This window comes from Qipengyuania soli, assembly GCF_015529805.1.
GTDB lineage: Bacteria > Pseudomonadota > Alphaproteobacteria > Sphingomonadales > Sphingomonadaceae > Qipengyuania > Qipengyuania soli.
Genome location: NZ_CP064654.1, coordinates 2,254,609 through 2,311,482, shown reverse-complemented (window position 1 = coordinate 2,311,482; position 56,874 = coordinate 2,254,609). Strand labels below are relative to the sequence as shown.

Here is a 56,874-nt window from a genome sequence, read left to right as displayed (position 1 = left end):
TCGTCGGACGCAGTCGAAACCTTCGTCTACACCATCGTCGATGCCGACGGTGATACTTCGACCACGACCCTTACCTTCAACGTGGCGAACGTCGGCCTCACCGCCGACAACGACACGCAGGTGGTGGACGAGGCGGCACTGTCGTTCGGCTCGAACCCGTCGCTGACGACGGAGACGGTGAGGATGGTGACGGCGACCTGTCGACCACCACGCTGACCATCGATGTCGACAACGTCACCCTGGTGGCCGACAACGACACGCAGGTGGTGGACGAGGCGGCACTGTCGTTCGGCTCGAACCCGTCGCTGACGACGGAGACGGTGACGGGCCAGCTGGCGGTTGCGGGCACGGGTGTGACCTATGCGCTGAACAGCGGATCGAACACCTACGGCACGCTGACGCTGAACCCCGACGGCAGCTACAGCTACACGCTGACTGCGCCGTACGACACGAGCCCGGATGCCGACAACGGCACCAACACCGAGCTTGGTGCGGAGAGCTACAGCTACACCGCGACCGATGCCAACGGGAACACGGTGACGGGCACGATCACGATCAACATCGTGGACGATGTTCCGACCGCGGTGGCGGACACCAACAGCGTGACCGAGGGCGGCGATGTGTCGGGCAATGTGCTGACCGATGCGGCCGACGAGTTCGGTGCCGATGGTGCGGAAGCGGCCGGTGGCGTGGTCGGTGTCCGCGCAGCGGGCGGCGACACGACCAGCGATGCCACTGGCAATGTCGGTGCGACGATCAACGGTCTTTACGGCACGCTGACGCTAAACGCGGACGGCAGCTACACCTATGTCTCGACCGCGAACGCGGTGACCGGCGATGTGCAGGACGTGTTCGTCTACACGATCGAGGATGGTGACGGCGACCTGTCGACCACCACGCTGACCATCGATGTCGACAACGTCACCCTGGTGGCCGACAACGATATCGTCACGGTCAACGAAGCTGCCATGGATACGACCCAGACCGGAAGCGACGTGGCTGCAGGTTCGATCACGGGCTCCAACCCGGGTCTGACCACTGAAACGGCGACCGGCCAGCTGGTCATCGCCGGTGCGAGCGGCTTCTCGATTGCGGGGGGCGTCTCGGCCGGTGGTTTCACGACCGTGACGACCGCTTATGGCACGCTCGTCCTCAACGAGAGCACGGGTGCTTATACCTACACGCTGACCTCACCGTACTCGACCAATCCGGCGAGCAACAACGGGGTGACGACCGAGACCGGTGTAGAGAACTTCACCTACACGGCGACCGATGCGAACGGGAACACTGTGACAGGCTCGATCCGTGTCGATGTAATCGACGACGTGCCGGTCGCACTGGTTCCCGATGCGGTCGAGGTCATCAACGGACCGTCGGCTCCGACCGGTCCGATCTCGCTCGACTTCGACGACAACGTCGCCAACAACTATGGCGCCGACGGGGCGGGGACGATCCGCTTCCCGGGATCGCTCGAAGGGGCAGACAGCGGCCTCACCTCGAGCTTCCAGCCGATCACCTATCACCTGGTGAACGGCCAGACGCTGCAGGGCATTGCCGACGGGCAGGTGATCTTCACCGTTACGCTCAATCCGGCGAACGGGACCTATTCGGTCGACATGGACGGAACCATCGACTCGATCGAAAACGTCCAGTTCAACCCGCTGGTGGCCCAGTTCGTGGGCGGCAACGGAAGCTGGACGGGCTTTGTGCCCTTCGGCGACAGCGTTACCACGCCGGTCGACAACGATAGCCAGGACCTGCTGCTCACGCCCGAAGTCAATGGCGTCAATGGCGGCACCATCAACTCCACCGCAAATACCGGCGGTGTGAGCGGCGGTGCTTCGGTTGGCTCCGGCGAAACCTTCCGCGTCGACTTCGTGACCGATCTTCGGGGCAACCCTGCCGACTCGGTCCAGAACGACTACGCTGGAGCGGCCAACCGCGACCACGTGTTCGACGGGCACTACACGGTGAACGGCGCCTTCGCTCTGTTCAAGTCGACTGGCGGTTCGACTATCCGCGTAGGCGCCTACGACGATCCTGACGGAAACACTGTCGTCGGCGACGGTCAGCTCGACCACATCACCGGCGTGGTCATCGTCTGGCGCGGTACCGAGTACAGCGGACCCAACGGTGAGACGATCATCACCACCAGCGGCAACTACACGATCAATGGCCACGTGTTTACGGTCACCTTCAACGCCAATGGCACGGTCGACGTGGCAGGAGTGGAAGGCGATAACGGATCGAGCCAGGTCGGTACGCAGATTGCCGTCTTCACCGACGATGGCTTCAACAGCGTCGAATACAGCTACCTTTCGGGCGGTACCTTCCAGGTCGGCGGGTTCGGCGCGAGCACGCTGACGACCGACCCGGTGAGCTGGGACATCCCGGTCGAAGTGGTGGACGGCGATGGCGACGTTTCGTCGACCGGAGACATCAGCATCACGGCGGTAACTCCGTCGACGACCACGACGCTTGCCGAGCCCTTCTCGGCCAGCGCCAAGTCGGCGCCGGTGTCGGAACCGCTGCTCGCCAGCAGCACCGATCCGCTCACGTCGAACAACAACTTCCAGTCGGAACTGCGTTCGATGGGAATGATGTCGCTGGCAGCCTCGGCTTCGGGCTTCGCCATGAACCACCAGGTCAGCGACTTTGGCGGGTTCGAACTTCGGGCAATGGTTTCCGAAATGGGCTTCGAATCTCCGGCCTTCCACGCTTCGAGCTTGGTGGCCCTGCCCGATGTCAACCTCGGTTTCGAGATGGGCGCCAGCCACTTTGCGGCTTCGACGTTCTCGATCCCGGTGGCCATGGCCCCCATGAGCGGCTTCGACAGCTTCGAAGCATCGCCGATGTCGGGCCTCATCGACATGGCCCAGGGTCACGTGTCCGGCTTCGCGAACAATGGCTTCGCGATGGCCGAGCCTGCAATCGACAGCGGTTTTGCCTCGGCGCTTCCGATGTCCGATGCGATGGGCGGGATGGAAGCGCTCCTCATGCTTGCGGCAGCTCCGGCTGCGCAGGAGGCAGTCGCGCTCGCCGGGGATCCTGCGGCGGCGCTTGCCGACCTCGGTGCCCAGAGCGCGCTCGATGCGGCGATCGACTACTTTGCTACCGGCGAGCCTTTCGGCACCGCGGGCCTTGGCGGCGAGGCTGGCAACAATGCCATGCTGGCCGGCATGCTCGATGCGCAGATCGACTCGTTCCATGCCGTCGGCATGGGTTCGGATTTGGTGCAGGATGCGGCTCTCGTTCTCGAGACCGCCTCTCATGCCTGATCTTCCCGAAAGAAAAAGACAGGGGGAAAAGATGACGAAGACCAATGTTCTACTGCCGCTGGCCCTGGCGGCAACCGGCCTGGCGGCAACGCCAGCGCTGGCGCAGGAAAACTGGGCCGGGATGGATCGCGATACGCTGCGGGGGCAAGTCCAGCAGCGTTACGATGCAGCGCTCGCTGCGACGCTCGATCCCGCCTATTTCAACGCCAACGATCCCCGGTACATCTGGGCATCGGAAGCAAAGGCGCAGTGCGGTATCGCGCTCGGCTATCTCAAGTCGAACACGCGGGACGAGGTGTCGCTGTCGAAGTGCTGGATGGCCTATGATCGCATGATGCAGGTCCCGCAGCCTCGCGTCGTTCCTGCACCCGAGCCGACCCCGGCCCCGGTCTGCAACCGTGAACTGCCTGGCCTGATCTTCTTCGAATTCGATTCCGCTACGCCGGGTTCGGACGCGACCGAGATCGTGCAGTACGTCACCCAGAACGCTGCCGCCTGCAACTGGCGCTCGTTCAACGTTGTCGGTCATACCGACACCTCGGGCTCGAATGCCTACAATTTGGGCCTGTCCCAGCGCCGCGCCGATGCGGTTGCGGGCCTGATGTCCGCACAGGGCATTTCCCAGTCGGCAATCTCGACTTCGGCCAAGGGCGAAGAGGAGCCGCGCGTCCCCACTGCGGATGGCGTGCGCGAACTCCAGAACCGCCGCGTCGAAATCCTGGTCAACAATTAAGAGAGGGGGGAGACCATGCGTAAGCACACCCTGGCCGCAATGACGGCAATCCTGTTGGCCGGAGCTGCACCTGCGGCGATGGCGCAATCGGCCGATACCGAAGCCGTTTCGATGCAGGAGGCCATCACGGTCGCCATGCAGTCGAACCCGGAAATCATCCAGGCACAGTTCAACAAGGAAGCGATCGAATTCGAACGCAAGCAGGCGCAGGGCCTCTACCTGCCCCGCGTCGACATCGAAGCTTCTGCCGGTGTTCGCAGGCTCGAGAACAACACCCGACGTTCGCTCGGCATCTCCGATCAGGAACTCTATCCGATCGAAGGCGTGCTGAGCGGTGAATGGACGGTTCTCGACTTCGGTCGCCGTCGCGGCGAACTGCTGCGCCAGGCTGCCCGCGTCGACGGTGCGTCGCTGCGCGTGGTCGAGCGTTCCGAGTTCATCGCCCTGCAGATCGCCCGCCAGTATCTCGACGTCCTGCTCCAGCAGCGCGTCGCAGCTGCGGCGGCCGACAATGCCGCGTTTCACCAGTCGCTGGTGACCGACCTCGGCACCGGTGTCGAACAGGGTTCGATCAGCATCGCCGACCGCCAGCAGGCCGAAGAGCGCCTGCAGTCTGCCAAGGTACAGAGCGAGGAAGCCGATCTCGGCCTCCAGAACGCCTACATCAGCCTGCGTCGCCTGACCGGTCTCGACCTCAGCGGCGCGGCGCTGCCGCCGAACCTGGCCTCGGCCATGCCGGCGGACCTCGAAACCGCGGTCGGCATGGCCCGCCTGCGCAACCCGCTGGTGCGTGAAGCCCAGGCCGATGTCGATGCAGCCAATGCACTGGTGAAGTCGGCCGAAGGTGACCTTTATCCGACTGTCGGCCTCGAAGTGCGTGGCCGGGCCGGTGAGGATATCGACGGCTTCCGCGGCCAGACTGCCGACGTTCTCGGCCGTGTGGTGCTGCGCTGGAACATCTTCGATGGTGGGATCAAGGAAGCCCGCATCCAGGAGACGGTCCGCCAGGCGAGCCTTGCGCGCTACGCCCTGCACGATCGCCAGCGTGAAGCCGAAGAAGACGTGCGACTCGCGTGGCAGGCACTCGAAACGCAGGGACGCATCGTCACTGCTCTCGACCGCCAGAGCCAGGTGAGCGACGACCTGCTGCTATCCTACCGCAGCCAGTTCAACGTCGGTCGCCGTTCGCTGCTCGACGTGCTCGATGCACAGAACACCAGGTTCAATACTCAGGTGCGTCTTGAAACGGCACGCTTCAGTCAATTGTTCGCGCAATACCAGACGCTCGCTGCTACAAACAACTTCCTGGAGGCGCTGAGCATTGCCCCCGGAGCTGGTGCGGGTTCGAACGAGCGTGAACGCTTCAACTACGGCCCACCGACCCCGGCAGAGCTTCAGCGCCGCGTCTATCCCAAGTAGGGAGAACGGGTGGTGAGTAGTGTCGCAGGTCGATGAGGCAATCGAGGGCGTGGAACTCGATACGCTGACCGAAAGCGTCGCCGAACTGGCGCGGCGCTACGGTCCTGCCTTCGACACGTCGCTGCTTGCGCAGCTTCCGCGTGACGGGCGCGGGTTCCTTCCCTGGCATCAGGCAGGACCCGCGCTCGAGCTCGCGCGGCTGAACTACGACCCGGCCGATCCGCGCAAGCTGCCGCGCACGCAGAAGCACTATCCCGCGCTTGTCGGCCTCGAAGGCGGACGGGCGCTGGTCGCGCTCGAAGCGCGTGAAGGCGACCTGCTCGTCTGGCGTCCCGACAGCGGCATCGAACAATGGGTGTCTCACGCGGAGCTGGCCGAGAGCTATTCCGGCCAGTTCATCCAGGTTTTCGCCGATCCCGACGAACTGCGCGAGAACGAGGCGCCGTGGCACGCCAAGGCGCGCGGCCACTGGTTCTGGAGCGAGCTGCGCAAGGAACGCCGCTCGTTCATGCCGGTGTTCGTCGCCAGCTTCATCATCAACCTGCTGGCGATCTCGCTGCCGATCTTCACGATGAACGTCTACGACCGCGTCATCCCGAACAAGGCGTCCGAGACGCTGTGGGTGCTCGGTATCGGCGTGGTCCTCGCCTTTGCGCTCGAGTTCGCACTGCGCCGCGCGCGCACGGCGGTGGTGGACCAGATCACGCGGCGGCTCGATCTCAAGCTGTCGCAGAAAATCTTCGGGCGCCTGCTCGCCTCACCGCTGGAAGAGCGCAAGGGCCACACCGGCTCGCTCGCCGCGCGCGTCTCTGAATACACGACAGTGCGCGACTTCTTCGCCTCGACCAGCCTGGTGATGGCGATCGACGTGCTGTTCCTCTTTGTCTTCGTGATCGTGATCGCGGTCATCGGTGGATGGCTTGCACTGGTTCCGCTGGCGATCATCAGCGCCATGCTGTTCGCAGGGTACGTGCTGCAGAAGCGCGTGGTGAACGCGGCGCGCGATGCGCAGGCCGACCATGGACTGCAGCAGACGATGCTGGTCGAATCGCTTACCGGTATCGAGACGCTGAAGAGCCTCTCGGGCGAGGGCGCGATGCTGTCGCGCTGGCATCGCCTCGCCGATATCGGCACGCATTCGCAGCAGCGCCTGCGCGATGTGAACTCCTATGCGGTCGGACTTGCCCAGACCTTCCAGCAGATTTCGACCGTCTCGCTGATCATCGGCGGCTATTACCTCTTCGCCGCGGGCGAGATCTCGATGGGCGCGATCATCGCGATCGTCATGCTTTCGTCGCGCTCGCTCTCGCCAGCAGGGCAGATCGCCTTCCTGCTGACTCGCGGTCGCCAGGCGCAGGAGACGCTCGACAGTATCGAGCGCCTGTTCGAAGGCGGGGACGAGCGTCGCCAAGGCAGCAGCCTGACGCTCTCGGCCATCGAGAATCCCACGATCCGGATGGAAAAGCTCGGCTTCGCCTATGCCGAAACCTCGCAGGATGCGCTGGCCGACATCGACCTGACCATCCAGCCGGGCGAGAAGATCGCGATCGTTGGCCGCGTTGCATCGGGCAAGTCGACACTCGGCCGGGTGCTTTGCGGTCTCTACGCGCCGACCGGCGGAACGATGCTGGTGAATGGCATCGACAGCCGCCAGTTCCGTCCGCAGCAGCTGCGTCGCGCATTCCGCTTTGTCGGCCAGGATGCGGCGCTGTTCACCGGTTCGATCAAGGACAACCTCTCGCTCTCCTCGCCGGGCATTTCGGACGAGCGCCTGCTCGAGGCGATGCGGATGACGGGGGCCGATGAATTCCTGTCCCGTGATGCTGGCGGGTTCGATCGTCCGGTAGGCGAGGATGGCCGCCGCCTGTCGGGAGGACAACGCAGCTTCCTCGCGCTGACCCGCGCCATGGTCGAGCCTTGCGAGCTCCTGTTCCTCGACGAGCCTACCGGCGCCATGGACAGCCAGACCGAAAAGCTCTTCGTCGACCGTCTCGGCGCCGCCATGGCACCGAACCAGACGCTGGTCATTGCGACCCACCGCCCGGCGCTGTTTTCGATCTGCGACCGCCTGATCGTCATCGATCGCGGCCGCGTGGTTGCAGATGGTCCGGTCAAGCAGGTGCTGGCCCAGGCCGGCTCCGCACTGGCGCAGGGGCAGTGACGATGTTTATCCAGACCACTCTTGCAAAGCGTATCGCCGCCGTCGCGCTGGTCGTTGGCGCGACACTGGCTGCTGGAACCTCTTCGATCCTCACATCGCCCGAACCGGCGAATGCCATGCCCGTGCTGGGACGCGAGCTTGCCTCGCAGATCAGCACCATGTCGACAGGTGAGGACCAGGTGCTCGCCCTCACCGGCGAGAGTGCCGAAGCACGCAACGCTCTCATCCCGGTTTCCAAGGCCCGTATCGAGACACCCGGCCTGTTCGGGCGGCGCGAAATGTCCGCTAGTTCGCAAGCGACGGCGGAGAAATGCCTTGCCCAGGCGATATACTACGAGGCGGCCCTCGAGCCCGAGAGCGGGCAGCGCGCTGTCGCGCAGGTCGTGCTCAACCGCGTCCGCCACCCCGCTTACCCGAATACGGTTTGCGGTGTCGTCTACGAAGGTGTCGACCGCCCGGTTTGTCAGTTCAGCTTCACCTGCGACGGCTCGCTCCTCCGGGCTCCGTCGGCAGGTTATTGGGACCGCGCCAAGCGCATTGCTCATGAGATGATGAATGGCGGCAGCGCGCCCGAAGTCGGCACTGCAACGCACTACCATGCGGACTATGTCGTGCCCCGCTGGGCTTACACGCTCGGCAAGATCACCCAGATCGGCCGCCATATCTTCTACCGTTTCCCCGGGCGCGCCGGATCGGGCGCCAGTTTCATCCAGCGCTGGTCCGGTCTCGAGCACATCCCGCAGATCGATTTCGAGCGCTTGCGCGTGAAGCTGGCAGCGAACGAGGCGGAGGAGCTTTCACCGGTCGCCGCATTCGTCCCAGGCACGACCGTCGTGGCCGACGTCAAGGATCGCCATGCAGAGGCCGACGTCGGCGGACGTCTCGACACGACGACGACCTGGCGCCTGTCGATCCCCGACCCGGTCCAGCTCAGCGCCAGCTACAAGGCCACATTGGCCGGGCAGGGCGAGAAGATTGCAGAACCGGCTGAGCCGGCAGGAGCTTCCGAATGAATTCCTTGCGCGAGAGGTTCGCCTCGCTCGACGCACCACAAAAGCTGATCGCAGTGGCAGCGATCGGCATACTCGCCCTCTTTATCTGGGCGTCCTTCGCCCAGGTCGAGCAGATTGCGCGCGGCACCGGCAAGGTCATCCCGTCGAGCAAGGCGCAGCTGGTCCAGCCGTCCGAGCCCGCGGTAATCGCAGACATCCTTGTACGCGGTGGCCAGAGCGTGAAGAAAGGCGACCTGCTGGTTCGCCTCGATGATGCGCAATCCAGCTCCGCGCTCGGCGAACTGGAAGCGGAGAACCGCCGCCTTGCCGTGCGGGCACAGCGCCTCGAGAACGAAGCATCGGGCGGCAGCCTCGGATGCGCCGAGGGCGAGGTTTGCGCCGAAGAGCAGCGGCTCCAGCAGGTCCGTGCAGCGACCGCACAAGCGCGACAGAGCGCACTGTCCTCTGCCATCGAACAGCGTCGCCGCGACCAGCAGGAGGCCGAAGCTACCGTAGCCGCGCTGGAGAACAGCGTCCGGCTCGCGCGCGAGCAGGTCAACATGCTCGAACCGCTGGCGCGCAAGAACATCGTACCGCAGACCGAGTTGATCCAGGCCCAGCGCGACCTTGTCGACACGCAAGGCCGTCTCGCCGCTGCCCGCCAGGCCGCCGGACGCGCCGCCGCCTCGATCCGCGAGGCACAGGCAGATCTTAGCCAGGCCCGCCTCGATTTCCGCCAACAGGCGCTGGCAGAGCGCAGCGAAGTCACCACGAAACTGGCCGTGAACGAGGAATCGATCCGCGGCGCTGCTGCCCGCCAGCAGCGCAACGAATTGCGTGCGCCTTCGGACGGTGTCGTCAACGACGTCCAGATCACAACAGTCGGCGGCTTCGTGAATGCAGGCGAGAAAATCATGCAGATCGTGCCGGTCGGCGACAAGCTGCTGGTCGAGGCGCGCATCGCGCCCAAGGATCGTGCCTTCATCAAGGTCGGCGATCCAGCGAATGTGAAGGTTACTGCCTACGACTTCTCGATTTACGGAGGCTTGCGCGGCAAGGTCCAGCAGGTCTCTGCCGACAGCATTTACGACGAGGCGGAACGGCAGGCCTACTACACCGTCGTCGTCGAAACCGATCGCTCATACATTATGAAGAACGGCAAGCGCCTGCCGATCGTCCCCGGCATGATCTGCGATGTCGAGATCATCACCGGACGCCACAGCATTCTCAGCTATCTCTTCAAACCGGTAAACAAGGCGCTCGGTCGCGCCATGACGGAACGCTGATGGTCAGGAACCGTGCAGCCAGGTGCGGCGGTCGTTGAAGCTCAGCACCGGCTGGTAATCGTTTGCCAGCGTCGCATCGAGCACCTGATCGGTAGCGTTGTCGAGCATGCGGTAGCCGTCATCGGTGCGAATTATCAGCACGGCATGGTCGGCACGCCGGACCAGATCCCGCGCAATAGTCAGGAACATGTCCTCGCGGCGCACGCCCGCGGCGGCAAGCAGGTGCATCTTCAGTAGCGCATAGTCCTCGCAATCGCCCTTGCCGAGCTGGAGCGTCTTGCGTGGCCCGGCCCAGAAGTCGGCCTTTCCGAACAGCTTGCGATCGTCGGTGTAGGTAATCCGGTGATTGACCCAGCGATTCACCGCTTCGAGGCGTTGCTCAATTCCGCCGGAACCGGATACGAGATCAGCAGGGACCTGGGAAAGGCGTGCCTTTTCACGGCTTACGCGGGCCCAGGCGCTATCGAAGCTGGTCCGGCCAAGCGCGACCTTGCGGCTGGACAGAAAGTCGTCGCGGCCGAGGCCTGCTGCGGGGGCGATCCGCTTCAGCGAAACAAGACCGGACGTGCCACCCCCGAAGTCGGAGGAGCAGGGGACTACCTTGGCGAAGGCAGCCGATGCCGGTGCAAGCGGCTGCAATACCGGGACGGAAACGGTTTCAGTCGTCGGACCTGCCTGGGGCATCAGCGACCCCAAGGACTCAAATGAAGTCTGTTCCGCGCGAATGCGCTCCAGCTCGCTGGTCCCGCCGCCTAGGATGGCCGAGGCCTTTGAAGCCGTAAGGTTGCCTGCGGCGGCAAAGTCCTGTGTCGGAATGACCGGTGTGCCAGACACTGGGCAGGCAACATTGGCGAGTGCGGCCGTCATAGCCGGCATCAACAACGGCGCGGCACCCTGCGCCTGCGCTGGCAGGGCCACCCCGCCTGCAGCGAGCACGGACGCTGCAGCGACATTGCGCAGTGCATTGCGGAAGTGTTCCGGCCTTACCATGAGGCCCGGAATACGCAGGCAATATCAAGGCGCAGTTTCCGCGCTTGGTTAACGAGTGCTTCTTGATTGAGCTTGGCCTAGGGCGCGTAAAAGGCGCCGATGGTTACCTGCTCAGCGCCGGTCCCGCCGGAGTTCCCGACCATGCTGATAGTATGCGCTGATACGCTTTAGCTGCGGACGGCCGGAGATTTTCTCGAACAGGTACCTGGAGAGCCGGCCCGCCGATTGCGCGAGCGAAACGACACCGAGGAATACCTCGAGAAAGACAAGCGCAGGCAGTATCGTGAAGAAGGAGTGGTTGGATCTCAAGATCCTGGTCGTCATACTTCGAGGCTTCAGTCTGACGGCAAGTGCAGACAGGACAAAGCAGCTGCTTACGTAACACATCGCCAGTAAAAGCACGGATTGCATAGATCGCCACCCCAAGATCCGCTGCATTGTTAGCGTTCAGGGAAAACACCTAGCAAGTGATTTCGATAGAAATTCCAGACAATTGCTCGCGATCCGGCATCGCGTTCCGCGAAGGATAAACTGTCACAAGAAAGGGCGGCGCCTTGCGGCACCGCCCTCCTTGATCAGCAGAAGCTGTTCGAAGTGTAAGCGTGAAGCTTACTTCAGTTCGACGGTGCCGCCGGCTGCTTCGATCTTGGCCTTCACGTCTTCGGCTTCGGCCTTGTTCACGCCTTCCTTGAGCGCCTTCGGGGCGCCTTCGACGAGAGCCTTGGCTTCGGTCAGGCCCAGGCCGGTGATGGCGCGGACTTCCTTGATGACCTGGATCTTCTTGCCACCGTCGCCGGTGAGAATGACGTCGAATTCGTCCTTCTCTTCAGCAGCGGCGCCAGCGTCGCCACCACCAGCAGGTGCGGCAACGGCAACAGCAGCGGCGGCGCTAACGCCCCACTCTTCTTCGAGCGCCTTGGCAAGCTCAGCGGCTTCCATGACGGTCAGCTTCGACAGTTCTTCAACAAGCTTGGCGATATCGGCCATGATGTTTCACTCCAAAATTAGGCTGGGGTTCCACACGGGACTGCCCCAATGAATAAGTCGCGATTTGCGATGAACCAGGCTTACGCTGCGTCCTTGGCGGCATATGCGCCGAAAACACGAGCGAGCTTGCTCGCGGGGGCGTTGACGAGCTGGACAACCTTGGTTGCCGGCGCGTTGACGAGACCCACGATCTTGCCACGCAGTTCGTCGAGGCTCGGCATCGAGGCGAGTGCCTTGACCCCAGCTTCGTCGAGCTTCGTTGCGCCCATCGAACCACCGACGATTTCGATCTTGTCGGTGGTCTTGGCGAACTCCACCACGGCCTTGGCCGCAGCAACCGGATCCTCGGAATAACCAAGGGCGGTCGGACCGGTCAGGTACTCGTCGAGACCTGCGTAGTCGGTGTCCTTCAGGGCGAGCTTGGCGAGACGGTTCTTCGCAACCTTGTAGGACGCACCGGCATCGCGCATCTTCGAACGCAGTTCGGTCGACTGGGCGACCGAGAGCCCCAGGTTGCGGGTGATGACCACCACGCCGGACTGGGCGAAGATCTCGCTGAGCTGGGCGACCGAATCGGCTTTCTGCGAACGATCCATGCCATACTCCTTCACTATGACCGCACGGGATGGCTCCCGGACGGCCGGCTACGTTTGTCCATGTTGCAAGATGCAACACGGGCGAGTCCGTTGAGGGGGAAGGAGTGCGCCACATTGGCGCGAAACGACGGACAACCCTGTATCGGGCGGACCGCCATGAAATCTCTGTTCCCCGTCTAGGCTGGAAATTAAGACCGGCAGATTCCGGTCACCAACTGTCTCGGACGGATGATCGGCCTGCGCTTGCGCACGTGCCGGTCGGGCGCGCATCTAGTCGAATCCGCGAAGGAGTCAAGGCGGACGCGCCAAAGCAAAGAGGCCCGCCCCCGAAGGGACAGGCCTCTCGCTAGTCTAACCGATCCGCGCGTCAGGCGCGGACGACGGAAAGATTATTCAGCAGCCGGAGCTTCAGCAGCGTCGGTAGCTTCGGCAGCCGGAGCAGCAGCGTCGGTAGCTTCAGCAGCCGGAGCAGCAGCGTCGGTGGCTTCAGCGGCCGGAGCAGCTTCTTCCATGGTGGCTTCAGCAGCGGCGGTGTCTTCAGCCGGAGCAGCTTCTTCAGCAGCCTTCTCACCGCAAGCGGCGAGCGACAGAGCGAAGGGAAGGGCGGCGACGAGTGCGATCTTCTTCATGGGTCTTCAATTCCTGTAACGCCGTGATTGGCGTGGACATAAAATAGCCTTATTTTCGCCAAGGAGAAGACACATTTTGCGTAGGAGCGAATTTTTCCCATTCCGCTGCAAATTCCGTGCTTTCACGCGGTGATCGGACTTTCATCTGGCGAAATCTGGCCGTCGAGCCTGTTGCGGACCAGCCTGGCGACGCGCACCGCGGCTGCGGCCGGAATGGCGACGATCAAGCCGACGACAAGCGAATCTACGGCCATCAACGCAAAGACCAGCGCTTGATCCTGGCCATATGCTATTTCGTGCAACTGGTTGTGGGCCAGGCTGGGCGGCACTCGCGTCGTGAAATACAGCGGAAGGGCATAGAAATAGAGCAGCCCGGTTCGCTTCGCCGATGACAGCGCATTGTTGACGTCGCCGTCTGTCGCGGCCGACGCGACCCATGCCATGAGAAGGGGTTCCAGAAGCAGCTGGCTCAGGCCGACCACCATACGGATCGTATCGACATGGTCTTCTTGCGCGTAGCTTCTCGTGTAGAAGATCGCCGCAAAGATCGAGAGCGAATAGACCATGTAGGGCAGGTACCGCGGTACCGCATCCGTAAGAGGGTCAATCCGCGTGCCATCGCGCTTGCCAGCGAAATGGCGGATCACGAAAAACCCGCCGACATAGACCAGAGCCATCTTTATCCAGCCGAAGATCATCCGCGTGCCGTCTTCGCCGACCGCGCGTGCGGCTTCCTTGCTTTCGAACATGCCGATCCGCACTTCGACCACGTGCTGGGCAAACTCCCACAAGACGATCCCGGCCATCAGCCAGGGCAGGGTCCTGAACGCGCGAACGGAGTCGGCCAGCGTGCCGACGAAGTCGGACGCAAAACGTTTGAGCCAGATCATTGGTCCTTCTCCTGGTATCCCAGCAGGTCACCGGGTTGGCACTGGAGCTCGCGGCAGATGGCCGCGAGGGTCGAGAAGCGGATGGCTTTTGCCTTGCCGGTCTTCAGGATCGACGCATTGGCAAGTGTCAGGCCGATGCGCTCGGCGAGCTGGGTGAGCGTCATGCCGCGATCCTGCAGCAGTTCCTCGAGGTTCACGACGATGGCCTGATCGTCCTCGGCCGGCATCAGACCGTTCCTTCCAGGTCGTCGCGCATCTGGGCGCCTTCGCGCAGCAGCCGGGCCAGGACGAACAGTAACGGGACCGCGAACCAGCCGGTGAGCGACAGCGACCAGCCGAAATACTCGCCGCTCACCTTGCTCGCCCAGATGGACAGTTGCCCGAATGCCAGATCCGCCACGTTGATGGCCAGCAGTGCCCAGGCAATGACTGACAGGCGTTGCGCATTGGTTTCGGAAAAGCCTTCACCGCGCTGGGTGTCATGGATCATGGCGGCGAGGCGCGTCAGGATCAGGTGGACCGCATAGGCGATCGGGATCACCATGGCGCAGGTCCATTCGAGCCAGGTGAAGACCACCTCGTCGGCACCCTGCACGCCGAGGGCATTGCGGAAACCTTCCTTGAACAGCCCCGGTTCGACCAAAAGCAGGGTAAACAGCGCTGCCATGGCCCAGTTCAGAAAGTTCGCGATCCGCAACGTGTGCTTGAGAATCGACAGCATGCCAGCCTCCTTATCGATAATCGATATGGCAGTCGCTGTTCTTATTGTAAATCGATAATATCGAATTTCGATATGACTGGTTCGATCGAGTGCATTTGGTGGCTGCTCACATTCGCGCTATGATTGCCTGCGCTGCCAAGGGGGATGGGAAGCGGAATGACACGGCAACTCTTCGTCAGGCTGGTCCTGTTCTACGCCTTCGTATCGCTTGCCGTTTACCTGGCGGTTTCCCTGTACCCGCCGCTGGCCGATTTCCTGCCCATCGGAGGTGCGCAGACGCTCCTCACCGCGCCACCTGCCAATCCGCTCGATGGGGTGGGTATAGAGGCCCGCCGCGTCGGCAATCTGGGCAGTTCGGTCGTGTGGCTGGTGGTCGCGGTCATGGGGGCTCTGCTGACCACCTTCCCGGTCACCTGGACGTACATGGCCAGCCGCAGTCGCAAGGAATACGATCAGGCGCTCGTCGAAACGATGATCGTCCTGCCGATCGCAGTGACGTCGATCGTAGTCATGGTCCACGATTCCCTGGCGCTGGCCTTCTCACTCGCCGGGATCGTCGGCGGGGTGCGCTTTCGCAACACGCTGAAGAGCTCGGGCGACGCGATCTACATCCTGCTCGCCATCGGTATCGGGCTTGCGGCCGGGATCGGCGCGCTCGAGATCGCGCTGGTCATGACGGTGATGTTCAACTTCACCTTCGCCTTCTTGTGGCTCGTCGATTACGGTGCGCTGCAAGGCACGCATCGCTATTTGCGCCCGACCGATCCCGACGATGCGGAGACCGGGCTCGATCAGGTCGACCAGTCGGGCGAGGGTGCCTAGAGGCAGGCGCCGGTCAGCTTCTTCGCGATCCTGTCGCTGTCGCCGATGTCTTCGAAGAACCCGGCAAGATATTGTCGCATGGACTGGATGCTGCGCGTTTCGAGTCCCGGAATGCGGCCCAGTTCGGCCTCGATTTCCCCGCGCGCGTTGCGGTAATTCTCGAGCTGGGCAGGCAAGGCTTCGTTGAAGGCGCAATACCCGCGATAGATGCGGTACCTCACATTGGGGATGCGCAGCTTTTCGCTGGGAACGGCATAGGGTGCATCGACCAACCCGGCATTGTCGAAATCATAGGGGACCGGCGTGAGGTTGGCGGCGGCGTCCTTTGCCTCGCCGAAGAGGCGTGAATTGTGGCAGCAGTCGGCAGGGTCGGGCCCGGCATCCATGGCCCAGTCGGTATTGCCGATCATGTATTGGAACAGCGAGTACCGCGCGCCGTCCTCGCGGTTGAGGACTGCGACCCGGACGTTGCCGGTGTCGACTTCCTTCAGGCCGACGCGCTTCGCCGCATCGTCACCGTCCTCGATGAAGAAGCCGATGCGGGTGGTCACATCCTTGCCGCCATCGCGGTAGGTGACCCGCGCCAGCCTGACCTTGAAGCTCTCGGGCGTCAGGATGTTGTACAGCCGGTAGGCGGCGTATTCGCGCAGCACGATTTGCTCGAACCGCGCGTTGTCGTTGCAGTGCGTGACAAGCTTGATGCGTTTTTGCTTGCGGAAGAGGGATGCCGCATCGGGCTTGTCGGGAAAGCCGATGCGCAGGGGCGGGAAACTGCACTTGTCCTTGCGACGCCGCGAGATGCCCCGCGCCGAAATTTCGATGGCATGGCTTTCGCCCGCCGCCGTCAATGTCGCCGGGCGGACTTCGTCGGAGCTTTCGGCACGCCTCGCCACTTCGCGTACAGGTCCATCGATCGTGGCATCGAGAACCGCGTCGCTGCCGAAAAGCGGCGTGACCTCGTCGCCTGTGTCCTCGCCTGAGGCAGAGGTGCCGAGGAGTGCCAATGAAAGCACGCAGAGCTTCGCCAGTCTCATTGTCGTTCTCCTGCCTTGGATACGCCCTGTAGGGCGCGACGCGACCATTGGCCGTCCTTGCCCCGCTCGTGCGCCCAGGTCTGGCCGCCGAGGACTTCGAGAAAGCTGGCCGGCCCGCCGTAGGCACGCGAGATGCCGGTATCGATCCGGATTAGCCGTCCGTCCTGCTCTTCGGTTATGCCGTTGGGGTTCGGAGTGTGGCCGACGACGAGCCGGGCGGCACCGAGCCGCGCAAGTACCGTCGCAAGTTCGCCATCGGGTGCTGGTCGGACGCCCTGATCGGGCGCGCCCGCGACATTGCCGCGGTACCACAGCGGCCCGAGCGGGTCTTCGAAGACTGGCCGAACGACCTGCGCCCCCTCTTCCAATGCTGCTCCGTATCGCGCGTTGATCCTCCCAATCGGGTCAACGCTTGCCTCCAGGCTGATCCCGCCATGGACGAAGAGCGTGTCGCCAAGCCGATAGATGGCCGGTCGGTCGGCCGCCCATTTCCCCAGCTCGCCTCCTGGCGCCCACGCATGGCGATGCTCGACGAGACCGAGAGGGGTCGCCGCCATCCATGCGGTGCGGACCGCGTCTTCCGAAATATCGGGCGATGTCGTGCGGGCCCGCGCGACCAGCGTTGGCGCCATGGCTTGCCAGGCCTTCTTGCGGGTCCGCTCTGATTTGCGGGTGACGAATGCCGCATATTCGCCCGGGTCGACGTAGCGCAGGTCGCCGATGACGTTCATCGCCTCGTGATTGCCCAGCAGGACGACAACTCTACCGCCCGCCATTGCGGCCTCTTTGTCGAGCGTCTGGAGGTGGCGGATGATCTTCAGCGAATCCGGCCCACGGTCGACAATGTCGCCCATCTGCACGAGTACCGTGCGCCCGCCGGTCCAGTGCTTCCCGTCGGTGCTGGCGCCGGACGCCCGGGCTATTTCGAGCCAGGCGCCGTAGTCGCCGTGGAGATCGCCCACCGCGACGACACGCTGCTCCTCGGCCATGGCGATCGCGGGCATGCTCGCAAGGAGCAGGATCGCCACCAGCCTGCGCACCGATGCCAGCAATCCGCGCATCGCTCTCCCCCATGGTTCGTCGCGCGACACTAGCACATTATCGACCCTTCTCCGCATCCGGGATTTCCATGTTTGACAGGGGCGGGGACTCTTCCTACATGCTCCCTCGACCGCCCGCTTCGAGCAGGGCCGATTCATGCGCGGGGATCGGCTTCAGGATGGAAGGGGCGCTTCCATAATCGCGACGCTTGATAAGCTGCAGCTTGCCGCCGGTATCGGTGTGCCTACGCTGCGGCCTTTTCGCGTCCCGGTCATGGTTCTCACGCGCATGAGACACGAATTACCGGAGCTGTCCGCGCAGCCTCCGGCGCACACGAGAAGAGGTACACACCCCTTATGGCTACCAAGGCGAAGGCTCCGAAGAAAACCCGGGGCGCGAAGGCATCGGGCACGGCGAAGCGCCGCATCCGCAAGATCTTCGGCGACATCCACGAAGTCGTCCAGATGCCCAACCTGATCGAGGTCCAGCGCGAGAGCTACGAACAGTTCCTCCGCTCGGACAAGGAAACGGGCTACGTTTCCGGCCTCGAGAAGACCCTGCGTTCGGTTTTCCCGATCCGTGACTTCGCCGGCACTGCCGAACTCGACTTCGTCCATTACGAACTCGAACCGCCCAAGTACGACATCGTCGAGTGCCGCCAGCGTGGCATCACCTACGCCGCGCCGATGAAGGTCACGCTGCGCCTGATCGTCTTCGAAGTCGATCAGGAGACCGAGACCCGTTCCGTGCTCGATATCAAGGAGCAGGACGTTTACATGGGCGACATGCCGCTCATGACCGAGAACGGCACCTTCGTCATCAACGGTACCGAGCGCGTGATCGTGTCGCAGATGCACCGTTCGCCGGGTGTGCTGTTCGACCACGACCGCGGCAAGACGCACTCTTCGGGCAAGCTCCTCTTCGCCGCCCGCATCATTCCTTACCGCGGCAGCTGGCTCGACTTCGAGTTCGACGCCAAGGACATCGTCAACGTCCGTATCGACCGCAAGCGCAAGCTGCCGGTCACCGCGCTGCTTTATGCGCTGGGTCTCGACGACGAGGGCATCCTCTCGCACTTCTACAACACCGTCACCTGGAAGCGCGCAAAGGACGGTTGGGAAATTCCTTTCGTGGCCGAGCAGTGGCGCGGCCAGAAGCCGGCTTTCCCGCTGATCGATGCCAAGACCGGCGAGGAAATCTTCCCCGCTGGCCAGAAGATCAGCCCCCGTGCCGCGAACAAGGCTGCCAAGGACGGCCTTGCCACCCTGCTGCTGCCGACCGAGGAAATCTTCGGCCGTTATGCCAGCCGCGACATGATCGACGAGAAGACCGGCCGCATCTACATCGAGGCCGGTGACGAAGTCGCCGCCGAGAACCTCGAGGCGCTCGACAAGGCCGGCATCGACGCGATGGACCTGCTGGATATCGATCACGTCAACACCGGTCCCTGGATCCGCAACACGCTCAAGGTCGACAAGGCCGAGAACCGCGACGAGGGTCTGGAAGCGATCTACAAGGTCATGCGTCCGGGTGAACCGCCGACGAAGGAAACCGCCGAAGCCCTGTTCGAAGGCCTGTTCTTCGACGGCGAGCGCTACGACCTCTCGGCCGTGGGCCGCGTCAAGCTCAACATGCGTCTCGACCTCGACGCCGAAGACACCGTCACCACGTTGCGCAAGGAAGACATCCTCGCGGTGGTGAAGGAGCTCGTCGACCTCAAGGACGGCAAGGGCGAAGTCGACGACATCGACAACCTCGGCAACCGCCGTGTCCGCTCGGTCGGCGAACTGCTGGAAAACCAGTACCGCGTCGGCCTGCTCCGCATGGAGCGCGCCGTGAAGGAGCGCATGAGCTCGGTCGACGTGTCGACCGTCATGCCGAACGACCTCATCAACGCGAAGCCCGCCGTGGCCGCGGTACGCGAGTTCTTCGGTTCCAGCCAGCTCTCGCAGTTCATGGACCAGACCAACCCGCTGTCGGAAGTCACCCACAAGCGTCGCGTCTCGGCGCTCGGACCGGGCGGCCTCACCCGTGAGCGCGCGGGCTTTGAAGTCCGCGACGTCCACCCGACGCACTATGGCCGCATCTGCCCGATTGAAACGCCGGAAGGCCCGAACATCGGTCTGATCAACTCGCTCTCGACCTTCGCCCGCGTCAACAAGTACGGCTTCATCGAAACGCCGTACCGCAAGGTGATCGACGGCAAGGTGACCGACGAGGTGATCTACCTGTCGGCCATGGAAGAGCAGAAGCACACCGTCGCGCAGGCGTCGGCCGAACTCAACGACGACGGCTCGTTCGTCGAGGAGCTCGTCTCGGCCCGTCACGACGGCGACAACCTGATGGCTCCGCGCGAGCACATCACGCTCATGGACGTCAGCCCCAAGCAGCTCGTCTCGGTCGCGGCATCGCTCATTCCGTTCCTGGAGAACGACGACGCCAACCGTGCACTCATGGGCTCGAACATGCAGCGCCAGGCCGTGCCGCTGGTCAAGGCGGAAGCGCCTTGGGTCGGCACCGGCATGGAAGAAACTGTTGCGCGCGATTCGGGCGCAGCCATCGCGGCCACCCGCGGCGGTATCGTCGACCAGGTCGACGCGACCCGCATCGTGATCCGTGCAATCGGCGATGTCGAACCCGGCCAGTCGGGCGTCGACATCTACACGCTTCAGAAGTTCCAGCGTTCGAACCAGAACACCTGCATCAACCAGCGTCCGCTGGTGAAGGTGGGCGACACGATCGAAGCCGGCGACATCATCGCTGACGGTCCGTCGACCGACCTGGGTGAGCTGGCACTGGGCCGCAACAGCCTCGTCGCGTTCATGCCCTGGAACGGCTACAACTACGAGGACTCGATCCTCATCTCCGAGCGTATCGTGAAGGACGACGTCTTCACCTCGATCCACATCGAGGAATTCGAAGTCATGGCGCGCGACACCAAGCTCGGGCCCGAAGACATCACCCGCGACATTCCCAACGTCGGCGAGGAAGCCCTGCGCAACCTCGACGAGGCGGGCATCGTCTACATCGGCGCCGAAGTGCACCCGGGTGACATCCTCGTCGGCAAGATCACGCCCAAGGGCGAAAGCCCGATGACGCCGGAAGAAAAGCTCCTCCGCGCCATCTTCGGCGAAAAGGCCAGCGACGTGCGCGACACCTCGCTCCGCCTGCCGCCGGGCGTTGCCGGCACGATTGTCGAAGTCCGTGTGTTCAACCGCCACGGCATCGAGATCGACGACCGTACCCGTGCGATCCAGAACGAGGAAATCGAACGCCTCCGCAAGGACGCCAACGACGAACGCGCGATCCTCAACCGTGCGACCTACAACCGCCTGCGCGACATGCTCCTCGGCCAGACCGCTTCGGCGGCTCCGAAGGGCGTGAAGAAGGGCGAGGTGATCTCGGAAGGCCTGCTCGAGGAAATCGACCGCCACGAATGGTTCAAGTTCGCGGTGGCCGACGATGGTCGCCAGGCCCAACTCGAAGCCGTCAAGTCGCAGTACGACGACGCGGTGAAGACGATCGAAGAGAAGTTCGAGGACCGCAAGGAGAAGCTCGAGCGCGGTGACGAACTCGCCCCGGGCGTTCTCAAGATGGTCAAGGTCTTCGTCGCGGTGAAGCGCAAGCTGCAGCCGGGCGACAAGATGGCCGGCCGTCACGGTAACAAGGGTGTGATTTCGCGCATCCTGCCGGTCGAGGACATGCCGTTCCTCGAAGACGGTACCCCGGTCGACCTCGTGCTCAACCCGCTGGGCGTGCCTTCGCGCATGAACGTCGGGCAGATCTTCGAAACGCACCTCGGCATGGCGGCCCGCAACTTGGGTCACCAGATCGGCGAGCAGCTCGAGGAATGGCGCCGGGCGAACCCGAATGCCGCGGAAGACTATGCCAAGGCCAAGCCGCCCGAAGCGGTGGTGGAGCGCCTGAAGGACGTCTACGGCGAACAGTACCACGAGGAGATCGAGGCCCGTTCGACGGCCGAGATCGTCGAGCTGGCGACCAATCTGAAGACCGGTGTCCCGATGGGTACCCCGGTGTTCGATGGCGCCCGCGAAGGCGACGTGACGATCCAGCTCGGCAAGGCTGGTCTCGACAGCTCGGGCCAGTCGGTCCTGTTCGACGGCCGCACGGGCGATGCCTTCGACCGCAAGGTCACCGTGGGCATCATCTACATGCTCAAGCTGCACCACCTCGTCGACGACAAGATCCACGCCCGTTCGATCGGTCCCTACTCGCTCGTCACCCAGCAGCCGCTGGGCGGTAAGGCGCAGTTCGGCGGCCAGCGCTTCGGTGAGATGGAGGTCTGGGCACTCCAGGCCTACGGTGCGGCCTACACGCTGCAGGAAATCCTCACCGTGAAGTCGGACGACGTGATCGGCCGTACCAAGGTCTACGAGGCGATCGTCAAGGGCGACGACACCTTCGAGGCCGGCATTCCGGAGAGCTTCAACGTGCTCGTCAAGGAAATGCGCAGCCTCGGCCTCAACGTCGAACTCAAGTCGCATGGCGAAGAGGACGACGAGGACCAGTGGCCGGAGGCGGCGGAATAACGGAGGCGGGCTCCGGCCCCCTCCATACCGCCCCCAGAGAATTCACCCGTTTAGGGAATTAAGTCATGAACGAACTGACCAAATTCACCAACCAGCTCGCCAAGCCGGAAACCTTCGACGAGATCCAGATCGGCATCGCGTCACCCGAGCGTATTCGCAGCTGGTCCTTCGGCGAGATCAAGAAGCCGGAAACCATCAACTACCGCACGTTCAAGCCCGAGCGTGACGGCCTGTTCTGTGCGCGCATCTTCGGCCCCGTGAAGGACTACGAGTGCCTGTGCGGCAAGTACAAGCGCATGAAGTACAAGGGCGTCGTCTGCGAAAAGTGCGGCGTCGAAGTCACCGTGACCAAGGTCCGCCGCGAGCGCATGGGCCACATCGAGCTCGCCGCTCCGGTCGCGCACATCTGGTTCCTGAAGTCGCTGCCTTCGCGCATCGGCCTGCTGCTCGACATGCAGCTCAAGCAGCTCGAGCGCGTGCTGTACTTCGAAAGCTACATCGTCACCGAGCCGGGCCTTACCGCGCTGGAGAAGTTCCAGCTGCTGACCGAGGACGAACTGCTCGACGCGCAGGACGAATATGGTGAAGACAGCTTCAGCGCCGCCATCGGTGCCGAAGCGGTCAAGACCATGCTCATGGACCTCGACCTCGAACAGGAACGCGAGGACCTGCTGGAAGAGCTCGCGACCACCAAGTCGAAGCTCAAGCCCGCCAAGATCATCAAGCGCCTCAAGGTCGTCGAAAGCTTCATCGATTCCGGCAACCGTCCTGAATGGATGATCCTTGAAGTGATCCCGGTCATTCCGCCCGAACTGCGCCCGCTGGTGCCGCTCGACGGTGGCCGCTTCGCGACGTCGGACCTCAACGACCTCTACCGTCGCGTGATCAACCGCAACAACCGCCTGAAGCGCCTCATGGAACTGCGCGCGCCGGACATCATCGTCCGCAACGAAAAGCGCATGCTCCAGGAAGCCGTCGACGCACTGTTCGACAACGGCCGCCGCGGCCGCGTGATCACCGGTGCCAACAAGCGTCCGCTGAAGTCGCTGTCCGACATGCTCAAGGGCAAGCAGGGCCGCTTCCGTCAGAACCTGCTCGGCAAGCGCGTCGACTATTCGGGCCGTTCGGTCATCGTGACCGGTCCGGAACTCAAGCTGCACCAGTGCGGCCTGCCCAAGAAGATGGCACTCGAGCTGTTCAAGCCGTTCATCTACGCCCGCCTCGACGCCAAGGGCCTGAGCATGACGCTCAAGCAGGCGAAGAAGTGGGTCGAGAAGGAGCGCAAGGAAGTCTGGGACATCCTGGATGAAGTCATCCGCGAACACCCCGTTCTCCTGAACCGTGCGCCGACGCTCCACCGCCTCGGCATCCAGGCTTTCGAGCCGGTGTTGATCGAGGGCAAGGCGATCCAGCTTCACCCGCTGGTCTGCGCCGCGTTCAACGCCGACTTCGACGGTGACCAGATGGCCGTTCACGTCCCGCTGAGCCTCGAGGCCCAGCTGGAAGCGCGCGTGCTGATGATGTCGACCAACAACATCCTCTCGCCCGCCAACGGCAAGCCGATCATCGTTCCTTCGCAGGACATGGTCCTCGGCCTCTATTACCTGTCGATGGAACGCCAGGAGAAGACCCCCGAGTTCGTCGAGAACGAAAAGGGCGAAAAGGTCGAGAAGCTGCCGATGTTCGCCGACATGGCCGAAGTGCACCAGGCGCTGGAAACCAAGGCGGTCTCACTGCACACCAAGATCCTTGCCCGCGTGCCCCAGGCCGACGAGCAGGGCAACATCAGCATGCAGCGGTTCGAAACCACCGCCGGTCGCATGCTGATCGGTGAATGCCTGCCGAAGAACCACAAGGTTCCCTTCGACATCGTCAACCGCCTTCTCACCAAGAAGGACATCGCCGACGTCATCGACGAGGTCTATCGCCACACCGGCCAGAAGGACACCGTGCTGTTCGCCGACGCCATCATGGCGCTGGGCTTCCGCCACGCGTTCAAGGCCGGCATCTCCTTCGGCAAGGATGACATGATCATCCCGGAAGAGAAGGAAGGGCTGGTCGAAGCCACCAAGGCGCTGGTTGCCGATTACGAGCAGCAGTACCAGGACGGCCTGATCACGCAGCAGGAAAAGTACAACAAGGTCATCGACGCCTGGAGCCAGTGCGGCGACAAGGTGGCCGATGCCATGATGGACAAAATCCGCTCGCGTCCGATCGACAAGGACGGCAAGGAAGGCGAGATCAACTCGATCTACATGATGTCGCACTCCGGTGCGCGTGGTAGCCCGGCACAGATGAAGCAGCTGGCCGGCATGCGCGGCCTGATGGCCAAGCCGTCGGGCGAGATCATCGAGAACCCGATCATCTCGAACTTCAAGGAAGGCCTGAACGTCCTCGAGTACTTCAACTCGACCCACGGCGCCCGCAAGGGCCTCGCGGATACGGCACTGAAGACGGCGAACTCGGGTTACCTGACCCGCCGCCTCGTCGACGTGTCGCAGGACTGCGTCATCATCGAGGAAGACTGCAAGACCGAACGGGCGCTGGAAATGCGTGCGATCGTGCAGGGTGGTTCGGTGATCGCGTCGCTCGGCGAGCGTATCCTTGGCCGCACCGTGGCCGAGGACATCGTCAATGCCTCGACCGGCGAAGTGATCGTCAAGGCCGGCACGCTGCTCGACGAACCGATGGTCAAGGCCATCGAGGAAGCCGAGACGCAGGTCGCCAAGATCCGCTCTCCGCTGGTCTGCGAAGCCCAGCAGGGCGTCTGCGCAACCTGCTACGGTCGCGACCTTGCTCGCGGTACGCCGGTGAACATCGGTGAAGCAGTCGGCGTCATCGCCGCACAGTCGATCGGTGAGCCGGGCACGCAGCTGACCATGCGTACCTTCCACATTGGCGGTGCCGCGCAGCTCAACGAGACCAGCCACCTCGAGGCAATCTCGGACGGCAAGGTCGTCTATCGCGACATGCCGACCATCGTCGACAAGAAGGGTCGCATCTTGTCGCTCGCCCGCAACGGCGAACTGGCAGTGATCGACGCCGAAGGTCGCGAGCGCGAGATCCACAAGGTGCCCTACGGTACCGTGCTGATGCACAAGGACGGCGACAAGGTGAAAACCGGTGAGCGTCTGGCAGAGTGGGACCCGTTCTCGCTGCCGATCATCACCGAAACCTCGGGCGTCGTGAAGTATCAGGACCTCGTCGACGGCACGACCATGGAAGAACGCGTCGACGATGCCACCGGCATTGCCCAGCGCGTGGTCACCGAAATGCGCGCCAGCGGCCGCAAGAAGGACGACCTTCGTCCGCGTCTCACCCTGTTCAACGATGCAGGGGACGAAAGCGAAGCCTCGCGCTATATGCTGGCGCCGGGCACCGTGCTCTCGGTCGAGGACGGCCAGCAGGTCGAAGCCGGCGACATCCTTGCCCGTGCCTCGCGCGAAGCGGCGAAGACCCGCGACATCACCGGCGGTCTGCCGCGTGTTGCCGAACTCTTCGAAGCCCGCCTGCCCAAGGACAATTCCATCATCGCCAAAATTTCGGGCAAGATCGAATTCGTTCGCGAGTACAAGGCCAAGCGCAAGATCGCGATTATCCCGGAAGAGGGGGATCCGGTGGAATACCTGATCCCCAAGACCAAGGTGATCGACGTCCAGGAAGGCGACTTCGTGAAGAAGGGCGACACGCTCATCTCGGGCTCGCCCAACCCGCACGACATCCTCGAAGTCCTCGGGGTGGAGGCTCTGGCCGAATACCTCGTGAACGAAATCCAGGAAGTCTACCGACTGCAGGGCGTGAAGATCAACGACAAGCACATCGAGGTGATCGTTCGCCAGATGCTGCAGAAGGTCGAGATCACCGATGGCGGCGATACCGTACTGCTGCCGGGCGAGCAGGTCGATGCGGAAGAACTGAACGAGGTGAACTCGAAGCTGGCGAAGGGCAAGCAGCCTGCCGTCGGCACGCCGATCCTCCTCGGTATCACCAAGGCTTCGCTCCAGACGCGTTCGTTCATCTCGGCGGCTTCCTTCCAGGAAACCACCCGCGTGCTCACGCAGGCGGCAGTCGAGGGCAAGAAGGACACGCTGATCGGTCTCAAGGAGAACGTGATCGTCGGCCGTCTCATCCCCGCCGGTACCGGCGCGGGCATGAACCGCATGCGCATCACCGCCTCCAGCCGCGACGCCGCGCTGCGTGCCTCTTGGAAGCGGGCGCAGGAAGCCATCATCGCTGCCAACACGGCAGAGGAAGAGCATGCTGCCGAACTGGCCCAGGGTCCCGAAGCTGCCATTGGCGATGATCCGCTGGCGGTGATGGAAGGCGAAACCCACGGCACCGACGCAGATGCCGGCGAATACCTGAACCCCGAAGCGAGCGACGGCGAATAAGCCGACCCGACCGTAAGGGTTGAATCGGGCCTCGCGGAGCAATCCGCGGGGCCCTTTTTCTTGGGATGAGGGCCGGGGTTCACCTGTGCTGCCGAGGGTTGAGGATTGCGTAACGGCTTCGATTGCCGCAATAATCTGGACTGCACCGGGCCAGGCTGGCCTTGTGCGCCGAGGGGCAATGAACGGAACAGCCACCCAAACCGAGGCCATGCGCCTCAAGGTCCTCTCCCGCCGGCTGACGGCGGCCAGTGCCGGTGCACCGGGAGCCGTCGCGTCCAGCCTTGCATCGGCGGCCGTTCTTCTCGGTGTCTTCCATGGCAGCTTCCGCAATGTGGCACTGGTGATCTGGGCGACCACACTAATTCTTGCCGTGCTTCTGCGCCTTGGCATTTCCATGACTTCGGACCTCACCTCTGCTGACGAGGCCTATCTCTCCCGGCGACTGCGCCTGACCGCGATGGCAATGTCGGCGGTCAGCCTCGCATGGGGTATTGGCCTGCCGGTCTTCGCAGCAAGCGGGCAGGGCGGACCGGTCGCGGCGTTGGCATGTGTGGGGACAGCGATGTTCGTAGGGGTGCTGCTGATGCACCGTGCCATTCCCGTAGCTGCCTACGTCCACATCGCGGCACTTGGTGCAGGCCTCGCGGGCACCGCTTATATGGTTGCCGGCCTCGCCGCCTGGCCGCTGCTTGCCTTGCTTGTGGTCTATGCCTTCACCTTGTGGCAGGCGATCCAGCGCATCGAGAGCCAGTTCATCGCCTCGATTGGCGCGGAGATCGAATACGCGGCCACAGCCGATACGGTCTCAATGCTGCTCCACGAATACGAGGAGCAGTCGTCCGACTGGCTCTGGACGACGGGTCCGCGGGGCAACATGCGCGATGTCAGCGCGCGGTTCGCCGCGGCGGCGGGCAGCGATATCGACAGGATGGAAGGCAAGTCCCTGCTGTCGCTGTTCCAGAAGGGGGAGGAGCGTGATCGCCTGGCTCGCCACCTGATCGAGCAGAGCCCGTTCCGCGACCTGCTGGTCAAGCTGAGGATTGACGGAGAAACGCGGTTCTGGAGGCTATCGGCCCGCGCGCGTCCCGACGGACGGATGGGCGGCGTCGCCCGCGACGTGACCAACGATCGCATGATCGAAGAGCGCGTCGCCTTCATGGCGCACTACGACAACCTCACGGGCCTCGCCAATCGTTACCTCTTCAACGAGCGGTTGCGGGTGATGCTTGGCGCCAGCGAAGGAAGGGGGGCGAACGTGGCGCTGTTTTATCTCGATCTCGACGATTTCAAGTCGATCAACGATACCCGCGGGCACCTCGTCGGTGACCGGCTATTGCGCGAGGTGGGCACCCGGCTGGAACAGGAAGTGCGCGCCGACGATCTCGTGGCGCGCTTGGGCGGGGACGAGTTCGCGGTCCTCATCGAAACCCGCGCCGGTATGGGCATGCTCATCGAACGTGCCCACCGCTTCCTCTCGGTCGTGCGCGAAGCCTACGAGATCGAGGGACACCATTACCGCGTTTCGACTAGCATCGGGGTGGCGCGCTGTTTCGATGGCGATTGCGATGCAGAGGAACTCATGCGCCGCGCCGACCTCGCGCTCTTTGCAGCCAAGAAAAAGGGCCGGGACACGTTGGCGATATTCGAGCCCGCTCTTGACCGCGAAGCGCGGGACCGGCGCGAACTCGAAACCGACCTGCGCGAAGCCATCGCGCGCGGCCAGCTGAGGATCCATTACCAGCCCACCATCGACCTCGATACGGGGGCGACCACGGGATACGAGGCCCTTTTGCGCTGGCATCACCCGCGCCGGGGCGTCATCGGTCCTGCCGAATTCCTCGACATAGCTGAGAACAGTGGCCTCATCATTCCGGTCGGCGAATGGGTGATCCGCCAGACGCTGGCAGAAACCGCGGCATGGCAGGGCGATTTCCGCATCGCGATCAACCTTTCGCCTACACAGGTGCGTAGCCCGCATCTCGCGGCCCTGGTCGCCCAGGCGATCCATACCAGCGGGATTGCCGCGGAAAGGATCGAGTTCGAAATCACCGAGCATGTCCTGATGCAGCAGGGCGAGGCAGCGACGACGACGCTCAACAAGCTGCGCGGGCTCGGCGCACGGATTGCCCTCGACGATTTCGGCGTTGGCTATTCCTCGCTCGGCTATCTCCAGCAGTTCCGCTTCGACCGGATCAAGATAGACCGCAATTTCGTCCAACGGCTGGAAGACGATGCCGACAGCCAGGCGATCGTCTCGAGCATCACGCGCATGGCCGAAGCGATGGGGATCGCGACCACGGCCGAGGGGATCGAGAACCGCCGCCAGCTGGACCTGTTGCGCAAGCTCGGCTGTAATGAGGCGCAGGGGTTCCTGATCTGCAAGCCGGCTCCGGGCGAAACCTTTGCTACGGCGGAGGCGGCGGAAGCCGCTCTCGCCGACACGGGCTCGGTCGTGCTCGAATATCGCAAGGCCCGCAGGAACGCGAACCAGCGCCGCGGCGGGCAAGTCGCATGAGGCGCGCTGCGTTGGCGTGCATGCTCCTTTCTGGTGCCTGCACCCCGGCGAACGACAGCCAAACGCATGGCCCTGTCACGCAGACCGAAATCACACAGGCCGCAGTCCAACCGGCGGGAGAAATTCCCGAGACTATTGTCGGCGAATATCGCCTCGCCGGGATCGACGGGGAGGACCTGAACTCGCCGACCGGAATGGCCGTCTCGATTGGCGAGGATACCATCTCCTTCGAGCCCAAATGCCTCGGTTCCGTGTGGACTTATTCCCTCTCGCACGGCGACCTGAGGCTGGAGCGCGATCCGCGATACGGACCCCAGAAGAACAAGGACGGTAGCATCGTGAGCTGCCTTCCCGCTGTGACGCCCGAGTACGGGCGTCTCTCCGAGGCGTTCTCGGCCGTCGAGAAAGTGCGTCGCACCCCGGCCAACGCTCTGGAATTCAGCGGTGGCGGTCACTCCGTAACGCTGTTCTCGCAATAGCCCGCAGGCTCGGCTATCGGGCGCCGCATGACGTTCACAACCCGCTTTGCCCCGTCTCCGACCGGACGGCTCCATGTCGGCAATATCCGCACCGCGCTGCACAACTGGATGCTGGCGAGAAAGAACGGCGGGCGTTTCCTGCTGCGCATCGACGACACCGATGCGGAGCGCAGCCGCGAGGAATATGTCGAGGCGATCCGCACGGACCTTTCCTGGCTGGGCATCGACATTGACGGCGAGGAGCGGCAGTCGCAGCGCTTCGAGGTATATGAGCGCGCCTTCGAAGCATTGCGCGAGAGCGGGCGCATCTACGCTTGTTACGAGACTGCGCAGGAACTGGAATTGAAGCGCAAGATCCAGCTCGGTCGCGGCCTTCCGCCAATCTACGACCGCGCTGCGCTGGCGATGTCCGACGATGATCGCGCGGCCAAGGAGGCGGAAGGGATTGCCCCGCACTGGCGCTTCAAGCTCGATCATGCCGAGCCGATAGTGTGGGAAGATGGTGTGCGCGGACCGCAGAAATTCGATCCGGCGCAATTGTCCGACCCGGTCATCCGGCGCGCCGATGGGAGCTGGCTCTACATGCTGCCAAGCGCGGTCGATGATTGCGACATGGGCGTCACGAATGTCCTTCGCGGCGAAGACCATGTAAGCAACACTGCGGTTCAAATTCAGATGTTTACCGCACTTATTGCTGCACTCTATCCGGCGCAGCAAATTCCGCATTTTGCGCACGAGGCTTTGCTTGTCGGAAGTGAGGGCAAGCTGTCGAAGCGGCTCGGTTCGCTGGGCTGCGATGCATTCCGCGAGCGCGGCATCGAGCCCGAAGCGATTGTGGCTTTGCTGGCGCGGCTCGGCACTTCGCAACCGGTCGAACCGATCGCTGACCGGCAGGTTCTGATCGATACGTTCGACCTCTCCACCTTTGGCCGCGCTCCCGCCCGGTTCGACGATGCCGAGCTTGAACGCCTCAATACCGCGCTGGTCCATCACATGGATTTCGACCGCATTGCGCATCGCCTGCCCGAAGGCATCGACGAGGCTGGCTGGCACGCGATCCGGCCCAATCTCGCCCACATCGACGAAGCAGCGGAATGGTGGCGGATCGTGACCGGCCCGATAAACCAGCCCGCGTTTCCGGACGAGGACCGTGACTACCTCTCTCTGGCGGCGCAGACCCTCAGTTGGGGCGACGACCCGTGGCACGCCCTCACGGCTGCGCTAAAGGAGGCGACGGGGCGCAAGGGCAAGCCGCTGTTCCTGCCGCTGCGCCAGGCGCTGACGGGTATGGACCACGGGCCCGATATGGGCGAACTGTTGCCGCTCATCGGAGAACAGCGTGCGCGCGAACGGCTGGAGGCCGCCGCCGCACAATAGGGGAGGATTGCATGGCGGTGACACTGGCTTCGGAACTCACGCTGCCCTGCGGCGCAGTGCTGTCGAACCGCATTGCAAAGGCTGCCATGACCGAAGGGATGGCGACTCCCGACGGACGCCCGACCCCCGAGCTCGAGCGGCTCTACGGCATCTGGTCCGATGGTGGCGCGGGAATGCTGCTGTCGGGCAATGTCATCGTCGACAAGGATCATCTCGAACGCCCCGGCAACGTCGTCATCGACCGCGAACCGGACGAGGACATGAAACGCCGCCTCGCCAGCTGGGCCAAGGCGGCAACGCGCGGCGGCAACCACTTCTGGGCCCAGATCAGCCATGGCGGGCGCCAGACACAGAAGCTGGTCAATCCGCATCCCAAGTCGTCGTCCGACGTCCAGCTGGCGCTCCCCGGCGGGCAGTTCGCCAGGCCGACACCGCTTACGCGAGAGGAGATTGCCGACCTCGTCAACCGCTGGGCCATCGCCTCGCGCGCGCTCAAGGAGGCAGGCTTCACCGGCGTGCAGATCCACGGCGCACACGGCTACCTCATCTCGCAATTCCTCTCGCCGCGCGTGAACCTGCGCAGCGACGAATATGGCGGCAGCCTGGAAAACCGCGCGCGCTTCCTGCTCGAGATCGTCGCGGCGGTGCGCGCTGCGGTCGGACCGGAGTTCCCGATATCGGTCAAGCTCAACAGCGCCGACTTCCAGAAGGGCGGTTTCGACTTCGGCGACAGCCTGCAGGTGGTGAAATGGCTCGAGGCGGCCTCGGTCGACCTGATCGAGATTTCCGGCGGCACCTACGAGCAACCCAAGCTGCTGGGCGTTTCGGGCATGGAGGACGAGGAGAAGCAGAACGTCGCGCCTTCGACCCTCGCGCGCGAGGCCTATTTCGTCGACTTCGCAAAAGCGATGCAGGCCGAGGTTTCGATGCCGCTGATGGTCACCGGCGGCTTCCGCACGCGCGCGGCGATGGAACAGGCGCTCGACAGCGGCGCTGCCGATGTGATCGGCATCGGGCGGCCCATGTGCGTCGATACCGATGCTCCCGCGCGCCTGTTGGCCGGCGATACCCAGCTCGCGCGCTACGAGGACAGGCTCGACCTGCTGCCCGACTGGATGGCATTCCTGAAGCGCTTCCAGATGGTCAAGGCGGTCAACAGCTTCGCCGGCATCTACTGGTTCTACGAACAGCTCTGGCTGCTCGGCCACGAGGGGCGGACCGATCCCGACCTTTCCGTGTTCAAGGCGTTCCGCACGCTTGAAGCGCGCAACAATCGGATCATGAAGGAACGTGCGGCGGGCGCTGCCTGACGCTTGCGTTCCGGAGTCAGCCGTGACGGCCGCTGGTCAGGTCATCGAGGAAACTGAACCCGTTGACCACGGCGAGGCCCTTGCCTTGGCGGATCCGGTCTTCGTCATGCACGGTGTAGACCGGGTAGGCGATGATATCGATGAAGCGATCGATCGGCTTCGGATCGAAGGGCACCTTCTTGTAGAGCACGACATTGCCCTGCGTCGTCATGGCATTGGCGGGCTTGTACTTCGTGTCGTCGATTGTCCACGCGAAGTCCCGGGTCTCCACCGCGGCCTCGCCGCAATAGATCCCGAGATCGCAGGCGAAGGACAGGAGCCGTGCTTCACGACCGGATACGGGCCTGTCGCGCCAGCCGGGTGCACAGATCTTCCCGAAGCCCTTGATCTTGCAGAGCGTGCTGCGGGCAAGGTCGTGAAGCATGACGGATGCCCCCGACGCCTCATCCGCTTGTGACGGAGGAGGGACCTCCACGCCCAGGTCTGCCAGCGCACCAGTCACCAGCTCGACACGTGCATCCTTGACCGACCGGAAGTAGGCGAGGTTCGCGGCGCGCTCTCCTGCGGACAGGTGTACACCTTCGCGGGGATGGGGCCATTCCAGCGGCGCGTAGTCGGCCAGGACCCTTTCGGCGTTGCGGCCAGCGCCGAACAGTCCGTTGAGCAAGCCCAACCGCGTCAGTCGCCGTATTTGTCGAGCTCGTCGCCGGTAACCGTGACCACGTGCATCAAATTGGTCGAGCCCGGGGTGCCGAAGGGGACGCCGGCGAGCGCGATGAGCTTGCTGCCAGCCTCGCCGAAACCGTGGCGCAGGGCCATGCGCTTGCCCTTGGCGATCATCTCCTCGAAGCTGCCGATGTCCTTGGTCGCGACCGCGTGCGCGCCCCACAGCAGGCCGAGGCGGCGCGCGGTCTTCATGCTCGGCGTCAGCACCAGCATCGGAACCGAAGGCCGCTCACGGGCGACGCGGCGCGCGGTCGAGCCCGAGCCGGTGAAAACCGTGATGGCCGAAATGTTCACCGTGTCGGCCACGGTCATGCAGGCGTGGGCCAGCGCGTCGGCCGTGGTGCTGTCGGGCGGCGTGTCGAGGAAACGCACGCGCGAAAGGTAGCTCTCGTCGCGCTCCACCTGACGGGCGATGCGGTGCATGATGGTCACCGCCTCTTCGGGCCAGTCGCCGGCGGCGGTCTCGGCCGAGAGCATGACTGCGTCGGCACCGTCATAGACGGCATTGGCGACGTCGGAGACCTCGGCGCGGGTCGGGGCGGGGCTCTCGATCATACTTTCGAGCATCTGCGTCGCCACGATCACCGGCTTGCCCGCCATGCGCGCCTTGTTGACGATCTTCTTCTGCAGCGGCGGAACTTCCTGCGGTTCCAGTTCGACGCCCAGGTCGCCGCGAGCGACCATGATGCCATCCGACTGTTCGATGATTTCGTCGAGCCGGCGCACTGCCATCGGCTTTTCGATCTTGGCGCACAGCGCGCCGTAGCCGCCCATGAGCTTGCGGGCTTCAGCCAAGTCCTCGGGGCGCTGGACGAAGCTGAGGCCGATCCAGTCGACCCCTTGCTGGATGGCGAAGGCAAGGTCCTTGCGATCCTTGTCGGTCAGCGCCGGTATCGGCACTTCGGCATCGGGCACGTTTACGCCCTTGCGGTCGGAAATGACCCCGCCGACCTCGGCCGAACAGAGGATCTCGTTTTCGTCGGCGCGGATCACGCGCAGGCGGATCTTGCCGTCGTTGATCAGCAGGCGCTGACCCTTTTCGAGCAGCCCGAAAAGTTCGGGATGCGGCAGCTCGACGCGGGTTTCGTCACCCGGTTCGGGATTGCGGTCGAGCGTGAAATGGCCCGAATGGCGGATGACCGCCTGCCCGTCCTTGAACTTGCCCACCCGCAGCTTGGGACCCTGGAGGTCGGCAAGGATCGCGATGGGGCGATGAAATTCCTTTTCCATCGCGCGGATCGCCCGGATCGTCGCCTCGTGATCGGCGTGTTCGCCGTGGCTCATGTTGACCCGGAAGGCATCGACGCCGGCCATGAACAGGCGGGCGAGCATTTCGGGCGAGCGGCTGGCGGGACCGACGGTGGCGAGGATCTTGACCTTGCGACCGCGCGGGTCGACGCGCCGGGGATCGAGCTTTTCCATGGCTACCGCCTATGGCACAGGCTTGCGGCAACTCAAGGACAAGTACGCAATGGATACGAATACAGAGGCGCTCGACGATCTTCCCGATGCCGTAGCGGCAGCGGCGTTCCGTCGGCTGGTGCGCCATTTGCGGCATCGCCACGATGCACAGAACATTGATCTGATGGGGCTCGCAGGCTTCTGCCGCAATTGCCTCGCCGACTGGATCATCGATGCAGGCTTCGAGGGCGACAAGCTGGCAGCACGCGAACTCATCCACGGCATGCCGCAGGACGAATGGAAGGCGACGCGGCAATCACCGGCGACGCAGGAGCAGTTGGCGCGGATGGAAGCGAGCCTCGCCAAAAACGCACAGGATTAGGGATTCGGACCCTTCACCCGGGGCCACGCTCTGGCTATCGAACCTGCCATCCGCCCGCGTGGCGATTCTCACATCACCGGAGTATTTCCCAAATGGCCGAAGCCACCGACGACCGCCTGCGCCTTCTCATCGAGCGCATCGAACGCCTCGAGGAAGAGAAGAAGGGCATCGCCGACGACATCCGCGACGTTTATGCCGAATCCAAGGCTGTCGGTTACGATACCAAGATCATGCGCCAGATCGTCCGCCTGCGTAAGATGAAGCCCGACGACCGCCGCGAGATGGAAACCATTCTCGATACCTACAAGGCCGCGCTCGGCATCGGCTGAACCGGATTAAGAGGGGAGTAATCTGCCATGGCATCGCAATTGCCGCACCGCCGGGTGATCCTCGTCAGCACCACGCCGACGATCGAGGGCCATCCGATCCAGGAGTATCTCGGCCTCGTCACCGGCGAAGTGATCGTCGGCGCCAACGTGTTCCGCGATGTGTTCGCCGGATTCCGCGACTTTTTCGGCGGGCGTGCAGGAAGCTATGAGCGCGTTCTCGGGAGTGCCCGCGCCGACGCGATCCAGCAGCTGCAGGCGCAGTGCGACCAGCGCGGCGGCAATGCCGTGGTCGGCGTCGATCTCGACTACGAAGTGGTCGGGGCCAAGGGCTCGATGCTGATGGTCTCGGTGACCGGGACCGCGGTCAGGATCTGATCAGGCCCCGGCGCTGCCGGCCACCGCCACCAGCGTGATGAATGCCGCGTTGTGGAGCATGTGGAGCATGATGTTCGACCACAGGCCGTAGTTCACGCGCAGATAGCCGAGCACCAGCCCGATCACGAACTGCGGCAGGACCAGCGGCAGGATCGTCGCCATGTTCTCGACCGAGAAGTTGAGCAGGTGGATTCCGGCGAAGGCGATAGCGCTGAACCAGTAGAACAGCGGGAACAGCTTCTGGAACCAGCCCATGGCGTCGCGGCCGCGCAGGACCCACAGGCCGACCAGACCGGCTAGGAAGACCACCAGCGCGATGCCGCCGGTGACGGGATTGACCTGTTGCGCGCTCGCCGCACCGCTCGCACCCACGATTGCCAGTGCGACAAGCGCCAGGATGATGAAGAGCACGTGGCCGGGGCGTCCCGAAAGCCAGCTGCGGAAGGCAATCTCCTCCGCGACGGGGGCGAAGACGATGGCAGCAAAGGCAAGCTGCGGCGTCATGTCCATGCCCGAAATGGCGGTCTTGGGGATGTTCACTCCCAGCGCCATCACGCCAAATGCCGCCCCCAGCAACACGACCATGATGATCAGGTCGAGCACCAGCATCCGCCCAACCGCGATGAAGCTCGACTGTTGCATCGGCGCGGCCCGGTCGGGGAGCGTGGGCCGTTTCAGGAAGGCGAAAAAGCGCGACCATTCACCGCGTAGCGAATTGGCGGGCGCGAGGTGCGCCTGACCACTTGTGGTAATTGCTTCCATGCGGCTAAGGCCACCCCCGAGAATCTCTGACGAGAACACTTCCAACCACGACCAACGCAAAAGCGATACCATGGCAGGCCATTCCAAATTCAAGAACATCATGCACCGCAAGGGCGCGCAGGACAAGAAGCGCTCGGCGATGTTTTCCAAGCTTTCCCGCGAGATCACCGTCGCCGCCAAGATGGGCATGCCCGACCCGGACATGAACCCGCGCCTGCGCCTCGCGGTCAATGCGGCCAAGGCCCAGTCGATGCCGAAGGACAATATCCAGCGAGCGATCGACAAGGCATCTGCCAATGACGGCGAGAACTACGAAGAGGTTCGGTACGAAGGCTATGGCCCGGGCGGCGTTGCGCTGATCGTCGAAGCGCTGACCGACAACCGCAACCGCACCGCAACCAACGTTCGCACCGCCTTCAGCAAGAACGGCGGCAACCTCGGTTCGGAAGGTTCGGTGAGCCACGGTTTCGAACGCCTCGGCCTGATCGAATACCCGGCGAGCGTCGGCGACGAGGAGAAAGTCCTCGAAGCCGCGATCGAAGCTGGCGCGGACGATGTCGAGAGTTCCGAAGACGGCCACACCATCTGGACCGCGTCCGATGCGCTGCACGAAGTCGCAGGCAATCTGGAAAAGACGCTGGGCGAGGCCGAGAACGTCAAGCTGGCGTGGAAGCCCACCATTACCGTCGACATGGACGAAGGTGGCGCGGCGACCTTGCTGAAGCTCGTCGACACGCTCGACGATGACGACGACGTGCAGACAGTCTGGGGCAATTACGAGATCTCGGACGAGATCATGGAGAAGCTGGGCTGATGCTGGCTTTCGTCGCGAAGGCGCTGCTGGCCGGCGTCATGATCGCGGCGATTGCGGAGATCGGGCGCAGGTTGCCGGCTGCTGCTGCGCTCGTGGCCAGCCTACCGCTGGTCTCGATCCTCGGCATGATATTCCTGTGGTTCGCCCGCCCGGATGCGGAGAACATGGCGCAGCATGCACAGGCGACCTTCTGGTTCGTCCTGCCCAGCCTGCCGATGTTCCTCGCCATCCCGGTCATGTTGCGAAACGGCGTGAATTTCTGGGCGGCGCTGGTGCTCGGCTGCGTGCTGACGGTCGTGCTCTATCTCGGCATGGTCCAGTGGGGACCGCGCCTCGGGATCAGGCTGTGATCATCCTCGGTCTCGACCCCTCGCTCAGCTGCACCGGCTGGGGCGTGATCAGGGCCGAAGGCGCACGCATCTCGCATATCGCCAACGGGCAGGTGCCGACCGATGCCAGGGCTCCGATGGCAGTCCGCCTCGCCACCCTTCACGCCGCCTTGTCCGAAGTCATCGCCGCCTATCACCCCGATCGCGCGGCGGCGGAGGAGGTCTTCCTCAACAAGAACCCGCAGTCGACGCTCAAGCTGGCGCAGGCGCGCGGAGCGGTTTTGGCGACCTGCGGAATGGCCGGGGTTGCGGTCAACGAACACGCCGCGCGGCTGGTCAAGAAAGCGGTCGTGGGAACCGGCGGGGCGGAAAAGCAGCAGGTCCAGGCCATGCTGAAAGTGCTGCTGCCGGGCGCGACTATTGCCGGCGCCGATGCCGCCGACGCGCTCGCCGTCGCCATCGCCGATGCGCATCTGGGGAAGGTCTGATGTTCCTTGTCGTCTTCCGCAATCGCAAGCGTGCGGACATGGACGCCGCCGCCTATTCCGCCGATGCCGATGCGATGGAGGAAATGGCACGCGAACAGCCCGGCTACCGCTCGTTCAAGTCCTACGTCGCCGACGATGGCGAAGTCGTCGCGGTCAGCGAGTGGGACGATGAGGCCTCTGCCCGCGCCTGGGGCCGCGTTGCCGAGCATCGGATGGTCCAGCGCAAGGGACGCGAAGAGTATTACGCCGAATACACCCTTTTCGCCTGCCCCGAGCCACGGATACGCCGCTTCAGCGAAAGAGAGACATGACTATCCAGTTCTACGGCATTCCCAACTGCGACACGGTCAAGAAGGCCCGCACCTGGCTTGAAGCGCAGGGACTCGATTACGCCTTCCATGACTACAAGAAGGAAGGGGCCGACGCTGCCCGCTTGGGCGAATGGGCGGAGGCGGTGGGGTGGGAGGCCCTGCTCAACCGCCGCGGCACGACTTTCCGCAAGCTGCCCGAAGTGGCGCGCGAAGGGATCGATCGGGACAAGGCCATCGCCCTGATGGTCGAGCAGCCGAGCATGATAAAGCGCCCCGTGGTCGAGCATGGTGACCAGGTCCTGGTCGGCTTCGATCCGGCGGCATGGGCTGCGGCGCTGGGTTGAGCGAGGGCCGGTGAACACTCTCGAACTGGTTGCCGTCGCCCTGGGGCTGGCCAATGTCGGCCTGCTCGTGCGGCGGAGTATCTGGAACTACCCCTTCGGCATGGCGATGGTCGCGCTTTATGCCGAAATCTTCTTCGAGGCCAAGCTGTACGGCGAGGCCGGGCTGCAGGTCTTCTTCTTCTTCGTACAGGCGTGGGGCTGGTACCTGTGGGCGCGGGCAGGCGGTATGGTCCAGCCGGTCGCAGTGCGCTGGATGGGCTGGCCTTCGCGCATCATCTCGCTCGTGCTGGTTGCGGTGATCACGCTGTCGCTCGGCACGCTTATGCACAAGCTGACCGATGCCGTCATGCCCTTCGCCGATGCCGCGATCACCGGGGCGAGCGTGGTTGCGCAGGTCCTTCTGTCCTATCGCCGGATCGAGAACTGGGTGCTGTGGATCGTCATCGATATCGGGTCCGTCGCGCTCTACATCATCCGCGACCTTCACCTGACTGCGGGCCTCTATGTCGCCTTCCTCGTGCTCGCCACGCTGGGCCTCGTCCAGTGGATGCGCGCCGAGCGCAGATCCGAAGCAGTCGCTTGACCACGCGCGGCTTCCTGCTCGGCAAGTTCATGCCGCCGCACGCGGGGCATGTCGCCCTTGTCGAGGCGGCGGCAAAACTCGTCGATGAGCTCACGGTGCTGGTCTGTTGGTTGCCAGATGACCCGATCCCGGGGGAACGGCGGCTCGACTGGATGCGCGGGATGTTTCCCTCCTGCCGCGTCGTCGGTCACGGCGATGTGGTGCCGCAGGAACCCTCCGAAAGCCCCGATTTCTGGCCGATCTGGACGGGAATTGTCGCCACTGTCCATCCCGAACCGATCGACTATCTCTTCGCGGGCGAGGAATACGGGCTTGAACTCGCGGCCCAGGTCGGTGGCTTCTTCGTGCCACTGGGTGGGCGGATACTCGAGGCCAGGGACGCAGTATCGTCGCTCTCCGCCAGTGCGGTCAGGGCGGACCCGGCTGGGCATTGGCCTTACCTGCCGGAGCCGGTGAGGGATCACTACCGCAAGACGGTTTGCCTCCACGGGGCGGAAAGCACGGGCAAATCGACACTCGCAGCACAGCTTGCACCCGAACTGGGCACGATCTGGGTGCCCGAATACGGGCGCAGCCATTGCGAGGTGCATCGTGAGGACCTGACGCGGGCCGATCTCCTGCTGATCGGCCGGGCACAGCAGGCCATGACACAGGCCTCGGCGCGCTGGGCGGGGCCGGTCCTGCTGGTTGATACCGACGCGCTGGTGACCGCCGCCTGGTGCGAAATGCTGCTCGGCGAACGACCCGCCGAACTGATGGAGGAGGAGAAGGCGGACCTCTACCTGCTGATGGAACCCGACCTGCCATGGGTCGATGATGGTACACGTTTCTTTGCCGATCCGGCCGAACACGCGCGCTTCGCCGACATCGTCGAGGCGGTTCTCATCGATGCAGGCGTGCCGTTCGAGCGGATTTCGGGGACCGGTGAAGTGCGTCTCGCTGCAGCGAGATCGGCGATCGCGACGCTCAGGCGTCAGTAGCCGCTGTTGCTGCCCCAGCCTTCATTGTCGCCATTGGTGAAGGAACGCGCATTTTCGTTCGCGGCCCCGGTGATCGAGCGCTTGACCGACGCGAGATCGCTGCCAGACCCGTAGATGAGGCCGAGCACGATTGCCGTCGCAAGGAGAAGCTTCTTGAACATGACTGGTGGAATTTCGCAGATCACCGTCAAGATTCGATTAACGGTTGCGCTGATTGGGGCGGTAACCGCGATTCCGGCCTCGGCGGGCGACATGCTCGTCATCGCCCATCGCGGCGCCAGCGGCGAACGGCCCGAACACACGCTGGCGGCCTACGAACGCGCCATCGACCAGGGCGCGGACTATATCGAGCCCGATCTGGTGGCGACAAAGGACAATGTCCTCGTCGCGCGGCACGAGAACGAATTGTCCGACACGACCGATGTGGGCGCGCGCGAAGAGTTCGCCGACCGCCGCCGTTCGAAGACGATCGATGGGAAGCTCGTCAGTGGCTGGTTCGCCGAGGACTTCACGATTGCCGAGCTGCGAACCCTGCGCGCGAAGGAACGCCTGCCGACCTTGCGGACGGCCAATGCGCGCTTCGACGGGCTCTATCCCGTGCCGACATTCGAGGAGATCCTGACCCTTGTCCGCGCCAAGGAGGCAGAGACGGGGCGCAGGATCGGCATCTATCCCGAGCTGAAGCATCCCAACTTCCTGTTGCAGGAAGCCGGGATCGACACCGTCGACCTCCTGGTGACGGCACTGCGCAAGGCGGACCTCGACGATGCCGACGATCCGGTCTTCATCCAGTGCTTCGAGGTCGGAACGCTGCGGCGATTGAACAAGATGGTCGACGTGCCACTGATCCTTCTGGTGAAGGGCGAAGGGGGACCCGCTGACGAGCCAGCCCTCTATTACCTCGACATGCTCACGCCTACGGGGCTGAAGGATGTCGCAGCCTATGCCGACGGCGTCGGCGCGGACATGCGCTTGCTGTTCGGGCCCGAAGGTATTCCGTCAGGGCTGGTGGATGACGTCCACGCGGCGGGCCTGAAGCTGCATGCATGGACCTTGAGGAAGGAGAATGCCTTCCTGCCGCCCGTCCTGAAGCGCGGCACGGACGAGAACGGAACAGGCGACGTGCTCGGCATGGTCACCCTGCTCAAGGTGCAGGGCGTGGACGGCGTCTTCACCGACGATCCGGGCCTCGTCGTCACCGCGCTCGGAAAATAATCCCGCCCGCTGCGTTGGGCCTTGCATGAGTGACGATGAAACCTGGATGCGGGCCGCGCGCGACTTCGCCGTTGCAGAGAAGGGCAGCGACCCTGCCAACACGCCGATTGCGGCGATACTCGTGCTCGACGGGAAGGAAATCGCCCGCGGCGTGAACCGCACTGCCGAATGCTGCGATGCCACCGCCCATGCCGAGGTGGTGACCTTGCGCGCGGGCGGTGCCGAACACGGCGACATGCGCATCGAAGGCGCGACGCTCTATTCCACCCTCCAGCCCTGCGGCATGTGCACCTTCGCCAGCATCTGGGCCGGGGTCAGCCGTATTGTTTATGGCGCAGGTCGCAAGGACGTCCACGAAATGTACTTCGAGGACCGCCACCTCTCCACGCTCGATTTCGTTGTCGATGCCTACAAGGACGACCTCGAGCTCGTCGGAGGAGTGCTTTCGGAAGAATGTGCAAATCTTTACTATCGCCCCTGGGACGACGTCCCGGAGGAAAAGCAGGCCAACGACTAGGTGCTGCGGCGGGCGGTCACGAGGTAGTTGAGCGAGAGGTCGGACGAGAGGTGCAGGCCCTTCGCAGGCGAATAGGCGATCCCCTGCGGTTTCGACATTTCAAGGCCGGCTTCCGCCAACAGGTCGCCGAGTTCTTCGGGCGTGATGAAATCTTCCCAGTGGTGCGTGCCCTTGGGAATGAGGCCGAAGCCTTCCGCCGCCCCGATCATCAGCAGTCGCGAAGCGGGCGTGCGGTTGGGCGTCGACATGACCAGCAGTCCGCCCGGTGCGAGGCGCGCGGCAAGTTCGGCCACGAAGGCGCGCTTGTCGGCAACGTGCTCGATAACTTCCATCGCAGTGACGAGATCGAACTGTCCGATGTCGAGCGAACCGATCTCGCCAGCCATGTAGCGGATGTCGAGCCCGGCGCCCTCGGCATGAACCGCGGCCGCCGCGACATTTTCGGGCGCGGCATCGACGCCTGTCACATCGGCTCCTAGCCGGGCCAGCGGTTCGCACAGCAGCCCCGCGCCGCAACCGATGTCGAGCGCGCTCTTCCCGGTCAGCGGCTTGCGCCCCGCCAAATCGCCGCCCCAGTGCAGGTCGATCGCCTCGCGCAGGAACGCCAGGCGCACCGGATTGAGCCTGTGCAGCATGGCCGAGGAGCCTTTCGGATCCCACCAGTCCTTCGCCAGCTTTCCGAAATGCGCCGCTTCTTCGGGGCGGATCGTTTGGCCTGCTGAAGAATTGCTACGCGAGTGTGTTGTTGCATCGCTCATGCGCGATGGCTAGCAGCCAGCACTCAAGCATTCCAGCACGGAGACGTCGGCACTTGGCACGCATCGTGATGAAATTCGGCGGCACTTCGATGGCCGGGACCGAGCGCATCCGCCGCGTCGCCAACATCGTGCGCAAGCAACAGGCGCGCGGCCACGAGGTCGCGGTGGTGGTGTCCGCCATGGCCGGCGAGACCGATCGCCTCGTCAACTTCTGCCGTGAGGCGAATGCGCTCTACGATCCGGCCGAATACGACGTGGTCGTCGCGAGTGGCGAACAGGTCACTTCGGGCCTCCTCGCGCTGACGCTCCAGTCGCTCGGCTGCAAGGCGCGCAGCTGGCTCGGTTGGCAGTTGCCGATCCACACCATCGAGGCCCACGCCAAGGCCCGCATCGAAAGCATCGACGCCGACGAACTCATCGCTTCGATGCAGCGCGGTGAAATCGCCGTCATTCCCGGCTTCCAAGGGCTGAGCGAAGACAATCGCGTCACCACGCTCGGACGCGGCGGATCGGACACGTCTGCGGTTGCCGTGGCCGCTGCCGTGCACGCGGACCGCTGCGACATCTACACGGACGTCGATGGGGTCTACACGACGGACCCGCGCATCGTCGCCAAGGCGAAGAAGCAGAAGGCGGTCACTTACGAGGAAATGCTCGAGCTCGCGAGTGTCGGGGCCAAGGTGCTTCAGACCCGCTCGGTCGGACTCGCAATGAAAGAGGGCGTGCGGGTGCAGGTCCTCTCCAGCTTCGTCGGCGAGGATGCCATCCCCGCAGACGACCTTCCGGGCACGATGATCGTCTCGGAAGAGGAAATGAACGAACTGGTGGAGAAGGGCGAAATGGAACGCCAGCACGTAACCGGCATCGCGCACGACAAGAACGAAGCCAAGGTGATCCTGACCCGCGTACCCGACAAGCCGGGTGCGGTGGCCCACATCTTCGAGCCGCTGGCCAAGGCCGCAATCAACGTCGACATGATCATCCAGAACGTCGGCCGCGACAAGGGCGAGACCGACGTGACCTTCACCGTCCCGCAGGCCGACCTTGCCCGCGCGCAGGCACTGCTCGAGGACAAGCGCGACGAGATCGGCTTCAACCGCATCATCACCGACAGCAAGATCGCCAAGATCTCGGTCGTTGGCGTCGGCATGAAGAGCCACGCGGGCGTCGCCGCAACCATGTTCAAGGCACTGGCCGACCGCGGGATCAACATCCAGGCCATCTCGACCAGCGAGATCAAGGTCAGCGTGATGGTCGACGAGGACGAGACCGAACTCGCCGTCCGCGTCCTCCATACCGCCTACGGGCTGGATGCGAAGGACGAGGCTGCTTGAAGTTCGTCAGGGCCCTGATCGACGGTTGGGTATCCTTGGTTCACAGCACTTGGCGCGCCTTCATGGTCTTCGGCAGCCTGATATTGGTCGCCGCCGCCTATCAGCTCTATACGGGTGCCTTTGAGAAACTGCGGTTCGATCAGGTGGTCGACGACATTGCCATCGGACTGGCGCTGATGTTCCTTGCATCTTTTATCACGGCAATCCTCTACCACTGGAGCGTCTGGCGAAATCGCGATCGTCCGCGTCAACGCGACCGCTACTGGCCGGGCGGCGGTGGCCCCAGGAGACGATAGGCAATGGCACACACTGCGAAAATCCTGCTTCTCGGATCGGGTGAGCTGGGGCGCGAGTTCGTCATTTCGGCGAAGCGCCTCGGCGCCCGTGTCATCGCCTGCGATGCCTATGACAATGCGCCCGCGATGCAGCTGGCCGACGCGCGCGAGGTCTTCTCGATGCTCGATGGCGAGGCCCTGAGGGAGGTCGCGGAGAAGCATCGCCCCGACTACATAGTGCCCGAGATCGAGGCGATCCGTACCGAAGTGCTGGCCGAACTCGAAGGCGAGGGGTTTACCGTCGTCCCCTCGGCACGCGCGGCCCAGCTGACCATGAACCGCGATGCTATTCGTGACCTTGCAGCCAACGAGCTCGGTCTCGTCACTTCGCGCTATCGCTATGCCAAGAACCTCGACGAGGTTCGTGCGGCGGCCGAGCACACCGGGTTTCCCTGCGTGATCAAACCGGTCATGTCGTCGAGCGGCAAGGGCCAGTCGACCGTGCGTGAAGAGGCCAGGCTCGAGGAAGCGTGGGACTATGCCTGCGCCAACATGCGCGGCGATCGCCAGCGCGTGATTGTCGAGCAATTCGTCGACTTCGACTACGAGATCACCCTGCTGACGGTCCGCCACAAGAGCGGCATCACTTTCTGCCCGCCCATCGGCCACCGACAGGAGCGCGGCGACTACCAGGAAAGCTGGCAACCCACGCCCATGTCCGACGCCGCCATCACCAAAGCGCAGGAGATGGCACGCAAGGTCGTCGACGACCTTGGCGGATACGGACTCTTCGGGGTGGAATTCTTCGTCAAGGGCGAGGAAGTGATCTTTTCCGAACTGAGCCCGCGCCCGCACGACACCGGCATGGTCACACTGGTCAGCCAGAACCTGACCGAGTTCGACCTCCATGCCCGCGCCGTGTTGGGGCTACCCGTCCCGGCGGACCTGCGCGCGCGCCCGGCGGCGAGCGCAGTCATCCTGGCCGATCGCGACTGCGACCGGCTCGCCTATGATGGCCTGGCAGACGCGATGTCCGACGGTGCCGACATTCGCATCTTCGGCAAGCCCACCAGCCGTCCCTATCGCCGCATGGGCGTGGCGCTGGCGACGGCGGGAACGACCGACGAAGCGCGCGACAAGGCGCGCGAGGCAGCACACAAGGTCCACATCGTCTACGGCTCCTGACGCTTGCCGTAACGTCGCGCTGGCCCTAAGCGCCTCCGCATGACTACCTATCCCAAGACATCCCATCTCATGCAGCGCGGTGCCGAATTCCTCGGCAGCGAAACGGCCATCCTGTGCGGCGCGATGAGCTGGGTGTCGGAGCGCAATCTCGTCTCCGCGATCTCGAATGCAGGCGGCTTCGGGGTGATCGCATGCGGCGCGATGACGCCGGAACTGCTCGATGCCGAGATCGCGGCGACCAAGGCACTGACAAGCAAGCCTTTCGGGGTGAACCTCATCACCATGCACCCGCAGCTTTTCGACCTGATCGAGGTCTGCGGCAGGCACGGGGTCGGCCACGTCGTCCTTGCGGGCGGCATTCCGCCGAAGGGCAGCGTCGAGGCAATTAAGGCCCATGGCGCCAAGGTCATCTGCTTTGCACCGACACTTGCGCTGGCCAAGAAGCTGCTGCGTTCGGGCGCCGATGCGCTGGTGATCGAGGGCATGGAAGCGGGCGGCCACATCGGCCCCGTATCGACGAGCGTGCTGGCGCAGGAAATGCTCCCCGAACTGGCCGATGAGCATCTCATCTTCGTCGCCGGAGGTATCGGTCGCGGGCAGGCGATCGCCGGCTATCTCGAAATGGGCGCGGCAGGCGTCCAGCTGGGGACGCGCTTCGCCTGCGCGAGGGAGAGCATCGCGCACCCCGATTTCAAGAAGGCGTTCTTCCGCGCCTCGGCCCGCGATGCGGTGGCGAGCGTGCAGGTCGACCCGCGCTTGCCCGTGATCCCGGTGCGTGCGCTCAAGAACAAGGGCACCGAGGAATTCACCGCCAAGCAGATCGAGGTCGCGGGTCTGCTCGACCGCGAGGAAGTGGCGATGGACGAGGCGCAGCTCCAGATCGAGCACTATTGGGCAGGCGCATTGCGCCGCGCGGTGATCGACGGCGATGTCGAGAACGGAAGCCTGATGGCGGGCCAGTCGGTCGGCATGCTCAAGGAAGAAGAACCGGTGGCAGTCATCATCGACAAGCTGATGGCCCAGAGCGAGGAAGCGCTCGCGCGGCGGTAGGATGGAAATCCGGCGGCTGGACCTCGATGTCGCGATCTATCGCGACCGCGTGCAGGTGACCGACCGCGTGACCGGCAAGTTCGTCGACCAGCGGGCCGATTATCCCTTCTCGAGCGCGACGAACATCATCGCCGAACCGCGGTTCCTCGAGGACACGCTGGTCAAGGCGATCCGCCAGATGCTGGAAGGCGGTTTTTCGCTCCGCCACCCGATCGCCCACGTGATCGCCTCCGAACTGCCCCTGTCGCCCACGCAAAAGATGCAGGTCGAAACCTGTCTGCGTGAAGCGGGCATGGGCGAGATCGTCTTCGACCTTTAAGCCAGTGTTGGTGCGGCCCTAGCGCGAATGCGCTTGCTCCATTCCCTGCGCACCGCCACATCGCCACCATGTCCGAACCGCTAGTCCTGACCCTGTCGTGTGCCGACCGCCCCGGCATTACCGCCCGTGTGACGTCGTTCCTGTTCGAGCGCGGCGGCAACATTCTCGAAGCGCAGCAGTTCAACGACCGCACGTCCGACGCCTTTTTCATGCGCGTCGAGTTCGACCCCGCCAACGTCGGCCGAGCGGCCATCCGTGAAGGTTTCGCATCCATCGCGACCGAATATGCGATGGACTGGAAGCTGTCCTTGCGCGACCGGCCTCGCCGAGTGTTGTTGATGGTCAGCAAATTCGACCACTGCCTTGCCGACCTTCTCTATCGCTGGCGCATCGGCGAACTGCCGATGGACCCGGTTGCCATCGTCTCCAATCACCCGCGCGAAGCCATCGAGCATACGCATCTTGGAGAAATTCCCTTCCATCACCTGCCCGTCACCCGCGAGACCAAGCAGGAACAGGAGGCGCAGGTCCGGAAAATTGCGGAGGATACCGGCGCCGAACTGGTCGTCCTTGCGCGTTACATGCAGATCCTTTCGGACGAACAGGCAGCGCACTTCTCGGGCCGCTGCATCAATATCCACCACAGCTTCCTGCCGGGTTTCAAGGGCGCCAAGCCGTATCACCAGGCGCACGAGCGTGGGGTAAAGATGATCGGGGCCACGGCGCATTACGTCACTTCCGATCTCGACGAAGGGCCGATCATTCACCAGGCGGCAGAACCGATCAGCCATGCCGACACGCCCGAGGAACTCGTCCGCAAGGGTCGAGAGATCGAGAACCGGGTGCTGGCGGAAGCGGTGCGACTCCACCTCGAGGAGCGCGTCCTGCTCAACGGCAAGCGGACAGTGGTGTTCAGGGGCTGAGCAAAGCCTTCCACGGCTCAGCGCGCGGATCGTCGCTCGCCAGCGGGTTCCACACTGCTGTCATCCTTGCCAGCGCCACTTCCTCAGGCACGCCCGCCTCGCGGTCGAGCAGGTAGAAGAATGCGGTCACGCGCCAGTTCATGATGCAATGGACGTGAACCGGTCCGTCCACTTCGTCGAGGGTCTTGCGCAGGGCCGCGACATGATCCCGCGTCGGCGCGTCGAACGGCACGGGAATATGCGTGTAGCCGATGCCCTGCGCGGCGAAGGCGGCCTCCTCGTCCGGTAGCGCCTCCGGATGGTCGGCCAGTGCGAGGTTCACGACATGTCTTACACCTATCGCGGCGAGCCGTGCCGGGTCGCCCGGCTCGAGCCTGCCCGATGTGGTGACGCCGTCGGACCTGCGCTGCCAGTTGCGCAGGTCCGACGGGTCGCCAGTCCTTTCGGTCATGTGCCTTCGAGCGCCTTGTCCTCGTTGGCGCGCTTGAGGACGTAGAGCCGGATCGCCTCGATCTGTTCGGGACTGAACTGGTCCTTCCAAGCGACCATGCCGTTGTCGGCAAGGATCCCGTCATGGACCACCTGTTGCCACAGCTGCTTGTTGCCGATGGTTGCCGAATGCCTGAGGTCAGGGTTCAGGCTACCCGCGACCGCCGATACGCCGTGGCAGACGCTGCAGCTGTTGCTGTAGAGCTTGAGGCCCAGAGCCACCTGGTCCGGGGTTCCGGTCGCCGCCGGCGGATCGAGCACGAGTGCCGGGGTCGGCTTGAGCGGGGGCAGGGTGCCCTTCGCGCCGAGCTTGAACACCAGCAGTCGGCTGATGTTGGGCGTGATCCCGCCGCCCAGCTTGCCCGCCGAAACGTCCCACACGCCGCCCCAGCCGACCAGTACTGCGACATATTGTTCGCCATCGATCGAATAGGTCATGGGCGCTGCGAGCACGCCCGTCTGCGTCTCGAACGACCATAGCTGCTTGCCGGTGTCCGCGGCATAGGCGCGGAATTCACCGGTGGAGGTTCCCTGGAAGACAAGGTTGCCCGCCGTCGCCAGCGTACCGCCGTTCGTCGGACTGGTCTGCTGGACCTTCCACTTCACCTCGCCCGCAACAGGATCGAATGCAACCAGCGCGCCGTTGAGTGCGGCCTTGGTCGCTTCCCGGACGGCCTTGTCGGCCGGGATCGCACCGCCGCTGACATCGATGCCGAGCTGGAAGCCCGTTTCGCCCGGCTTCCAGTCGGGATCGTGGGCGTAGAACTGCGGCGTGTTGTTGGTGGGGATGTAGACCAGGCCGGTCTTCGGGCTGTAGCTCATCGGCGTCCAGCTATGCGCGCCCACTGCGCCCGGCACGCCGAGGAAACCCTTGCCCGTCAGTTCGTACTTGGCTTCCGGATTGACACTGGGCTTGCCGGTTACCGGGTCGAGCCCGCTCGCCCAGTTGATCCCGTCAACGAAGGGCTTGCCCGAGATGAACTTCCCGGTCTCGGCATCGAGGACGTAGAAGAACCCGTTCTTCGGCGCATGCATCACCACATGGCGGGTCTTGCCGTCGATGGTCAGGTCGGTGACCGTGATCTGCTGGTTGGAATCGAAGTCCCAGCGATCTTCCGGCGTTTCCTGGAAGTGCCAGGCATATTCGCCGGTATCGGGACGAACCGCCACGATCGAGGCCGTATACAGGCTGTCGCCCGCGCCGTCGGTGTTGCGATAGGCCGGGTTCCACGGCTCGGCGTTTGCCGTGCCGAAATAGACGAGGTCGGTCTTGGGATCATAGGTAATCGAATCCCACACCGTGCCGCCGCCGCCGCGCTTCCAGAAATCGCCGCTCCACGTCTTCGCTGCCGCCTCGAGGTGCTTGCCGTCCTGCGGCTTAGAGGGGTCGCCGGGGACAGTGTGGAAGCGCCACAGTTCATTGCCGGTCTGCGCATCGAAGGCAGCGAGGTAGCCGCGGGTGAAATATTCCGAGCCTGCCGAGCCGATAAGGACGCGGCCCTTCACGATGCGCGGTGCGCCGGTGATGGCCATCTTCGAGCCTTCGGGGATCGTCAGTTTCGACCACACGACCTTGCCGGTCTTCTGGTCGAGCGCCACCAGCTTGCCGTCGAGCGTGGCGACGTAGACCTTGTCGCCGTAGAGCGCGACGCCGCGGTTGACCGCGTCGCAGCACACCTCGACCAGCTTCGAACGCGGCACTTCCGGATCGTAGGACCACTTGAGTGCTCCGGTCTTGGCATCATAGGCCTTCACCATCGACCATGCCGTGGTGACGTAGAGCATGCCGTCGTGCATCAGCGGCGTTGCTTCCTGGCCGCGCGCGGTGTCGAGGTCGGCAGACCATGCAAGGCCCAGTTCGCCGACATTGGCGTCGGTTATCTGGTTGAGCGCGGAGAAGCGCTGCTCGTTATAATCGCCGCCGTATGTGAGCCACTCGTCGCCATTTCCGGCCGCGAGCATGGCGTCGGTCACGCCATCGGTCGCCAGCGTCGGTTCCTTCGCTCCCATGCTGCATCCGGCCAGAGCCAGCGCAGCAAGCATCGCAAGCCTGCCGTATCCCATCGATGTTCTCTCCCCGGCAACGGAAGAATCCGTCGCTCTTCTGCAACCTATCCTGCAATGCCGACGAAGGCTTGTCCATCACGTCTTGCACGATAGGATGCGCGGGTCGGGAAAGAGGAGTTTCAGGTATGTGCGACAGGCAGGATCTCGCCCGCTGGGCTAACTCGGAGGTTTCCCGGCGCGGTTTCGGGGCAATGTCCCTGGCGGGGGCTGCGGTTGCCTGTGCGCCGGTGCAGGGCGACGCAGCGGATGCTGTCGACAACGCACTGGTCGAAAGCGTGGTGAGTTTCACGACGCCTGACGGCACGATGGACGGGGAGTTCTTCCACGCTGGGTCTGGCACCAGTCCCGGCGTGATCCTGTGGCCCGATATCGCCGGCATCCGTCCCGCGAAACGGCAGATGGCGAGGCGCCTTGCCGAGGCGGGGTACGCCGTGCTCCTCGCCAATCCCTACTATCGCGATGTCGCTGGCCAGCAGTTCGCCGATTTCGCCGATTTCGCCGGCAATGGGGGGTGGGACAAGGTGACGCCGTGGCGCACAAAATTCTCCGCAGCGACCATCACTACCGATGCCCGTGCATGCGCGGATTGGTTGATGCAGCAGGCACCGGTCGCCAAGGATCGCGGGATCGGATCGCAAGGTTATTGCATGACCGGCAGCTTCGCCGTCATCGCTCCGTCCGCCGACGCTCACATCCGTGCCGGCGCCAGCTTCCACGGCGGCGGCCTTGTCCGGGCAGAGGGGCCCAGCCCGCACAAGCTGCTGCGCGCCGACGCTCGTTACCTCATCGCCATCGCCCAGAACGACGATGCCAAGGCACCAGGCGACAAGACCGCCCTGCGCGAAGCAGCGGCGGGGATGACCGCCGAAATCGAGGTCTACCCGGCCGACCACGGCTGGTGCGTACCGGACTCCCCCTCCTACGACGAGATGCAGGCGGAACGCGCGTGGTCGCGACTGCTAGCGCTCTATCGTGAGGCTCTCTGACGGTCGTCCGGTTTTTCTTGCGACCCGGTCCCCCGCCGCTACCATGTCGGTCAGACAGAGGGGTCTTTGATTATGGCTGAAATCTTCCTTGGCATGCTGGTGCTGCTGACGCTCGTCTTCCTGATGATGGGCGTGCGCGTGGTGAAGCAGGGTTACGTCTACACGATCGAACGCTTCGGGCGTTTCACCATGTCGGCCGACCCGGGCCTCCACCTGATCGTCCCGTTCATCGACCGCGTCGGGCAGAAGGTGAACATGATGGAGCAGGTGCTCGATATCCCGGGCCAGGAAATCATTACCGCCGACAATGCCATGGTCGGGGTCGATGCCGTGGTCTTCTTCCAGGTGCTCGATGCGGGCAAGGCGGCTTATGAGGTGTCGAACCTCTACCAGGCGATCATGGCGCTCACGACGACGAACCTGCGCACCGTCATGGGCGCGATGGACCTCGACGAGACGCTGTCCAAGCGTGACGAGATCAATGCCCGCCTGCTGAGCGTGGTCGACCATGCGACCTCGCCCTGGGGCGTGAAGATCACTCGCGTCGAGATCAAGGACATTCGCCCGCCGCTCGACATTTCGGAGGCCATGGCCCGGCAGATGAAGGCTGAACGCCTCAAGCGCGCGGAAATCCTCGAGGCCGAGGGCGACAAGACCAGCTCTGTCCTGCGTGCCGAGGGCCGCAAGCAGTCCGCCATCCTCGAGGCTGAGGGCAAGCGCGAAGCCGCATTCCGCGATGCCGAGGCGCGCGAGCGTGCGGCAGAAGCCGAAGCCCGCGCGACCGAACTGGTGTCCAACGCTATCGCTTCTTCGGGCAGCCAGGCGATCAACTACTTCGTGGCCCAGGAATACACCAAGGCGGTCGGCAAGTTCGCCGAGAGCCCCAATGCCAAGACCATACTGTTCCCGGTTGAGGCGACCCAGCTGATCGGTTCTCTCGGCGGGATCGGGGAGCTTGTCCGCAGCACGTTCGACAAGCCTGAAGGCACGGTCGATGCAGGCACCGCCATTCCGCAGCAGCGCCCGCGTGAAGCCGTGCGTGCGCCCGTCCAGCGGCCGACCGTGCCGCGATCGGGCGACCAGGGCTGAAGCACATGGACGGGATCGAACACTACTGGATCTGGCTGATCCTCGGCCTTGCCTTGGCCGTGCTGGAGATGTTGGTTCCCGGCGTCTACCTGATCTGGCTTGCCGCTGCGGCCATCGTGATTGCGGCCATCACCTTCGTTTCCGGTCCGCCATTGGCCGTGCAGGTCATCGCCTTCGTGTCGTTGGCGCTGGTCTTCGCCTTTTCCGCCAAGCGCTGGCTGCGTGAGCGGCCGATCGAAAGCACGGATCCCTTGCTTAACAACAGGGGCGGACGGTTGGTCGGCGAAACCGCGCTGGTCACCACAGCGATCGAAAGCGGATCGGGCCGGGTACGTGTCGGCGACAGCGAATGGATTGCGCGTGGACCAGACGCTGCCGCAGGTGAGCGCGTGCGCATCACCGGCAACAGCGGCGCCGAACTGCTCGTCGAACCGATTGCCAGGTTGACAGCAGAAGCACCTGACGAGGCTTAGGCCGCAACTCTTCCGCAGACTTTAGTCCCGCGGATCAGGTGAAGGGCTGCTGCCCCGCCTGCAATCAGATCCGAAACGGATGCAATCCCCATGGATTGGGGAGGGGATTAGGCTAGTTCCCGCGATGGACGGACGGCGCAGGTGTAGGGGTCGCCAGTCGGATAACACGTGCGCGGCGATCCACTGGATCGACTTCTGAATCGATCAGCTTCTTATTCTTGAGCCGCTCGAGCGCCAGGTAGAAGCCGCGGTATGAAGAGCCAGTAGCAAGCATGATCTCCTTAATTCTCGAGGAACCGTTATTCATGAGATAGAAGATGATCTTTCCGTCGACTGCAAAAAGGTCGACGCCAACTTTTTCCAGCTCCGTCGAGAGCTGCGATACTTCACTACATAGATCCGGCACGGAATTAGATGCCCCTGAATTATACTAATAGGCGATTTCCCCAAATCCCCTGAATGCGCTGCGTTAGACATGGTTAAAGTAATGCGCAATGCAGAATGATATATTTAAAAACATGCGTTTGTGCATATAATTTGAATACGCAAAACAGATACCAATGAAATTCCAAATCCCTTTGACAATACACAACCGGGCCCAGAGGAACGTCTGGTTTAACATTTGTTATTTATTCAATGAGGGATTTAATATGCGTACTCATAATAACGCAGGCCGCAGCGCTGTCGCTGCAGGCCTCCTTGCCAGCACTGCCGCGATCGGCCTCGTAGGCGCAACACCCGCCGCAGCACAGGAAGCTTGCACCGTCTACACCGGCTTCGGCGTCGAATGTACCGAGCCCACCGATGTCGACGTTGCCCTCAGCACCTATGATTACAGCGGCATTGCCGACGGCGCCTACGACAATCTCGACAGCAAGATCGAACAGACCGCGCCTACGCAGGACCAGATCGATGCCGCGCAGGCCGATGTCGATGCAGCGACGGATGCCGCGACCGCGCTCAACGGCGCTGAAGCAGCCGTTACTGCCTCGCTGACCCAGGACAATCTCGACGCCTTCGCTGCAGTCACCACTGCCGAAGCCGACCTCGCGGCAGCTGCGGCAGCCGAAGCCGCGGCCGCAGACGTCGTTACCGTTGCCGATGCAGCCTACAATGATGCGGCCGACGCACTGACAGCAGCCAACCAGTCGGTGACCGACGCCAACATTGCACTGAGTGCCGCAAGCGATGATGTCGCCGCTGCGCAGGCTGCCTATGACGCAGACCAGAGCACCGCAAACCTTGCGGCTCTCAACGCAGCGCTCGTCGCCCGCGCCGAAGCGCAGCAGGACCTTTCGGCAGCCGAGGCCGACCGTACGGTTGCGCTTGCGGATGCCACTGCCGCCGCAGATGCGCTCGATGCAGCCCAGGTCGCGTTCGACGCAGCTGTCGACACGCGCGTTGCCGCAGCTGATGGCCTTTCGACGGCTGTCAGCGATCTCGACACCTCGCTTGCCTCGAACACCGACTTCGTCGATGCGATCACCGATGCCGGCTATACCGCAAGCGCCGACGGCTTGCAGAACCTGACCGCCGATGCGGCATCCGCGAACCAGGACCTCGCCGCCGCCGAAGCCCAGTTTGCTGGCCTCGACGATGTCACGAACACGTTCATCCGTGCTCAGGAAGTGCTGGTCGGTGCCGCCGAAAACCAGAACGCGGCGATTGCCGCAGCCTCGCAGGCACTTCTCGGCGATCCGCGCGCTGCCGAGACGAATTCGGAAGTCGAAGTGATCGCTGCGCTCGTGGACCACGAGGACCGCATCACGGCCAACGAAGCAACTCTCGTCGACCACGAGACCCGCATCACCGCGAACGAAGAAGCGATCGTCGTTCTCGACGAGCGCGTTACCGCGAACGAAGCGACCCTCGTCGAGCATGACGCCCGCATCACCGCCAACAGCGAAGCCATCGTCGCCGAAGCTGACGCCCGCGCGGCAGCCGACACCGTTCTGCTGGATACCATCACCAGCGAAACCAACGCCCGCATCGCTGCTGACACAGCGCTCTCGAACCGTATCGACACCGTTTCCAACCGCGTCGATGTTCTCGAGACTCGTATCGCGGACTTCGATGATCGTATTTCGAGCTCGACCGCTACGGCCATCGCGCTCGGCGGCATGGCCTTCCTGCCCGACATGCGCTTCAACCTCGCGGTGACCGGCGGTTTCTATGAGGGCGCGAACGCAGTCGCGGCCAACATGGGCCTCCGCGTCAGCGACAACGTTGCTGTGACTGCCGGTGTCGGTGGCGGTCTGAACAAGAATGGCAAGATCGGCGGTCGCGTCGGTGTGATTTTCGGCTGGTAATCACAGTCCGGTTAATTCGACCGCATACTTGGTGGTCCGGTGTCGTAAGGCGCCGGACCACTTTTTTGTGCATTGTCAAATGCGGGCGAGAGCCAGGATCCGCTCGCGGATTATGCGCTCAGGCGGTCGGCGAAACGCCCGTGCTTGCGGTAGCGAACCATCCACTTATCGAGGAACAGGCCGAGTGGCTTGGCGGCAATGCCGAGTTTCTCGAGCCCCGGCAGTGCGCCTGAAGCGATGCTGCCCTGCTTCAGAAGCTTCCACTGGTCGGACGACATCGGCGTACCGGGCAGGGCGGCGAACAGAGCCGAGCCCGCATCGGGTATGGGCAGGAAGCTGCGCTTGCGGTTTTGCGCTGCCGCAATGCGCTGGTTGAGGTCCATCATGGTAAGGACCTCGGGCCCTGCAATTTCGTAGGTCTTGCCTCCGTGGGCCGCCGGATCCTCGAGCGCACGTGCCACAGCTTCGGCGACGTCGTCGACATAGACCGGTTGGATCTTCGCGTCGGGACCGAAGACCGGAAGGACCGGCAAGCTCGAAATCAGCCCTGCGAACATGTTGAGGAAGTTGTCGTCCTTCCCGAACAGGATCGAGGGTCGCAGGATGGTCGCCCCGGGGAAGGCTGCCCGCACACTTTCCTCGCCCAGCTTCTTTGCGGCGGCGTATTCGATCACCGTGTCCTCGTCGGGTTCGTCGGCGATCGCGCTGACGTGGACGAAGGCCTGTGCACCCTGCGCCTTCGCTGCCTTTGCCATCCAGCCCGGCGCCTCGCCCATGATACGCGACAGATTTCCATCGAAGGTGCCGATCAGGTTCACCACCGCATCTGCGCCTGTCACGCAGGCTTCCACGCTCCTGCGGTCGGAGGCATTGCATCGGGCGAACTGGATCTGGCCGAGGTTGGCGAGCGGCTTGAGGCGGAAAGCACGCTCGGGGTTGCGGCTGGCGATCCGCACGCGCGCCCCGCGCTCGAGCAGGGCCTGCGCCACATAGTTGCCGATGAAGCCGCTGCCGCCCATCAGCACCACCAGCTTGCCGTTCAATGCACTGACCTTCGCCATCGAAATCGTCCGTTTCCAGTCCCTGGGAATCTTCGCTGCGCCCCTAGCCACAACCCTCATGGCTTCGCAAGCGTTCCGCCCCGCCGATTGCAGTTGACAAGAATCGCACCCCTTCGCTAGTGGCGCGCTCCTACCCGGCCGGGACGACGATGATCCTCGGCCAGCATGTGTGCCCAGATGGCGGAATTGGTAGACGCACCGTCTTCAGGTGGCGGCGCTCGCAAGGGCGTGGAGGTTCGAGTCCTCTTCTGGGCACCACTTTCCGAGGAATTAAAACCCGGTCGGGGACGCTCGGCGCTCTCGTCAGATGCGTGGCATTGTGGCGAGTAGCAGGCAGGCAACTGCCGAAAGTCCTGCCAGCAGGAGGAACAGCCCCTGGAACCCGAAGGCTGGGATGAGCGCTAGCACGATCCAAGGCATCACCAGCGACGGCACGGTGTTGGTCAGGTTGAAGATCCCGAGGTCCCGCCCGCGCGTTCCCGGGCGCGGCAAGACGCGCAGGGTCTGGCTTGAGTGGAGTGCGAGGAAGATGCCTGCCATGACCCCGAAGAGGACATAGGCCGCCATGGCCGTCGGGCCGGTGTGCGCCCCAGCCAGTGCGACGAGGCCAAGCGCCGCCCCTCCCGCCGTCACAGTCAACGGCAGGCGCGGGCGGTCTACCTTGTCCGACCAGCGGCCGATGACGAGTGCGAGCGGCACCGATGCTATCAGGACGACCGTGAACACCCGGGCGGTGTCATTGTCGGTCATTGTCCCGTCGATGCTGCGCAACCACAGGAGAAGGAAAGCGAAGAGGGCC

At 63.7% G+C, this 56,874-nt stretch carries 55 protein-coding genes and 1 tRNA gene (2 of these 56 cut by a window edge); 37 read left to right on the top strand and 19 right to left on the bottom strand.

The window, feature by feature from the left end; genetic code table 11:
- The 7 genes in view from IRL76_RS11515 to IRL76_RS11485 are tightly spaced (at most 31 nt apart) and all read left to right on the top strand, a layout consistent with a single transcriptional unit that may run on beyond the window.
- Positions 1–216 carry the end of a DUF5801 repeats-in-toxin domain-containing protein gene (locus IRL76_RS11515; protein WP_200981470.1) on the top strand. The gene continues 4,386 nt to the left of window position 1, outside the view, so 216 of the gene's 4,602 nt are visible here — the last part of the coding sequence; its start codon lies off the left edge, out of view; its stop codon occupies positions 214–216.
- A gap of 26 nt (positions 217–242) precedes the next feature.
- Positions 243–3,278, top strand: coding sequence for a beta strand repeat-containing protein (locus IRL76_RS11510; RefSeq protein ID WP_246449740.1), 3,036 nt, complete (start codon positions 243–245; stop codon positions 3,276–3,278).
- A 31-nt stretch (positions 3,279–3,309) separates the two neighbouring features.
- Positions 3,310–4,011: an OmpA family protein gene (locus IRL76_RS11505; protein WP_200984347.1), complete on the top strand. Its 702-nt coding sequence runs from the start codon at positions 3,310–3,312 to the stop codon at positions 4,009–4,011.
- Positions 4,012–4,026: 15 nt separating this feature from the next.
- The gene (locus tag IRL76_RS11500) at positions 4,027–5,430 is read left to right on the top strand and encodes a TolC family protein (protein WP_200981469.1); all 1,404 of its coding nucleotides are present in this window, start codon (positions 4,027–4,029) and stop codon (positions 5,428–5,430) included.
- A 19-nt stretch (positions 5,431–5,449) separates the two neighbouring features.
- Positions 5,450–7,591: a type I secretion system permease/ATPase gene (locus tag IRL76_RS11495; protein WP_246449737.1), complete on the top strand. Its 2,142-nt coding sequence runs from the start codon at positions 5,450–5,452 to the stop codon at positions 7,589–7,591.
- A 2-nt stretch (positions 7,592–7,593) separates the two neighbouring features.
- Positions 7,594–8,604 (top strand): cell wall hydrolase, encoded by a 1,011-nt coding sequence (locus tag IRL76_RS11490; protein WP_200984302.1) that lies wholly within the window; start codon positions 7,594–7,596, stop codon positions 8,602–8,604.
- Positions 8,601–9,869, top strand: a complete 1,269-nt coding sequence (locus IRL76_RS11485; protein WP_200981468.1) for an HlyD family type I secretion periplasmic adaptor subunit — start codon at positions 8,601–8,603, stop codon at positions 9,867–9,869. The genes IRL76_RS11490 and IRL76_RS11485 overlap by 4 nt, the downstream gene beginning before the upstream one ends.
- Positions 9,870–9,872: 3 nt before the next feature.
- Here IRL76_RS11485 and IRL76_RS11480 read toward each other — a convergent pair whose 3' ends face one another.
- The 7 genes from IRL76_RS11480 to IRL76_RS11450 form a co-directional block, all read right to left on the bottom strand.
- On the bottom strand, positions 9,873–10,859 hold the full coding sequence (locus tag IRL76_RS11480; protein WP_200981467.1) for a transglutaminase-like cysteine peptidase: 987 nt from the start codon (positions 10,857–10,859) through the stop codon (positions 9,873–9,875).
- 609 nt (positions 10,860–11,468) lie between these two features.
- Positions 11,469–11,846, bottom strand: a complete 378-nt coding sequence (gene rplL, locus IRL76_RS11475; protein WP_200981466.1) for a 50S ribosomal protein L7/L12 — start codon at positions 11,844–11,846, stop codon at positions 11,469–11,471.
- Between the two features lie 80 nt (positions 11,847–11,926).
- Complete coding sequence (rplJ, locus tag IRL76_RS11470; RefSeq protein ID WP_200981465.1) at positions 11,927–12,442, bottom strand: 50S ribosomal protein L10; 516 nt, start codon at positions 12,440–12,442, stop codon at positions 11,927–11,929.
- 389 nt (positions 12,443–12,831) lie between these two features.
- Positions 12,832–13,071 carry a hypothetical protein gene (locus IRL76_RS11465; RefSeq protein ID WP_200981464.1) on the bottom strand — a complete coding sequence of 80 codons (240 nt, stop codon included), beginning with the start codon at positions 13,069–13,071 and terminating at the stop codon, positions 12,832–12,834.
- 122 nt (positions 13,072–13,193) lie between these two features.
- Positions 13,194–13,961: a hypothetical protein gene (locus tag IRL76_RS11460; RefSeq protein ID WP_200981463.1), complete on the bottom strand. Its 768-nt coding sequence runs from the start codon at positions 13,959–13,961 to the stop codon at positions 13,194–13,196.
- Complete coding sequence (locus IRL76_RS11455; RefSeq protein ID WP_200981462.1) at positions 13,958–14,188, bottom strand: helix-turn-helix domain-containing protein; 231 nt, start codon at positions 14,186–14,188, stop codon at positions 13,958–13,960. Before IRL76_RS11455 ends, IRL76_RS11460 begins: the two co-directional genes overlap by 4 nt.
- Entirely contained in the window at positions 14,188–14,682 is a 495-nt protein-coding gene (locus tag IRL76_RS11450; protein ID WP_200981461.1) for a DUF2975 domain-containing protein, read from the bottom strand. Before IRL76_RS11450 ends, IRL76_RS11455 begins: the two co-directional genes overlap by 1 nt.
- Before the next feature lie 156 nt (positions 14,683–14,838).
- On the opposite strand from IRL76_RS11450, the gene IRL76_RS11445 reads away from it, so the two are divergent.
- The gene (locus tag IRL76_RS11445) at positions 14,839–15,504 is read left to right on the top strand and encodes a DUF4956 domain-containing protein (RefSeq protein ID WP_200981460.1); all 666 of its coding nucleotides are present in this window, start codon (positions 14,839–14,841) and stop codon (positions 15,502–15,504) included.
- Here IRL76_RS11445 and IRL76_RS11440 read toward each other — a convergent pair.
- Together IRL76_RS11440 and IRL76_RS11435 are read right to left on the bottom strand one after the other, a co-directional pair.
- Positions 15,501–16,538, bottom strand: coding sequence for a hypothetical protein (locus IRL76_RS11440; protein WP_200981459.1), 1,038 nt, complete (start codon positions 16,536–16,538; stop codon positions 15,501–15,503). The two genes, IRL76_RS11445 and IRL76_RS11440, sit on opposite strands and share 4 nt — an antisense overlap.
- A complete protein-coding gene (locus tag IRL76_RS11435) occupies positions 16,535–17,599 on the bottom strand; it encodes a metallophosphoesterase (protein WP_200981458.1) in 1,065 nt (354 codons plus the stop codon). Before IRL76_RS11435 ends, IRL76_RS11440 begins: the two co-directional genes overlap by 4 nt.
- Positions 17,600–17,935: 336 nt before the next feature.
- On the opposite strand from IRL76_RS11435, the gene rpoB reads away from it, so the two are divergent.
- The 6 genes from rpoB to IRL76_RS11405 all read left to right on the top strand — a co-directional run bounded on the left by rpoB (position 17,936) and on the right by IRL76_RS11405 (position 32,201).
- Positions 17,936–22,129, top strand: a complete 4,194-nt coding sequence (rpoB, locus tag IRL76_RS11430) for a DNA-directed RNA polymerase subunit beta (RefSeq protein WP_200981457.1) — start codon at positions 17,936–17,938, stop codon at positions 22,127–22,129.
- A gap of 65 nt (positions 22,130–22,194) precedes the next feature.
- Positions 22,195–26,520, top strand: coding sequence for a DNA-directed RNA polymerase subunit beta' (gene rpoC, locus IRL76_RS11425; protein WP_200981456.1), 4,326 nt, complete (start codon positions 22,195–22,197; stop codon positions 26,518–26,520).
- 178 nt (positions 26,521–26,698) lie between these two features.
- Complete coding sequence (locus IRL76_RS11420; RefSeq protein WP_200981455.1) at positions 26,699–29,035, top strand: putative bifunctional diguanylate cyclase/phosphodiesterase; 2,337 nt, start codon at positions 26,699–26,701, stop codon at positions 29,033–29,035.
- An 11-nt stretch (positions 29,036–29,046) separates the two neighbouring features.
- Positions 29,047–29,514 carry a hypothetical protein gene (locus IRL76_RS11415; RefSeq protein ID WP_200981454.1) on the top strand — a complete coding sequence of 156 codons (468 nt, stop codon included), beginning with the start codon at positions 29,047–29,049 and terminating at the stop codon, positions 29,512–29,514.
- 27 nt (positions 29,515–29,541) lie between these two features.
- Positions 29,542–30,891 (top strand): glutamate--tRNA ligase, encoded by a 1,350-nt coding sequence (gltX, locus tag IRL76_RS11410; protein WP_200981453.1) that lies wholly within the window; start codon positions 29,542–29,544, stop codon positions 30,889–30,891.
- Between the two features lie 11 nt (positions 30,892–30,902).
- Positions 30,903–32,201: an NADH:flavin oxidoreductase/NADH oxidase family protein gene (locus IRL76_RS11405; RefSeq protein WP_246449734.1), complete on the top strand. Its 1,299-nt coding sequence runs from the start codon at positions 30,903–30,905 to the stop codon at positions 32,199–32,201.
- 16 nt (positions 32,202–32,217) lie between these two features.
- On the opposite strand, the gene IRL76_RS11400 is transcribed toward IRL76_RS11405, so the two are convergent.
- On the bottom strand, positions 32,218–32,868 hold the full coding sequence (locus IRL76_RS11400; protein WP_200981452.1) for a hypothetical protein: 651 nt from the start codon (positions 32,866–32,868) through the stop codon (positions 32,218–32,220).
- Between the two features lie 11 nt (positions 32,869–32,879).
- A complete protein-coding gene (gene pyk / locus IRL76_RS11395) occupies positions 32,880–34,349 on the bottom strand; it encodes a pyruvate kinase (protein WP_200981451.1) in 1,470 nt (489 codons plus the stop codon).
- Between the two features lie 49 nt (positions 34,350–34,398).
- On the opposite strand from pyk, the gene IRL76_RS11390 reads away from it, so the two are divergent.
- From IRL76_RS11390 to IRL76_RS11380, 3 genes are all read left to right on the top strand, one after another.
- A complete protein-coding gene (locus tag IRL76_RS11390) occupies positions 34,399–34,710 on the top strand; it encodes a DUF1244 domain-containing protein (protein ID WP_200981450.1) in 312 nt (103 codons plus the stop codon).
- Positions 34,711–34,802: 92 nt separating this feature from the next.
- Entirely contained in the window at positions 34,803–35,039 is a 237-nt protein-coding gene (locus IRL76_RS11385; protein ID WP_200981449.1) for a DUF2312 domain-containing protein, read from the top strand.
- A 27-nt stretch (positions 35,040–35,066) separates the two neighbouring features.
- A complete protein-coding gene (locus IRL76_RS11380; RefSeq protein WP_246449731.1) occupies positions 35,067–35,414 on the top strand; it encodes a YbjQ family protein in 348 nt (115 codons plus the stop codon).
- On the opposite strand, the gene IRL76_RS11375 is transcribed toward IRL76_RS11380, so the two are convergent.
- Complete coding sequence (locus tag IRL76_RS11375) at positions 35,415–36,176, bottom strand: CPBP family glutamic-type intramembrane protease (RefSeq protein ID WP_200981448.1); 762 nt, start codon at positions 36,174–36,176, stop codon at positions 35,415–35,417.
- Positions 36,177–36,246: 70 nt separating this feature from the next.
- On the opposite strand from IRL76_RS11375, the gene IRL76_RS11370 reads away from it, so the two are divergent.
- Genes IRL76_RS11370 through IRL76_RS11340 form a run of 7 tightly spaced genes read left to right on the top strand, consistent with a single transcriptional unit; the run spans position 36,247 to position 40,025 of the window.
- Complete coding sequence (locus IRL76_RS11370) at positions 36,247–36,990, top strand: YebC/PmpR family DNA-binding transcriptional regulator (protein ID WP_200981447.1); 744 nt, start codon at positions 36,247–36,249, stop codon at positions 36,988–36,990.
- Positions 36,990–37,340, top strand: coding sequence for a DUF3147 family protein (locus tag IRL76_RS11365; protein WP_200981446.1), 351 nt, complete (start codon positions 36,990–36,992; stop codon positions 37,338–37,340). Before IRL76_RS11370 ends, IRL76_RS11365 begins: the two co-directional genes overlap by 1 nt.
- Positions 37,337–37,807, top strand: coding sequence for a crossover junction endodeoxyribonuclease RuvC (gene ruvC / locus IRL76_RS11360; protein WP_200981445.1), 471 nt, complete (start codon positions 37,337–37,339; stop codon positions 37,805–37,807). The genes IRL76_RS11365 and ruvC overlap by 4 nt, the downstream gene beginning before the upstream one ends.
- The gene (locus IRL76_RS11355) at positions 37,807–38,118 is read left to right on the top strand and encodes an antibiotic biosynthesis monooxygenase family protein (protein WP_200981444.1); all 312 of its coding nucleotides are present in this window, start codon (positions 37,807–37,809) and stop codon (positions 38,116–38,118) included. Before ruvC ends, IRL76_RS11355 begins: the two co-directional genes overlap by 1 nt.
- Positions 38,115–38,462 (top strand): ArsC family reductase, encoded by a 348-nt coding sequence (locus IRL76_RS11350; protein WP_200981443.1) that lies wholly within the window; start codon positions 38,115–38,117, stop codon positions 38,460–38,462. The genes IRL76_RS11355 and IRL76_RS11350 overlap by 4 nt, the downstream gene beginning before the upstream one ends.
- Positions 38,463–38,472: 10 nt before the next feature.
- A complete protein-coding gene (pnuC, locus tag IRL76_RS11345; RefSeq protein WP_200981442.1) occupies positions 38,473–39,045 on the top strand; it encodes a nicotinamide riboside transporter PnuC in 573 nt (190 codons plus the stop codon).
- Positions 39,042–40,025: an AAA family ATPase gene (locus IRL76_RS11340; protein ID WP_246449728.1), complete on the top strand. Its 984-nt coding sequence runs from the start codon at positions 39,042–39,044 to the stop codon at positions 40,023–40,025. Before pnuC ends, IRL76_RS11340 begins: the two co-directional genes overlap by 4 nt.
- On the opposite strand, the gene IRL76_RS11335 is transcribed toward IRL76_RS11340, so the two are convergent.
- Entirely contained in the window at positions 40,019–40,186 is a 168-nt protein-coding gene (locus IRL76_RS11335) for a hypothetical protein (protein ID WP_200981441.1), read from the bottom strand. The two genes, IRL76_RS11340 and IRL76_RS11335, sit on opposite strands and share 7 nt — an antisense overlap.
- Between IRL76_RS11335 and IRL76_RS11330 the strand changes: the two genes are divergently transcribed.
- Positions 40,185–41,240, top strand: a complete 1,056-nt coding sequence (locus IRL76_RS11330; RefSeq protein ID WP_200984298.1) for a glycerophosphodiester phosphodiesterase — start codon at positions 40,185–40,187, stop codon at positions 41,238–41,240. The genes IRL76_RS11335 and IRL76_RS11330 overlap by 2 nt on opposite strands.
- Before the next feature lie 25 nt (positions 41,241–41,265).
- Positions 41,266–41,757 carry a nucleoside deaminase gene (locus IRL76_RS11325; protein ID WP_200981440.1) on the top strand — a complete coding sequence of 164 codons (492 nt, stop codon included), beginning with the start codon at positions 41,266–41,268 and terminating at the stop codon, positions 41,755–41,757.
- Here the strand turns inward: IRL76_RS11325 and ubiG are convergent.
- A complete protein-coding gene (gene ubiG / locus IRL76_RS11320) occupies positions 41,754–42,515 on the bottom strand; it encodes a bifunctional 2-polyprenyl-6-hydroxyphenol methylase/3-demethylubiquinol 3-O-methyltransferase UbiG (protein WP_200981439.1) in 762 nt (253 codons plus the stop codon). The two genes, IRL76_RS11325 and ubiG, sit on opposite strands and share 4 nt — an antisense overlap.
- 53 nt (positions 42,516–42,568) lie before the next feature.
- On the opposite strand from ubiG, the gene IRL76_RS11315 reads away from it, so the two are divergent.
- The 6 genes from IRL76_RS11315 to purU all read left to right on the top strand — a co-directional run bounded on the left by IRL76_RS11315 (position 42,569) and on the right by purU (position 47,601).
- Positions 42,569–43,849, top strand: a complete 1,281-nt coding sequence (locus IRL76_RS11315; protein ID WP_246449726.1) for an aspartate kinase — start codon at positions 42,569–42,571, stop codon at positions 43,847–43,849.
- Positions 43,846–44,145 (top strand): hypothetical protein, encoded by a 300-nt coding sequence (locus tag IRL76_RS11310; RefSeq protein ID WP_200981438.1) that lies wholly within the window; start codon positions 43,846–43,848, stop codon positions 44,143–44,145. The genes IRL76_RS11315 and IRL76_RS11310 overlap by 4 nt, the downstream gene beginning before the upstream one ends.
- A 3-nt stretch (positions 44,146–44,148) precedes the next feature.
- A complete protein-coding gene (gene purT, locus IRL76_RS11305) occupies positions 44,149–45,309 on the top strand; it encodes a formate-dependent phosphoribosylglycinamide formyltransferase (protein WP_200981437.1) in 1,161 nt (386 codons plus the stop codon).
- A gap of 39 nt (positions 45,310–45,348) precedes the next feature.
- Positions 45,349–46,359, top strand: coding sequence for an NAD(P)H-dependent flavin oxidoreductase (locus IRL76_RS11300; protein WP_200981436.1), 1,011 nt, complete (start codon positions 45,349–45,351; stop codon positions 46,357–46,359).
- 1 nt (position 46,360) lies between these two features.
- Complete coding sequence (locus tag IRL76_RS11295) at positions 46,361–46,678, top strand: hypothetical protein (RefSeq protein WP_200981435.1); 318 nt, start codon at positions 46,361–46,363, stop codon at positions 46,676–46,678.
- A gap of 68 nt (positions 46,679–46,746) precedes the next feature.
- Complete coding sequence (gene purU / locus IRL76_RS11290; protein WP_200981434.1) at positions 46,747–47,601, top strand: formyltetrahydrofolate deformylase; 855 nt, start codon at positions 46,747–46,749, stop codon at positions 47,599–47,601.
- Here purU and IRL76_RS11285 read toward each other — a convergent pair.
- Positions 47,591–48,052 carry a protein tyrosine phosphatase family protein gene (locus IRL76_RS11285; RefSeq protein ID WP_200981433.1) on the bottom strand — a complete coding sequence of 154 codons (462 nt, stop codon included), beginning with the start codon at positions 48,050–48,052 and terminating at the stop codon, positions 47,591–47,593. The genes purU and IRL76_RS11285 overlap by 11 nt on opposite strands.
- A complete protein-coding gene (locus IRL76_RS11280) occupies positions 48,049–50,154 on the bottom strand; it encodes a PQQ-dependent dehydrogenase, methanol/ethanol family (protein ID WP_246449723.1) in 2,106 nt (701 codons plus the stop codon). Before IRL76_RS11280 ends, IRL76_RS11285 begins: the two co-directional genes overlap by 4 nt.
- A gap of 128 nt (positions 50,155–50,282) precedes the next feature.
- Here IRL76_RS11280 and IRL76_RS11275 point away from each other — a divergent pair, with 128 nt between their 5' ends.
- The 3 genes from IRL76_RS11275 (at position 50,283) to IRL76_RS11265 (ending at position 52,705) form a co-directional block, all read left to right on the top strand.
- Positions 50,283–51,143, top strand: a complete 861-nt coding sequence (locus IRL76_RS11275) for a dienelactone hydrolase family protein (RefSeq protein WP_200981432.1) — start codon at positions 50,283–50,285, stop codon at positions 51,141–51,143.
- A gap of 72 nt (positions 51,144–51,215) precedes the next feature.
- A complete protein-coding gene (locus IRL76_RS11270; protein ID WP_200981431.1) occupies positions 51,216–52,232 on the top strand; it encodes an SPFH domain-containing protein in 1,017 nt (338 codons plus the stop codon).
- A 5-nt stretch (positions 52,233–52,237) separates the two neighbouring features.
- Positions 52,238–52,705 (top strand): NfeD family protein, encoded by a 468-nt coding sequence (locus tag IRL76_RS11265; RefSeq protein ID WP_200981430.1) that lies wholly within the window; start codon positions 52,238–52,240, stop codon positions 52,703–52,705.
- A gap of 112 nt (positions 52,706–52,817) precedes the next feature.
- Here IRL76_RS11265 and IRL76_RS11260 read toward each other — a convergent pair whose 3' ends face one another.
- The gene (locus IRL76_RS11260) at positions 52,818–53,111 is read right to left on the bottom strand and encodes a MarR family winged helix-turn-helix transcriptional regulator (RefSeq protein WP_200981429.1); all 294 of its coding nucleotides are present in this window, start codon (positions 53,109–53,111) and stop codon (positions 52,818–52,820) included.
- Between the two features lie 244 nt (positions 53,112–53,355).
- Here IRL76_RS11260 and IRL76_RS11255 point away from each other — a divergent pair, with 244 nt between their 5' ends.
- Positions 53,356–55,014 carry a YadA C-terminal domain-containing protein gene (locus IRL76_RS11255; RefSeq protein ID WP_200981428.1) on the top strand — a complete coding sequence of 553 codons (1,659 nt, stop codon included), beginning with the start codon at positions 53,356–53,358 and terminating at the stop codon, positions 55,012–55,014.
- 110 nt (positions 55,015–55,124) lie between these two features.
- On the opposite strand, the gene IRL76_RS11250 is transcribed toward IRL76_RS11255, so the two are convergent.
- Positions 55,125–56,075 (bottom strand): complex I NDUFA9 subunit family protein, encoded by a 951-nt coding sequence (locus IRL76_RS11250; protein ID WP_200981427.1) that lies wholly within the window; start codon positions 56,073–56,075, stop codon positions 55,125–55,127.
- 171 nt (positions 56,076–56,246) lie between these two features.
- Between IRL76_RS11250 and IRL76_RS11245 the strand changes: the two genes are divergently transcribed.
- A tRNA-Leu gene (locus IRL76_RS11245) sits at positions 56,247–56,333 on the top strand.
- A gap of 45 nt (positions 56,334–56,378) precedes the next feature.
- Here IRL76_RS11245 and IRL76_RS11240 read toward each other — a convergent pair.
- A protein-coding gene (locus IRL76_RS11240; protein ID WP_200981426.1) for an MFS transporter crosses the window boundary here: on the bottom strand, positions 56,379–56,874 show its 3' portion. It continues 707 nt past the right edge of the window; 496 of the gene's 1,203 nt are visible here — the last part of the coding sequence; the start codon falls outside the window, past its right edge; it ends in the stop codon at positions 56,379–56,381.

Coding starts and splice junctions, on each gene's coding strand:
- IRL76_RS11505 (WP_200984347.1), top strand. CDS start 3,310: ATGACGAAGACCAATGTTCTACTGCCGCTGGCCCTGGCGGCAACCGGC.
- IRL76_RS11500 (WP_200981469.1), top strand. CDS start 4,027: ATGCGTAAGCACACCCTGGCCGCAATGACGGCAATCCTGTTGGCCGGA.
- IRL76_RS11490 (WP_200984302.1), top strand. CDS start 7,594: ATGTTTATCCAGACCACTCTTGCAAAGCGTATCGCCGCCGTCGCGCTG.
- IRL76_RS11485 (WP_200981468.1), top strand. CDS start 8,601: ATGAATTCCTTGCGCGAGAGGTTCGCCTCGCTCGACGCACCACAAAAG.
- IRL76_RS11480 (WP_200981467.1), bottom strand. CDS start 10,859: ATGGTAAGGCCGGAACACTTCCGCAATGCACTGCGCAATGTCGCTGCA.
- rplL (WP_200981466.1), bottom strand. CDS start 11,846: ATGGCCGATATCGCCAAGCTTGTTGAAGAACTGTCGAAGCTGACCGTC.
- rplJ (WP_200981465.1), bottom strand. CDS start 12,442: ATGGATCGTTCGCAGAAAGCCGATTCGGTCGCCCAGCTCAGCGAGATC.
- IRL76_RS11465 (WP_200981464.1), bottom strand. CDS start 13,071: ATGAAGAAGATCGCACTCGTCGCCGCCCTTCCCTTCGCTCTGTCGCTC.
- IRL76_RS11460 (WP_200981463.1), bottom strand. CDS start 13,961: ATGATCTGGCTCAAACGTTTTGCGTCCGACTTCGTCGGCACGCTGGCC.
- IRL76_RS11455 (WP_200981462.1), bottom strand. CDS start 14,188: ATGCCGGCCGAGGACGATCAGGCCATCGTCGTGAACCTCGAGGAACTG.
- IRL76_RS11450 (WP_200981461.1), bottom strand. CDS start 14,682: ATGCTGTCGATTCTCAAGCACACGTTGCGGATCGCGAACTTTCTGAAC.
- IRL76_RS11445 (WP_200981460.1), top strand. CDS start 14,839: ATGACACGGCAACTCTTCGTCAGGCTGGTCCTGTTCTACGCCTTCGTA.
- IRL76_RS11440 (WP_200981459.1), bottom strand. CDS start 16,538: ATGAGACTGGCGAAGCTCTGCGTGCTTTCATTGGCACTCCTCGGCACC.
- IRL76_RS11435 (WP_200981458.1), bottom strand. CDS start 17,599: ATGCGCGGATTGCTGGCATCGGTGCGCAGGCTGGTGGCGATCCTGCTC.
- rpoB (WP_200981457.1), top strand. CDS start 17,936: ATGGCTACCAAGGCGAAGGCTCCGAAGAAAACCCGGGGCGCGAAGGCA.
- rpoC (WP_200981456.1), top strand. CDS start 22,195: ATGAACGAACTGACCAAATTCACCAACCAGCTCGCCAAGCCGGAAACC.
- IRL76_RS11420 (WP_200981455.1), top strand. CDS start 26,699: ATGAACGGAACAGCCACCCAAACCGAGGCCATGCGCCTCAAGGTCCTC.
- gltX (WP_200981453.1), top strand. CDS start 29,542: ATGACGTTCACAACCCGCTTTGCCCCGTCTCCGACCGGACGGCTCCAT.
- IRL76_RS11405 (WP_246449734.1), top strand. CDS start 30,903: ATGGCGGTGACACTGGCTTCGGAACTCACGCTGCCCTGCGGCGCAGTG.
- pyk (WP_200981451.1), bottom strand. CDS start 34,349: ATGGAAAAGCTCGATCCCCGGCGCGTCGACCCGCGCGGTCGCAAGGTC.
- IRL76_RS11390 (WP_200981450.1), top strand. CDS start 34,399: ATGGATACGAATACAGAGGCGCTCGACGATCTTCCCGATGCCGTAGCG.
- IRL76_RS11385 (WP_200981449.1), top strand. CDS start 34,803: ATGGCCGAAGCCACCGACGACCGCCTGCGCCTTCTCATCGAGCGCATC.
- IRL76_RS11380 (WP_246449731.1), top strand. CDS start 35,067: ATGGCATCGCAATTGCCGCACCGCCGGGTGATCCTCGTCAGCACCACG.
- IRL76_RS11375 (WP_200981448.1), bottom strand. CDS start 36,176: ATGGAAGCAATTACCACAAGTGGTCAGGCGCACCTCGCGCCCGCCAAT.
- IRL76_RS11370 (WP_200981447.1), top strand. CDS start 36,247: ATGGCAGGCCATTCCAAATTCAAGAACATCATGCACCGCAAGGGCGCG.
- IRL76_RS11365 (WP_200981446.1), top strand. CDS start 36,990: ATGCTGGCTTTCGTCGCGAAGGCGCTGCTGGCCGGCGTCATGATCGCG.
- IRL76_RS11355 (WP_200981444.1), top strand. CDS start 37,807: ATGTTCCTTGTCGTCTTCCGCAATCGCAAGCGTGCGGACATGGACGCC.
- IRL76_RS11350 (WP_200981443.1), top strand. CDS start 38,115: ATGACTATCCAGTTCTACGGCATTCCCAACTGCGACACGGTCAAGAAG.
- IRL76_RS11330 (WP_200984298.1), top strand. CDS start 40,185: ATGACTGGTGGAATTTCGCAGATCACCGTCAAGATTCGATTAACGGTT.
- IRL76_RS11335 (WP_200981441.1), bottom strand. CDS start 40,186: ATGTTCAAGAAGCTTCTCCTTGCGACGGCAATCGTGCTCGGCCTCATC.
- IRL76_RS11325 (WP_200981440.1), top strand. CDS start 41,266: ATGAGTGACGATGAAACCTGGATGCGGGCCGCGCGCGACTTCGCCGTT.
- ubiG (WP_200981439.1), bottom strand. CDS start 42,515: ATGAGCGATGCAACAACACACTCGCGTAGCAATTCTTCAGCAGGCCAA.
- purT (WP_200981437.1), top strand. CDS start 44,149: ATGGCACACACTGCGAAAATCCTGCTTCTCGGATCGGGTGAGCTGGGG.
- IRL76_RS11300 (WP_200981436.1), top strand. CDS start 45,349: ATGACTACCTATCCCAAGACATCCCATCTCATGCAGCGCGGTGCCGAA.
- IRL76_RS11295 (WP_200981435.1), top strand. CDS start 46,361: ATGGAAATCCGGCGGCTGGACCTCGATGTCGCGATCTATCGCGACCGC.
- purU (WP_200981434.1), top strand. CDS start 46,747: ATGTCCGAACCGCTAGTCCTGACCCTGTCGTGTGCCGACCGCCCCGGC.
- IRL76_RS11285 (WP_200981433.1), bottom strand. CDS start 48,052: ATGACCGAAAGGACTGGCGACCCGTCGGACCTGCGCAACTGGCAGCGC.
- IRL76_RS11280 (WP_246449723.1), bottom strand. CDS start 50,154: ATGGGATACGGCAGGCTTGCGATGCTTGCTGCGCTGGCTCTGGCCGGA.
- IRL76_RS11275 (WP_200981432.1), top strand. CDS start 50,283: ATGTGCGACAGGCAGGATCTCGCCCGCTGGGCTAACTCGGAGGTTTCC.
- IRL76_RS11270 (WP_200981431.1), top strand. CDS start 51,216: ATGGCTGAAATCTTCCTTGGCATGCTGGTGCTGCTGACGCTCGTCTTC.
- IRL76_RS11265 (WP_200981430.1), top strand. CDS start 52,238: ATGGACGGGATCGAACACTACTGGATCTGGCTGATCCTCGGCCTTGCC.
- IRL76_RS11255 (WP_200981428.1), top strand. CDS start 53,356: ATGCGTACTCATAATAACGCAGGCCGCAGCGCTGTCGCTGCAGGCCTC.
- IRL76_RS11250 (WP_200981427.1), bottom strand. CDS start 56,075: ATGGCGAAGGTCAGTGCATTGAACGGCAAGCTGGTGGTGCTGATGGGC.